The sequence below is a fragment of the Phascolarctobacterium succinatutens YIT 12067 genome (assembly GCF_000188175.1).
Classification (GTDB): Bacteria; Bacillota; Negativicutes; order Acidaminococcales; family Acidaminococcaceae; genus Phascolarctobacterium_A; species Phascolarctobacterium_A succinatutens.
Genome location: NZ_GL830849.1, coordinates 1 through 57,671, shown reverse-complemented (window position 1 = coordinate 57,671; position 57,671 = coordinate 1). Strand labels below are relative to the sequence as shown.

49 protein-coding genes, 1 other RNA gene and 1 pseudogene are annotated in these 57,671 nt (G+C 49.5%); 32 read left to right on the top strand and 19 right to left on the bottom strand.

Going from position 1 to position 57,671, the window contains the following annotated elements; translation table 11 throughout:
- The first annotated feature begins 29 nt into the window (after positions 1–29).
- The 23 genes from trkA to codY all read left to right on the top strand — a co-directional run bounded on the left by trkA (position 30) and on the right by codY (position 25,066).
- Entirely contained in the window at positions 30–1,376 is a 1,347-nt protein-coding gene (trkA, locus tag HMPREF9443_RS01105) for a Trk system potassium transporter TrkA (RefSeq protein ID WP_009144639.1), read from the top strand.
- A gap of 2 nt (positions 1,377–1,378) precedes the next feature.
- Complete coding sequence (locus tag HMPREF9443_RS01100; protein WP_009144638.1) at positions 1,379–2,836, top strand: TrkH family potassium uptake protein; 1,458 nt, start codon at positions 1,379–1,381, stop codon at positions 2,834–2,836.
- Positions 2,837–2,854: 18 nt separating this feature from the next.
- Positions 2,855–4,315 (top strand): TrkH family potassium uptake protein, encoded by a 1,461-nt coding sequence (locus tag HMPREF9443_RS01095; RefSeq protein ID WP_009144637.1) that lies wholly within the window; start codon positions 2,855–2,857, stop codon positions 4,313–4,315.
- 220 nt (positions 4,316–4,535) lie between these two features.
- Positions 4,536–6,596 carry an elongation factor G gene (fusA, locus tag HMPREF9443_RS01090; protein ID WP_040564578.1) on the top strand — a complete coding sequence of 687 codons (2,061 nt, stop codon included), beginning with the start codon at positions 4,536–4,538 and terminating at the stop codon, positions 6,594–6,596.
- Between the two features lie 195 nt (positions 6,597–6,791).
- Positions 6,792–7,144: RNase P RNA component class A (gene rnpB / locus HMPREF9443_RS10240), an RNA gene on the top strand.
- 86 nt (positions 7,145–7,230) lie between these two features.
- Positions 7,231–8,190, top strand: coding sequence for a glycosyltransferase family 2 protein (locus HMPREF9443_RS01085; protein WP_040564576.1), 960 nt, complete (start codon positions 7,231–7,233; stop codon positions 8,188–8,190).
- A gap of 125 nt (positions 8,191–8,315) precedes the next feature.
- Positions 8,316–8,948: a C40 family peptidase gene (locus tag HMPREF9443_RS01080; protein ID WP_009144634.1), complete on the top strand. Its 633-nt coding sequence runs from the start codon at positions 8,316–8,318 to the stop codon at positions 8,946–8,948.
- 357 nt (positions 8,949–9,305) lie between these two features.
- Positions 9,306–10,442 (top strand): cobalt-precorrin-5B (C(1))-methyltransferase CbiD, encoded by a 1,137-nt coding sequence (cbiD, locus tag HMPREF9443_RS01075; RefSeq protein ID WP_040564573.1) that lies wholly within the window; start codon positions 9,306–9,308, stop codon positions 10,440–10,442.
- A gap of 4 nt (positions 10,443–10,446) precedes the next feature.
- Complete coding sequence (cobI, locus tag HMPREF9443_RS01070; RefSeq protein WP_009144632.1) at positions 10,447–11,148, top strand: precorrin-2 C(20)-methyltransferase; 702 nt, start codon at positions 10,447–10,449, stop codon at positions 11,146–11,148.
- Positions 11,148–11,933, top strand: a complete 786-nt coding sequence (cobM, locus tag HMPREF9443_RS01065) for a precorrin-4 C(11)-methyltransferase (protein ID WP_009144631.1) — start codon at positions 11,148–11,150, stop codon at positions 11,931–11,933. Before cobI ends, cobM begins: the two co-directional genes overlap by 1 nt.
- 3 nt (positions 11,934–11,936) lie before the next feature.
- The gene (locus HMPREF9443_RS01060; protein WP_009144630.1) at positions 11,937–13,004 is read left to right on the top strand and encodes a cobalt-precorrin 5A hydrolase; all 1,068 of its coding nucleotides are present in this window, start codon (positions 11,937–11,939) and stop codon (positions 13,002–13,004) included.
- 12 nt (positions 13,005–13,016) lie between these two features.
- Complete coding sequence (cobJ, locus tag HMPREF9443_RS01055; RefSeq protein WP_009144629.1) at positions 13,017–13,748, top strand: precorrin-3B C(17)-methyltransferase; 732 nt, start codon at positions 13,017–13,019, stop codon at positions 13,746–13,748.
- The gene (gene cobK / locus HMPREF9443_RS10670; protein WP_009144628.1) at positions 13,745–14,509 is read left to right on the top strand and encodes a precorrin-6A reductase; all 765 of its coding nucleotides are present in this window, start codon (positions 13,745–13,747) and stop codon (positions 14,507–14,509) included. Before cobJ ends, cobK begins: the two co-directional genes overlap by 4 nt.
- 27 nt (positions 14,510–14,536) lie before the next feature.
- A complete protein-coding gene (locus HMPREF9443_RS10665) occupies positions 14,537–15,760 on the top strand; it encodes a bifunctional cobalt-precorrin-7 (C(5))-methyltransferase/cobalt-precorrin-6B (C(15))-methyltransferase (protein ID WP_009144627.1) in 1,224 nt (407 codons plus the stop codon).
- A 1-nt stretch (position 15,761) separates the two neighbouring features.
- Positions 15,762–17,123, top strand: coding sequence for a cobyrinate a,c-diamide synthase (locus HMPREF9443_RS01040; protein WP_009144626.1), 1,362 nt, complete (start codon positions 15,762–15,764; stop codon positions 17,121–17,123).
- A 36-nt stretch (positions 17,124–17,159) separates the two neighbouring features.
- Complete coding sequence (cbiB, locus tag HMPREF9443_RS01035; RefSeq protein WP_009144625.1) at positions 17,160–18,128, top strand: adenosylcobinamide-phosphate synthase CbiB; 969 nt, start codon at positions 17,160–17,162, stop codon at positions 18,126–18,128.
- 12 nt (positions 18,129–18,140) lie between these two features.
- A complete protein-coding gene (locus HMPREF9443_RS01030; RefSeq protein ID WP_009144624.1) occupies positions 18,141–19,226 on the top strand; it encodes a pyridoxal phosphate-dependent aminotransferase in 1,086 nt (361 codons plus the stop codon).
- Positions 19,211–20,338 (top strand): alkaline phosphatase family protein, encoded by a 1,128-nt coding sequence (locus tag HMPREF9443_RS01025; RefSeq protein ID WP_009144623.1) that lies wholly within the window; start codon positions 19,211–19,213, stop codon positions 20,336–20,338. Before HMPREF9443_RS01030 ends, HMPREF9443_RS01025 begins: the two co-directional genes overlap by 16 nt.
- Position 20,339: 1 nt before the next feature.
- Positions 20,340–21,872 carry a cobyric acid synthase gene (locus HMPREF9443_RS01020; RefSeq protein ID WP_040564570.1) on the top strand — a complete coding sequence of 511 codons (1,533 nt, stop codon included), beginning with the start codon at positions 20,340–20,342 and terminating at the stop codon, positions 21,870–21,872.
- The gene (locus HMPREF9443_RS01015; protein WP_009144621.1) at positions 21,873–22,403 is read left to right on the top strand and encodes a cob(I)yrinic acid a,c-diamide adenosyltransferase; all 531 of its coding nucleotides are present in this window, start codon (positions 21,873–21,875) and stop codon (positions 22,401–22,403) included.
- A 44-nt stretch (positions 22,404–22,447) separates the two neighbouring features.
- Positions 22,448–23,077 carry a precorrin-8X methylmutase gene (locus HMPREF9443_RS01010; RefSeq protein ID WP_009144620.1) on the top strand — a complete coding sequence of 210 codons (630 nt, stop codon included), beginning with the start codon at positions 22,448–22,450 and terminating at the stop codon, positions 23,075–23,077.
- A 287-nt stretch (positions 23,078–23,364) separates the two neighbouring features.
- Positions 23,365–24,273, top strand: coding sequence for a tyrosine recombinase XerC (xerC, locus tag HMPREF9443_RS01005; RefSeq protein WP_009144619.1), 909 nt, complete (start codon positions 23,365–23,367; stop codon positions 24,271–24,273).
- 19 nt (positions 24,274–24,292) lie between these two features.
- Entirely contained in the window at positions 24,293–25,066 is a 774-nt protein-coding gene (gene codY, locus HMPREF9443_RS01000) for a GTP-sensing pleiotropic transcriptional regulator CodY (protein WP_087942288.1), read from the top strand.
- A gap of 117 nt (positions 25,067–25,183) precedes the next feature.
- Here codY and HMPREF9443_RS00995 read toward each other — a convergent pair whose 3' ends face one another.
- The 4 genes from HMPREF9443_RS00995 to HMPREF9443_RS00980 all read right to left on the bottom strand — a co-directional run bounded on the left by HMPREF9443_RS00995 (position 25,184) and on the right by HMPREF9443_RS00980 (position 28,331).
- Complete coding sequence (locus tag HMPREF9443_RS00995; protein WP_009144617.1) at positions 25,184–25,561, bottom strand: toxin-antitoxin system HicB family antitoxin; 378 nt, start codon at positions 25,559–25,561, stop codon at positions 25,184–25,186.
- 10 nt (positions 25,562–25,571) lie between these two features.
- Positions 25,572–25,814 carry a toxin-antitoxin system toxin component HicA family gene (locus tag HMPREF9443_RS00990; protein WP_009144616.1) on the bottom strand — a complete coding sequence of 81 codons (243 nt, stop codon included), beginning with the start codon at positions 25,812–25,814 and terminating at the stop codon, positions 25,572–25,574.
- Between the two features lie 133 nt (positions 25,815–25,947).
- Positions 25,948–27,564 carry a carbon starvation CstA family protein gene (locus HMPREF9443_RS00985; protein ID WP_040564566.1) on the bottom strand — a complete coding sequence of 539 codons (1,617 nt, stop codon included), beginning with the start codon at positions 27,562–27,564 and terminating at the stop codon, positions 25,948–25,950.
- Between the two features lie 269 nt (positions 27,565–27,833).
- Positions 27,834–28,331, bottom strand: a complete 498-nt coding sequence (locus HMPREF9443_RS00980; RefSeq protein ID WP_009144614.1) for a hypothetical protein — start codon at positions 28,329–28,331, stop codon at positions 27,834–27,836.
- Between the two features lie 248 nt (positions 28,332–28,579).
- On the opposite strand from HMPREF9443_RS00980, the gene pduL reads away from it, so the two are divergent.
- From pduL to HMPREF9443_RS11160, 5 genes and pseudogenes are all read left to right on the top strand, one after another.
- Positions 28,580–29,155, top strand: a complete 576-nt coding sequence (gene pduL / locus HMPREF9443_RS00975; protein ID WP_021720810.1) for a phosphate propanoyltransferase — start codon at positions 28,580–28,582, stop codon at positions 29,153–29,155.
- 35 nt (positions 29,156–29,190) lie between these two features.
- Positions 29,191–30,678: a hypothetical protein gene (locus HMPREF9443_RS00970; protein ID WP_009144612.1), complete on the top strand. Its 1,488-nt coding sequence runs from the start codon at positions 29,191–29,193 to the stop codon at positions 30,676–30,678.
- A 340-nt stretch (positions 30,679–31,018) separates the two neighbouring features.
- On the top strand, positions 31,019–31,684 hold the full coding sequence (lexA, locus tag HMPREF9443_RS00965) for a transcriptional repressor LexA (protein ID WP_050787083.1): 666 nt from the start codon (positions 31,019–31,021) through the stop codon (positions 31,682–31,684).
- Positions 31,685–31,787: 103 nt separating this feature from the next.
- Positions 31,788–32,186: pseudogene (locus HMPREF9443_RS11165) on the top strand (SseB family protein); the annotation flags it as partial.
- 3 nt (positions 32,187–32,189) lie between these two features.
- Positions 32,190–32,759, top strand: a complete 570-nt coding sequence (locus HMPREF9443_RS11160) for an O-acetyl-ADP-ribose deacetylase (RefSeq protein ID WP_050787084.1) — start codon at positions 32,190–32,192, stop codon at positions 32,757–32,759.
- 94 nt (positions 32,760–32,853) lie between these two features.
- On the opposite strand, the gene HMPREF9443_RS00955 is transcribed toward HMPREF9443_RS11160, so the two are convergent.
- Entirely contained in the window at positions 32,854–35,775 is a 2,922-nt protein-coding gene (locus tag HMPREF9443_RS00955; protein ID WP_009144609.1) for an insulinase family protein, read from the bottom strand.
- 174 nt (positions 35,776–35,949) lie between these two features.
- Between HMPREF9443_RS00955 and HMPREF9443_RS00950 the strand changes: the two genes are divergently transcribed.
- Entirely contained in the window at positions 35,950–36,213 is a 264-nt protein-coding gene (locus HMPREF9443_RS00950) for an Arc family DNA-binding protein (protein ID WP_009144608.1), read from the top strand.
- 79 nt (positions 36,214–36,292) lie between these two features.
- On the opposite strand, the gene HMPREF9443_RS00945 is transcribed toward HMPREF9443_RS00950, so the two are convergent.
- From HMPREF9443_RS00945 to HMPREF9443_RS00915, 7 genes are all read right to left on the bottom strand, one after another.
- Positions 36,293–37,288 carry a bile acid:sodium symporter family protein gene (locus HMPREF9443_RS00945; RefSeq protein ID WP_009144607.1) on the bottom strand — a complete coding sequence of 332 codons (996 nt, stop codon included), beginning with the start codon at positions 37,286–37,288 and terminating at the stop codon, positions 36,293–36,295.
- Between the two features lie 112 nt (positions 37,289–37,400).
- On the bottom strand, positions 37,401–37,616 hold the full coding sequence (locus HMPREF9443_RS00940; protein ID WP_009144606.1) for a helix-turn-helix domain-containing protein: 216 nt from the start codon (positions 37,614–37,616) through the stop codon (positions 37,401–37,403).
- 268 nt (positions 37,617–37,884) lie between these two features.
- Positions 37,885–38,856: a helix-turn-helix transcriptional regulator gene (locus HMPREF9443_RS00935; protein WP_009144605.1), complete on the bottom strand. Its 972-nt coding sequence runs from the start codon at positions 38,854–38,856 to the stop codon at positions 37,885–37,887.
- Between the two features lie 204 nt (positions 38,857–39,060).
- Positions 39,061–40,389, bottom strand: coding sequence for a methylenetetrahydrofolate--tRNA-(uracil(54)-C(5))-methyltransferase (FADH(2)-oxidizing) TrmFO (gene trmFO / locus HMPREF9443_RS00930; RefSeq protein ID WP_009144604.1), 1,329 nt, complete (start codon positions 40,387–40,389; stop codon positions 39,061–39,063).
- Positions 40,390–42,711, bottom strand: coding sequence for a type I DNA topoisomerase (gene topA, locus HMPREF9443_RS00925; protein WP_009144603.1), 2,322 nt, complete (start codon positions 42,709–42,711; stop codon positions 40,390–40,392).
- A gap of 11 nt (positions 42,712–42,722) precedes the next feature.
- A complete protein-coding gene (gene dprA / locus HMPREF9443_RS00920) occupies positions 42,723–43,850 on the bottom strand; it encodes a DNA-processing protein DprA (RefSeq protein WP_050787082.1) in 1,128 nt (375 codons plus the stop codon).
- A 239-nt stretch (positions 43,851–44,089) separates the two neighbouring features.
- A complete protein-coding gene (locus tag HMPREF9443_RS00915) occupies positions 44,090–45,202 on the bottom strand; it encodes an MGDG synthase family glycosyltransferase (protein WP_009144600.1) in 1,113 nt (370 codons plus the stop codon).
- Positions 45,203–45,356: 154 nt separating this feature from the next.
- On the opposite strand from HMPREF9443_RS00915, the gene HMPREF9443_RS00910 reads away from it, so the two are divergent.
- From HMPREF9443_RS00910 to HMPREF9443_RS00900, 3 genes are all read left to right on the top strand, one after another.
- Positions 45,357–46,409, top strand: a complete 1,053-nt coding sequence (locus HMPREF9443_RS00910) for a nicotinate phosphoribosyltransferase (protein ID WP_040564563.1) — start codon at positions 45,357–45,359, stop codon at positions 46,407–46,409.
- Between the two features lie 363 nt (positions 46,410–46,772).
- Positions 46,773–47,999, top strand: a complete 1,227-nt coding sequence (gene hydF, locus HMPREF9443_RS00905) for a [FeFe] hydrogenase H-cluster maturation GTPase HydF (RefSeq protein ID WP_009144597.1) — start codon at positions 46,773–46,775, stop codon at positions 47,997–47,999.
- A 37-nt stretch (positions 48,000–48,036) separates the two neighbouring features.
- Positions 48,037–48,306 carry a DUF1294 domain-containing protein gene (locus HMPREF9443_RS00900; protein ID WP_009144596.1) on the top strand — a complete coding sequence of 90 codons (270 nt, stop codon included), beginning with the start codon at positions 48,037–48,039 and terminating at the stop codon, positions 48,304–48,306.
- A gap of 88 nt (positions 48,307–48,394) precedes the next feature.
- Here the strand turns inward: HMPREF9443_RS00900 and HMPREF9443_RS00895 are convergent, their stop codons facing one another.
- From HMPREF9443_RS00895 to HMPREF9443_RS00865, 7 genes are all read right to left on the bottom strand, one after another.
- Positions 48,395–49,198, bottom strand: a complete 804-nt coding sequence (locus HMPREF9443_RS00895) for an ADP-ribosylglycohydrolase family protein (RefSeq protein ID WP_009144595.1) — start codon at positions 49,196–49,198, stop codon at positions 48,395–48,397.
- Between the two features lie 214 nt (positions 49,199–49,412).
- Positions 49,413–53,189, bottom strand: coding sequence for a phosphoribosylformylglycinamidine synthase (locus HMPREF9443_RS00890; RefSeq protein WP_009144594.1), 3,777 nt, complete (start codon positions 53,187–53,189; stop codon positions 49,413–49,415).
- Positions 53,190–53,418: 229 nt separating this feature from the next.
- Entirely contained in the window at positions 53,419–54,054 is a 636-nt protein-coding gene (thiE, locus tag HMPREF9443_RS00885) for a thiamine phosphate synthase (RefSeq protein ID WP_009144592.1), read from the bottom strand.
- Positions 54,054–54,881: a hydroxyethylthiazole kinase gene (gene thiM, locus HMPREF9443_RS00880; protein ID WP_009144591.1), complete on the bottom strand. Its 828-nt coding sequence runs from the start codon at positions 54,879–54,881 to the stop codon at positions 54,054–54,056. The genes thiE and thiM overlap by 1 nt, the downstream gene beginning before the upstream one ends.
- Positions 54,881–55,684, bottom strand: a complete 804-nt coding sequence (gene thiD, locus HMPREF9443_RS00875) for a bifunctional hydroxymethylpyrimidine kinase/phosphomethylpyrimidine kinase (RefSeq protein ID WP_040564558.1) — start codon at positions 55,682–55,684, stop codon at positions 54,881–54,883. Before thiD ends, thiM begins: the two co-directional genes overlap by 1 nt.
- A 27-nt stretch (positions 55,685–55,711) precedes the next feature.
- Positions 55,712–56,671 (bottom strand): ketopantoate reductase family protein, encoded by a 960-nt coding sequence (locus HMPREF9443_RS00870; RefSeq protein ID WP_009144589.1) that lies wholly within the window; start codon positions 56,669–56,671, stop codon positions 55,712–55,714.
- 205 nt (positions 56,672–56,876) lie between these two features.
- A partial coding sequence (locus HMPREF9443_RS00865) for an Rpn family recombination-promoting nuclease/putative transposase (RefSeq protein WP_009144588.1) occupies positions 56,877–57,671 on the bottom strand: 795 nt, incomplete at its 5' end.

The window sequence follows — 57,671 nt, the reverse complement described above, 5'->3', positions numbered from 1 at the left end:
GGATTTCCCGTATTAAAGGAGTAACTAAAATGCGTATTGTAATAGCTGGTGCAGGCAAGCTTGGCTTTAGTATTGCACAGCTTTTAGCTGAAGATCAGTTTGATGTAGTAGTTGTAGAAATCGACCCCAAGCGCAAGGACGTCATCCAAAATACTTTGGACGTACTGGCGATTGAAGGCAACTCCTGCAACCCTACTACCTTTGCTGATCCTGATATCAGTGCTTCCGATGTGCTTATCGCCTGCACAGATAGTGATGAAGTAAATATGGTGACCTGCCTGATGGCCAAGAATCATGGCATTAAGCATACCGTTGCCCGTATCCGCAACGTGGATTATGCTATCCATTCGCCGGAAATGCTTAAGGATGATATGAAAATTGACCTCGTAATCAACCCTGAGCGTATTACCGCAGGTGAAATCGACCATATTCTGATGACACCCTCTGCATTGAACGTAGATGACTTTGCTGACGGCAAGGTGCGCATGTTCGAAGCTAAGGTGAAGGAGGATTCTCCAATCGTTAATATACCGCTGAAGGATTTGAATATTCCTAAGGATATCCTGATGGCCATGGTTTTCAGACGTCATCAGATGATAATTCCTCATGGTAATGATTACGTAATTCCGGGCGATAACGTTTACTTTGTAGGCAAGCATGAAGCAATCCGTGAGTTTGAAAATTCCTTCTCCAATACTTATGAAAAGCTGGAGAAGGTTCTCATCATCGGTGCAGGCCGCACAGGTCGCTTTTTGGCTCCCATGCTGGAAAAGCAGGGCATTCAGGTAAAGGTTATCGAAAAGGATAAGGACCGTTGTCAGCTTTTGGCTGCTAAGCTGAAGCGAGGTCTGGTTTTGTGCGGTGACGGTACCGATATCGACCTTCTGATTGAAGAGGGCGTTTCGGAAGCAGATGTTGTTATCTGCCTAACTGAGGATGATAAGCTGAACCTGTTGCTGGCACAGCTTGCCAAGCATCTGGGCGCGCGCAAAACTATCGTGCGTGTTGCGCGTAACGAATATATTGAGCTGATGGAAAAGGTTGGCGTAGACATCGTACTGTCTTCGCGTCTTTTGAGTGCAGGCGAGGTGCTGCGTTTCGTCCGCAAGGGTGGTATTGTATCAGTATCCCTGCTGGAGGGCGCACAGGCCGAGGCTCTGGAAATAATCGTCGGCGAAAACAGCGATGTAGACGGTGTGGCAGTGCGTGATATGAACCTGCCGCCGGAATGCTTGCTGTGTGCTATTGTACGTGGTAATGAAGCCTATATTCCTAATGGTAATACTGTACTGCATGCCAATGACCGTGTTATTCTCTTCATTAAAAGTGAATTTTCCAAGACTACAGTACCGTTATTTGAAGGCCGGGGCGCTTAACTATGGATTCAAGGCTTGTTAACCGTTTATTAGCCAAGCTGACAATAGCATTTTCCTGTGTATTGCTGGTGCCACTGATTGCTGCATTACTTGCAGATAGGGAGCATATATGGATTTTTATATTTACGCTGATTACAACGAGCACTATCGCTTCGCTTTTTAACCTCTTTGGCAGCAGAAGACCGCGTCAGCGCCTGCGTGTGCGTGAAGCCATTGCGGTCGTAGGCTGCGGTTGGCTGCTTGTCTGCCTGATGGGTGCGCTGCCGTATTTGTTTTTAAATCCGGCGGATCCGATTGCAGCGGTTTTTGAAAGTGTTTCCGGTTTTTCTACTACCGGTGTTACTACCGCACTTTCTTTTAACGATTTTCCGCCCAGCATCCGTGTCTGGCGTTGCTTAACGCACTGGACAGGCGGTATAGGCGTTATCATGTTGTTTATTATCATCATGCCGCAGATGAACAGCGGTACAAGCTACCTGTTCAACGCAGAGCTTCCGGGCGGTACGGCTGAACGTACTCTGCCGAAGATCAAGGAATCTGCTATGATGATTCTCTTAATCTATGTTATTTTAACAGCAGTGGAAGTTGCTTTGCTGTTGCTTGCAGGCTTGCCTATATTTCAGGCATTGAACCTGGCGTTGGCAACTATGGCGACAGGCGGCTTTTCATATTATCACGACAGCCTGATCTCCTTCAGGTCTGTTTATGTCGAGATTATTGCTATTGTTTTTATGCTGATTGCCAGCATGAACTTTTCTTTGTATTATAAAATCTGGCGTGGTGACTGGGCATCCGTGCGTCAGGACAGCGAACACAGATATTATCTGTTGATACTCACAACAGCGGCTGCACTTATCTGTGGCAATCTGTATTTTTCCGGTTATATGGATTTTAACGGCGCTCTTCGTCACAGTATTTTCCAGGCTGTGTCTATCGGTAGTACAACAGGTTATGCGTCTGATGACTATAACAACTGGCCAAGCTTCAGCCGCAGCGTTCTGCTGATGCTGATGTTCATCGGCGGCTGCAGCGGTTCAACCGCAGGCGGCATCAAGATTACACGTCTTGTTATTCTGCTGAAGGCAGGCTGGGCGGAGCTGTTGCGTACCCTGCACCCGCGCATTGTTTATTCCATCAGAATGGGTGAGCGCGAAATCAACCCGATTATCGTCGGTAATATTACGCGTTTTTTCTTCCTGTATATTTTGGTATTCATTGTGCTGACTATCCTGATTTCCCTGTCGGGGATACCGATAATGGAATCAATGGGCTTGATTGCTGCCTGTATGAGCAGTGTAGGTCCGGCCTTCGGCATTGTAGGCCCGACGTCTACCTATAATAGCCTTTCGGATTGGGCACGTTTCATCAGCATTTGGGCGATGATTTTGGGACGTCTGGAAATTTTTACGCTGCTGGTTATCATGCGCCCGGATTTTTGGCGCGATAAGCAGAATTGGTAACGGCAGGAGGTATAGAAGATGAATGCAAAGGTTATAATATATCTCCTGGGAAAAATTTCTGCCGGCCTGGCAATTGCACAGCTGTTGCCGCTTTTGATGTCTGTTGTTTACGGCGAATATGCTACCTCCAGAACCTTTATCTTTTCCATAGCGGTAGCTGTTATTTTGGCCGGGATCTTTGATTATTATGGTGACGGTAGAGGAGCACGCAATTTATCCGTGCGCGAGGGTATCGGCACTGTATTCTTTTCATGGCTTTTGGCTGCTGCCCTGGGCGCGCTGCCTTATTGCTTTGACGGCATTTTGAATCCCGCCGCCGCCTACTTTGAAAGTATGTCCGGACTGACCACTACCGGCGCAACGGCGATTGCCAATCTTGACATAGTATCGCGCAGCTTGCTTTTGTGGCGTACGCTGACGCACTGGATTGGCGGTATCGGCATCATCGTGCTGTTCGTAGCGCTGCTGCCGCAGATTGCCGGTGGTGCTGTGTATCTTTTTAATGCAGAGGTCAGCGGCTTTTCCAACAGCCGTATTCTGCCGCGTATCCGTACAACTGCAGTAGCGTTGTTCTATATCTATCTGCTGTTTACGATTATTCTTACCGGTATGTTGGCAATTTTGGGCATGAGCACCTATGATGCTGTCAATCATGCCTGCTCTGCGATTGCTACAGGCGGGTTTTCTACCTATAATGACAGCATTGCGCATTTTCACAGTGCGGGTATTGAGATTGTTACTGGTCTGTTTATGATTTTGGCGGCAGGCAACTTCGCCTTATACTATCAGGTTACGCAAATCGGCCTGAAGGTTTTGTGGCATGATCTGGAATTCAAAAGCTACATTGTGTTGCTGACTATTTTCACTGTTTTAATCAGCATCAACATCATTATGGTGAATGGCTACAGCGTGGCAGACGGCGTACGCGAGGCTTTCTTCCAGGTGGCTTCCTTCGGCAGTACCACGGGTTATGTTTCGGCGGACTACGACCAGTGGCCGTCTTTCTCTAAGCTGATTTTGGCTGTAACCTTCCTGACAGGCGGCTGCGCAGGTTCTACTGCCGGCGGTATTAAGGTCTGCCGTTTTATCGTACTGCTGAAAACAGTTATGGCGGAGCTGCGTCGCACTATGCATCCGCAGATGCTGCTCAACGTTTACTACGCTAAAAGACGTCTGCCGACAGAAACGATTATCAACGTCAGCCGTTTCTTTTTCGTTTATGTTCTGGTTATCGCAATTTTAACTATGCTGCTCTGCTTAAGCGGTGTAGATGTAGATGAGGCAGTTTTCGGCGTGGCCTCCTGTATTTCCAGTGTCGGTCCTGCGTTTGGCAGTATCGGTGCTACGGGTAACTATGCCGGTGTTACCGGTATGGGACAGCTTACGCTGGCGTTGGCTATGCTTTTGGGACGCTTGGAGCTGTTTACCGTGCTGGCCTTGCTTCGCGGTGAATACTGGCTCAGTAGCAAAAGATGGTAAAGTGAATATTGTTTGATGAATAAAGCAAATCCGACGTGCTGTGGGAACGGTGCGTCGGATTTTTTCGCCTAATCCTGCCTTCTCCCGAAAAACTGTAATATGCGTTACAATTTTAAGTGAATTTAAAAAATTATGAGAAATTTTTCACAAAAAGCAGGATAAATGGGCAATATCAGCGAAATATTTATCATAACAAATGCCTGATAAAGGGGGATTTATCATGAAAGAGTACACTGGAGATAAGATTAGAAATGTGGCCATTGTGGGTCATGGTGGAGCAGGAACCACGTCCGTTACCGAAGCCCTGCTGTATCGCAGCGGAGCAATCAGCAGAATGTGCAAGGTTGAAGACGGTGCTACCACCACTGACTATGAACCCGAGGAAATCAAACGTAAGGTCTCCGTTAACGCCACTTTGGCACCTGTTGAATGGCGTGATACCAAGATTAACTTCATCGACACTCCCGGCTTTGCTGACTTCGTTGCCGAGGTCAAAGGAGCTTTTAGAGCAGTAGACAGTGCGTTGATCGTGGTTTGCGCAACCAGCGGTGTACAGGTTGGTACCGAACAATGCTGGAAGCTGGCTGAAGAAGCCGGTTTGCCGCGTATCATTTTTGTCAACAAGATGGATCGTGAGAACGCTGATTTTGATAGCATTTTGGATAACCTGCGTGGTAAGTTCGGTAAGCATGTACTGCCGTTACAGCTGCCTTTGGGCAAGGAGGAAAACTTCCAGGGTATTATAGACCTTTACAAAATGAAGGCCTATCGTACCAACGGTAATGGCTCCGATGAAATAGAGATTCCGGATGAGTATAAAGAGGCTGCTGCTGCTGCCCACGAAAAGATGGTAGAGGCTGCGGTTGAAGCAGATGACGATTGCATGATGCGTTATTTGGAAGGAGAAGAGATTAGCGACGAGGAAATTATGAAATGTCTGATTAAGGGCATTCGTCAGGCTATCATCTATCCTATGCTTTGCGGCAGTGCCTACAAGAACATTGGTCTTGGTCGGTTGATGAACGCTATCATCGACTTTACCTATCCGGCAATTTTGAACGACTATATCGTTATGGATAAAGAAACCGGCGAAGAAGAAGTGCGTGACGCCAATGCTCCGATGGCAGCGTTGGTATTTAAGACAACTTCCGACCCCTTTGTTGGCCGTCTAAGTTATTTCCGTGTATTCTCAGGCTCAATTAAAGCAGATAGCGTAGTTTATAATTCCCGCCGTGAAGAAGAAGAGCGTATTGCTAACATCTTCACAATGCGTGGTAAGGCTCAGATTCCTATGAAGCAGGTTCCTGCCGGTGATATCGGTGTAGTTGCCAAGCTGCAATATACCTCTACCGGTGACACCCTCTGCGACAAGAATTCTGAGGTTGAATTCCCGCCCATTAACTTCCCGCTGCCGATGTACACCAGAGCAATTTACCCGAAGAAAAAGGGTGATGAGGACAAGATCATGTCCGCTCTGAATCGTCTGATGGATGAAGACCCGACGATTATCGTTACCAAGAACCCTGTTACCAAGGAAACCTTAATCAGCGGTATGGGCGACCAGCACATTGATATAATCATGGAGCGTATGCAGCGTAAATTTGGTGTTGAGGCTGTTCTCAAAGCACCGATTATCGAATATCGCGAAACTATTCGTGGCTCTGCCGAAGTAGAAGGCAAGCACAAGAAACAGTCCGGCGGTCATGGCCAGTATGGTCACGTAGTTATTAAAATGGAACCCCTGCCGCCCGGAGGTGGATTTGAGTTTGTAGATAAGATTTTCGGTGGCGCAGTACCTCGCCAATATATCCCTGCTGTTGAAAAGGGTATGCGTGAAGCTATGGAAAAGGGTATCCTTGCAGGCTATCCGGTTGTAGATATGCGTATCACCCTGCTTGATGGTTCGTATCATACTGTCGATTCCTCTGAAATGGCATTTAAAACTGCTTCCAATATCGCCTTCAAGAAGGCCATGGAACAATGCAAGCCGGTGTTGCTTGAGCCTATTTACAGCTTAAACGTAACCTGTGCCGATTCTATGATGGGCGATGTTATCGGCGATTTGAACTCTAAACGCGGTCGCATTCTCGGTATGCAGAGCGTAGAAGACGGCTTGAGCGTAGTTAATGCTCAGGTACCCTATGCAGAGATTTCGGAATATGCCGTAGACCTCCGCGCAATTACCCAAGGTCAGGGAACCTTCGAAATGAAATTCGACCATTACGAAGACGTTCCGCCTAAGATGGCAGAAAAAATTATCGCTGAACATAAGGAAGCATAATTAAACCTGCGACAACTGAATAAAGCGTTTATGTGCCTGCCGCCTGACGTGAGTCAGCCGGCAGGTTTGCTTTGGGTAGAAAAACATTTGGGGGAAGCTTCGTGACAGTTCAGTTTGATTTCAGTATGCTTTGCGACAATAATACTGCAGCCGCTGCTATTGACTAAGCGGAATAAATATGCTAAAATCTACAGTTGAGTACGAAAGATGATCGCGGCTGGCTTTAAGTCAGATGAGGAAAGTCCGAGCTCCACAGGGCAGGATGCCGGATAACGTCCGGCGAGGGTGACCTCAGGGATAGTGCCACAGAAATGTGTACCGCCTGCATTTGCAGGTAAGGGTGGAACGGTGCGGTAAGAGCGCACCAGCGGTCTGGTAACAGGCCGGCTAGGTAAACCCCATCCGGAGCAAGACCAAATAGGGGAGGGATGAAGCTGCCCGCTGAGCCTTCCGGGTTGTGTCGCTTGAGCTTGCAGGTAACTGTAAGACTAGATAAATGATCATCACCGCTTCGCGGAACAGAACTCGGCTTATTGAGTACTCATACCTTGCAAAACGGCTGCCTGATGGCAGCCTTTTTTGTCTGATTTTATTTGAGCAGATTTTTTGGCAGAAGAATAAGTGGTGTAATATAATGAAGAAAAAAGTTTCTTTGGTAGTGCCGGTATTTAATGAAGAAGATAACCTGCACGAATTTCACAAGCATGCTACCGCTGTTATGCAGCAGGAAGCCTATGATTACAATATTATCTTTGTTGACGACGGTTCGCGTGACAGCAGCGCGCTGATTCTGGCAGAGCTGGCGGCGCAGGACGAGCATGTGGAGGCCTATCTTTTGAGCCGTAACTACGGTCACCAGATGGCGCTTACCTGTGGACTTGATCATGCCGACGGTGATGCGGTTATTACGATGGATGGCGATTTGCAGCATCCGCCTGAGCTGATTCCCGAGCTTTTGCGCCTTTGGGAAGCAGGCAACGAGATTGTGCAGACCAAGCGCATGGCTACGGAGGATGCGGGCTTCTTCAAGAACCTGACATCCGCAGCCTACTATAAGCTTATCAACACCTTATCTAAAGTAGAAATTACTCCCGGCGGCAGTGATTTCCGTCTGATGGACAGAATTGCGGTTGATGCCTTCAAGCTGTACCGCGAGCGTGCGCGTTTTATACGCGGTCTGGTAAATACACTCGGCTTTCACGTTACTGTGGTGGAATTTGTAGCACCGCCACGCTTTGCGGGACGTTCCAAGTTCAACCTGCACAAGATGCTGCACTTTGCGCTGGACGGTATTACAGCCTTTTCCAACCTGCCTTTGCGCTGGGCTTTTTACATCGGTATTGTTTTCGGTATGTGCAGTATTCTGCTTTTGGGCCATGTTTTTTATGTGAAATTTGTGACCAACGATGCCGTTCCGGGGTGGGCAACTACTACAGTCAGTGTTTTGTTTCTTGGAGGAATTCAGCTTGTAGGGATAGGTATCCTGGGCGAATATATTGGGCGTATCTTTGAAGAAATCAAGCATAGACCACTATATTTAGTGGCGCGCCATCTGCAGAACTGTAACAAAATAAATGAAAATAAAGCAAAATAAGCGCATTAATATTATAACAAATTAGCATTTTACAGAAACGGTATTTTGTGGTATAATAAGTATGTCTTAAAAAAGAAGAAAGGATGTAGGTGCCAGTGGTCAAACGCAAAGTATTAGTTTTCTGTATGACAGTTTTGTTTAGTTTAAGCTGTGCTGTAACAGCTTTGGCTTCCTTCCAACGCGGAGACAATGGGCAGGAAGTAGTGGCGATTCAAAAGAGATTGCTAGAATTAAGTTATTCTATTAATAATATAGATGGTGATTTCGGTCCCGAAACTGAAAGAGCTGTTAAAAACTTCCAAGCTGATAAAGGATTAGAGGTTGATGGTGTTGTAGGATCAGCTACTTATAGAGCGCTGATGAACAGGGAGATGCCTCCTAATCGTAGCAATTCCGTTGTACGCAACGTACTGCGTTCTGCTTACAGTGTCATCGGTACTCCATATGTATTTGGTGGAACTACTCCTTATGGTTTTGACTGCTCCGGCTTTACCCAGTATGCATTTGCCAGAGCCGGTATATATCTGCCGCGTATGGCTGACAGCCAGTTCTACTCCGGCCGTCAGATTTCCATGAGCCAGCTTCGTCCCGGCGATTTGATTTTCTTTACCACATATGAACCGGGTGCTTCTCATGTTGGTATTTATGTTGGTGACGGCAACTTCATTCATGCAGGCACCAGCACCGGCGTAACTGTTTCTTCCGCATTTACCGGCTATTGGGGCGCACGTTATTACGGCGCTTGCCGTGTTCTCTAAGAGTTTCAAGCAGATAGGCTTCGGCTTATCTGCTTTTTCTTATGCAAAGTATTGGAAATTTTATTTATTTATGATATAATAAAACAGGTTATTGGTGTGGGTGATTCATTCTTAATTGACAAGATGGTTAACTCCTGACGGTCCCGCCGCTGTGAAGGCCTTGTGTCTAAGTCAGCAGTCAGCCCATGCTTTATTCTGAATCCACGGGTGATGGAGGCAGTTGAGTTTGCTAATTGCATGGAATAATTGTCATTAGTTAATTCTGTCTTTATGGCTTTTGTCGGATTCGGCAGAAGTCTTTTTTTATTATCGATAATCCCTATCAGATGGGAAAATTAATTGTGAAGGAGCTGCACTTTGGAAGAATATCAGTTTTCGCAAGGAAAGGTTTTGCGTTGTGGTTATACTACCGGCAGCTGTGCAACGGCCGCATCCAAGGCAGCAGTAATCATGCTGCTGACAGGCGAGCGCGTTGAAACTGTGCGCATTGACACTCCCAAGGGCATCGTACTTGATCTCGAGCCTTTGGATGTAGAGATGACTCCGGATTACGTCAGCTGCGCAATCCGCAAGGATTCCGGTGACGATCCTGATGATACTAACGGTGTACTGGTTTATGCCAGAGCCGAAAGGACTGATGGCAGCGGTATTGAGCTGGATGGCGGCGTAGGCGTAGGCAGGGTGACTAAGCCAGGTCTGGCATGTGCTGTCGGCGGACCGGCAATTAATCCCACGCCGCGCAGAATGATTACGCAGGAGGTTGGCAAGGCTATGGAGACTGCCGGTTATAACGGCGGCATGAAGCTGACGATTTCTATTCCCGCAGGTGTAGAAATTGCCAAGAAAACCTTCAACCCCCGTCTTGGTATTATCGGCGGTCTGTCGGTTTTAGGAACCAGTGGCATTGTTGAGCCGATGAGTGAAAAGGCACTGATTGAAACGATGTATGTGGAAATCAGAGCGCAGAAGGCACGCGGCAATAAAAATCTGTTGGTGTTCTTCGGTAACTACGGCGAGGATTTTACCCGCGATGAAATGAAGCTTGACCTTGAAGGTCATGTTACCTGCAGTAACTTTGTGGGTGAGCTTTTGGATTATGCTGTTTACTGCGGCTTTGAAACCTTGCTGCTTATCGGCCATTCCGGTAAGCTGGTGAAGGTGGCGCAGGGCGTAATGAATACACATTCCAAGTATGCGGACTGCCGCACGGAGCTGTTTGCTCTGGAGGCGATGTTCCACGGAGCTTCGGTGGAGGTAGGACGTGAGATTTACGGCTGCCTTACTACCGATGAAGTGACTAAGGTTCTGAAACGGGAGCAAATTTTTGAGCCTGTAATGGACAAGGTTACGGAAAAAATTGATTTTTACATGCAGCATAGAGTGCATGGCAAAATAAAAACGGCTGCTTTGATGTTTTCCAATGTTTATGGCATTTTGGGCAAGACCAAGTACGCAGACGAATTAATCCAGCTACATAAGCAAAAAGGAGTATGAGAGAATGAGAGGCAAACTTTATAGTGTTGGTATCGGTCCCGGAGACCCGGAATTAATGACCCTGAAGGCTGTACGCCTGTTGAAGGAATGTGACGTTGTTGCATTGCCTAAGGGAGATACCGACGTAATGACGGCTAAGGAAATCGTTAATCACGTAGTAGATCTTGATGCAAAACCCCAGCTGATTGTTTATATGCCTATGACTAAGGATATGGCAGCAATGGACAAAGCACACCGCGAGGGTGCCGATGCTATTGAAAAGCTGCTTGATGAAGGCAAAAACGTTGTATTCATCACTCTTGGCTGTCCTACCGTATATGCAACCTGCATTTACGTTCATAAGCTGGTGCTGAAGGATGGCTATGATGCAGAGCTGGTTGCGGGCGTAACCTCTATCTGCGCTGTTGCAGCTAAGCTGAACACTTCCCTGTGCGAAAGAGCGGAACCGCTGATTGTTCTGCCCGGCAGCTACAAACAGTCCGCAGCATTCCTAGATGGCCCTGGCAACAAGGTGCTGATGAAATCTGCAAGCGAAATCGGCCGTGTAGTTGACGAGCTGCGCGAGCGTAAGCTCATTAAAAATTCCGGTATGGTTGAAAGATGCGGCCTGCCGGGTGAAAAAATCTATCGTAACCTTGAAGAAGTAGATCCTAAGAGCAGCTATTTCTCTGTAATATTGGTTAAAGAAAAGGAGTTTGATGAATAATGATCTATTTTATTGGTGCTGGTCCCGGTGCAGCTGATTTAATTACTGTAAAAGGTAAAGAGCTTTTGGAAAAGGCTGACCTGGTTATTTACGCAGGCTCCCTTGTTAACCCGGAATTGCTGAAATACTGCAAACCGGAATGTACTATTATGAACAGCGCAACCATGACCTTGGAAGAGGTTATTGCTGCTATGGTTCCCGCAGCTCAGGCAGGCCAGCTGGTTGTACGCCTGCACACCGGTGACCCCAGCATTTACGGTGCACATCGCGAGCAGATTGACCTGCTGCGCAGCTACAACCTTGACTACGAGGTTGTTCCCGGCGTAAGCTCCTTCTGCGCTGCTGCTGCTTGCCTGAAGGCTGAATACACTCTGCCGAACGTAAGCCAATCCGTTATTATCACCCGTATGGAAGGCCGTACTCCGGTTCCGAGCCATCAGAAGATTGCTGATTATGCTGCCCACAAGGCAACTATGGTTATTTTCCTGAGCAGCGGCATGCTGGAAAAACTGCAGACCGAGCTCGTAAGAGGCGGTTACAGAAACGATACTCCGGCTGCTATTGTTTACAAAGCATCCTGGCCGGATGAAATGGTTATCCGCTGCACCGTTGGTACCCTGGCAGAAAACGCTGCTAAATACGGTATCAACAAAACTGCGCTGATTACTGTCGGCGGCTTTCTGGGCAATGCTTATGACCGCAGCGAGCTGTACAACCCGACCTTCGCTCACGGCTTCCGTGAAGCAGACCCGACTAAACTGGACGTTAAGCCCGAGGTTAAATAAGCTATGCGCGCGGCTATATTTTCCTTTTCGGCGCGTGGCGCGGAGCTGAGCAAAAAAGTTGCCGAATATCTGCACAGCATCGGTTATGAAACGGAGCTGCAGACTGTAGCGAAATATGCGGAGCAGACGGGCATTGCCCCGATGCTGCCGGACCATAACGGTGCCTGCGCAGCTGTTTTCAACAAATGTCAGGCGTTGGTTTACGTCGGCGCTGTTGGTATTGCGGTGCGTACTATCGCGCCCTTTATCAAAAGCAAGCTGACGGACCCTGCGGTTATTTCGGTAGACGAACGCGGCAGCTTTGTTATTCCTCTGCTTGCAGGTCACATCGGCGGAGCCAATGAGCTTTCGCGTTGTCTGGCGGCAGCGCTGGGCGCAACTGCCTGCGTAACTACGGCGACAGATGTCAACGGCCTTTTCGCTGTTGACGAATGGGCGGCCCGCAACCGCATGGTGCTGTGCTCTTTGGCAGCAGCCAAGGATTTTGCCGCAGCACTGGTGGGTGATGAAAAGGTAGGCCTGTATTATGATAAGGAATTTCAGCTTACCGGTTCTCTGCCCAAGCTGGTAGTTGAGGACAGCAGCCTGCCTGTCGGCATGGCTGTTACGCTGCAAAAGCATTTGCAGCCGTTTGCTACTACGGTGCGCCTGCTTCCCAAGATTGTGCATCTGGGAATCGGCTGCCGTCGCAATACGCCTTTGGAAAATATTGAAGCTCTGGTACTGCCGGAGCTGGAAAAGCTGCAGCTGGACAAGCGTTCCGTTGTGGCAATCGCTAGCGTAGATTTGAAAAAAGACGAGCAGGGTTTACTGGCCTTTGCCAAAAAATATAACTTTGCTGCTAATTTCTATTCAGCCGATGAATTGAACAGCGTAGCAGGCGATTTCACGCCGTCGGCCTTTGTGCAGAGCGTAGTTGGTGTAAGCAACGTATGCGAGCGCAGTGCTGTGAAAGACAGCAAGGGCGGCAGGCTGCTACTGCGCAAGACAAGTCTGAATGGTGTGACTCTGGCTGTTGCAGCCGAAAACCTGGTCCTGGATTTTGCCAGAACTGGATTGAAGACTGATTAAGGAGACGAGATAATGGGTAAATTATTTGTTGTGGGCCTTGGCCCCGGCGGCGTAGAGCAAATGACCAAAAGAGCTTACGACGCACTGAAGTCCTGCGATGTTATTGCAGGCTACAATGTATATGTTAACCTGATTAAGGAAGATTTCAAGGAGAAGGAATTTCTCTCCAACGGCATGCGTAAAGAGGTTGACCGCTGCAAGCTGGCTCTGGACGAAGCTCTGAAGGGCAAAACCGTTGCTATGATTTCCAGCGGCGACGCAGGCGTTTACGGCATGGCAGGCATTATGTGCCAGGTTGCCAAGGATCATCCCGAAATTGAAATCGAGGTTGTTCCCGGCATTACAGCAGCATGCTCCGGCGCTGCTGTATTGGGCGCACCGCTGATCAGCGACTTCTGCCTGATTTCCCTCAGCGATTTGCTGACTCCGTGGGAAAAAATCGAGAAGCGTCTTGACTGCGCTTCCAAAGGCGATTTCTGCATCTGCCTGTACAATCCTTCCAGCCACAAGCGTCATGATTACCTGCAAAAGGCTTGCGATATCATGCTGAAAAATCAGCCCGGTACCATTCCTGCAGGCATTGTACGCAACATCGGCCGCGATGGTCAGGATTTTGAACTGACTACTCTGGCAGAGCTGCGCGATAAACAGGTAGATATGTTCTCTACCGTTATTATCGGCAACACCCAGACCGAAGTAATTAATGGCCGTATGGTAACCCCGCGTGGTTACAAGCTGGCATGAAACCGGTAATCTGGCTTATCGGCGGTACCAGTGAGGGACGCCGCCTGATTAAGGAGCTGGCTAAGCTGCCGGTGGAGCTGTATGTTTCTGTTGCTACGGATTACGGTGCGTCCTTAATTGAGCCGCAGCCGGGAATGACCGTTATGGCAGAGCGTATGGACCTTGCGGCTATGCGTGCCTTTATTCGGGAGCATCGCCCTGCCTGCGTTATCGACGCTACGCATCCTTATGCTACCGTTGTTACCGCAACGGTGCAGGAGGCCTGCAGCACAGAGCAGGTTGAATATCTGCGCCTGGTGCGTCCGTCGGGCGAGGGCGGCGATTACATTACCGTTCACGATTTTGCGGAAGCAGTTGAGCTTCTGAATCATCTGGACGGCGGCATCTTCCTGACTACCGGAAGCAAGAATCTGCCGGACTTCACCGCTGTGCATGATTACGCCGAGCGTATCGTTTTGCGTATCCTGCCGCTGGAAAGCAGCCTGCAGATTGCTCTTAAGCTTGGTTACAAGCCTGCGCATATTATCTGTATGCAGGGACCGTTCAGCAAAGAGCTGAATGTCGCTATGCTGAAAAAGTATGGCAGCAAGTTTATGGTGACCAAGGATTCCGGTGCTGTCGGCGGCTTTGACGAAAAGGTGGAGGCAGCGGCTGCTGCCGGCGCCAAGCTGATAGTCATCGGCCGTGCACAGGAGGAAACTGGTGCCGGTTATAGTGAGATTGTTGATTACCTCAAGCAGCATTTTGCTGCCGGTAATTGATATAAATAAAAAGGAGGCTTGCTTCCTATGTCGCAAAAATTACGCGTAAACATCGTCGGTATCGGCCCCGGTAATCCCGATTTGCTGACCGGCGAAGCACGTCAGGCTATTGCCTCAAGTAATATCTTGATTGGCGACAAACGCATGCTGGCTGCTTTTGCAGACAGCAGCAAAACTGTATATGATACAATCAAAACTGCTGCTATTGCTGAGATTGCAGCGCAGGCACAGCCTGATAAGGATGTGCTGGCGGTGCTGGTTTCCGGCGATGTAGGCTTTTTCAGCCTCGCCAAAACCATCAGCGGTAAGCTGCCGGATTGTGAATGTGTCCGCTACTGCGGCATCAGCAGCCTGGTGTATTTTTCCTCCAAGCTGCAGCTGTCCTGGGATGACGCCAAAATCGTCAGCATGCACGGACGTACGCAAAATCTGGTAGCGGCAGTTGCCCGTAACAAAAAGGTATTTTCCTTGACCGGCGGAGAAAATTCTCCGCAAAAGCTGTGCGCACAGTTGTGTGAGCATGGTCTTGGTCAGGTTAAGGTCTATGTCGGTGAAAACCTTTCGTATCCCGAAGAAAAAATCACCAGCGGTACGGCGAAAGAAATTAGTGCCTTGGATTTCCCGTCCTTGTCCGTAATGATGATTTTGAACGAGGATGCGCAAAGCTTTACCTCTACCGTACACGGCCTTGCCGATGACCTGTTCCAGCGCAGCAAGGTGCCTATGACCAAACAGGAGGTACGCAGCGTATCGATGTCCAAGCTGCAGCCGAAGGCTACGGATTTGATTTATGACATCGGTGCCGGTACAGGCTCCTGCTCCATTGAGCTGGCTCTGCTGGCCAGCCAAGGTAAGGTTTGGGCATTTGAGCGCAACCCTGTTGCCGTTGAGCTCCTCGGAAAGAACAAGGCCTTATTTGGCGTTGACAATCTGGAGGTTATTGCTGGTGAGGCTTTGGAAAACATCAAAGCCATGCCTGCTCCCGATTGTGTTTTCGTAGGCGGCAGCGGCGGCGATTTGTGTGAAATGCTGGATGTAATTTATGCCAAGAACAGTAACTGCCGTGTTGTAATCAATGCCATTACGGTAGAAACTCTGGCAGAGGTTGCTGCTTATTACAAGGAGCATCCCGCTTACAGTCTGGAAATCGTCAATGTGTTTGTAGCGCGCAGCAAGCATCTGGGCAGCTACAACCTGATGATGGCACAAAACCCTGTATATGTAATGACTGCATTGAAGAAGGAAGATTAACATGGCTGAAGTAAAAGTTCCACGTTTTATGATCAGTGCTCCCGGTAGCGGCAGCGGCAAGACAACTATCGTCTGCGGCCTGCTGAAGGCGCTGATGGAAAAAGGGCTGTCTGTGGCAGCCTTCAAATCAGGACCTGATTATATTGACCCGATGTTTCATTCTCGTGTTATCGGAGCAAAATCCCGCAATCTGGATCTGTTCATGCTGGGGCAGGCGACAACCCGTTATCTGGTGGCAAAAAATGCACGTCATGCGGATGTAGCTGTCTTTGAAGGAGCGATGGGCTTTTACGACGGTATGGGTAAAACCACGGAAGCCAGTGCTTATGAGCTGGCCTGCACCTGCGATGTTCCGGTAGTATTGATTGTCAACAGCAAGGGAGCCGCCTTATCCATTGCTGCGACCATCAAGGGCTTTAAGGAATTCCGCAGCGACAGCTACATCGTCGGCGCTATTCTGAACAATGTTAATCCGATGAGCTATCTTTTCTATAAGGATGTAATTGAACGCGAAACCGGTGTGAAGCTGTTAGGTTACTTCCCGGTGATGCAAGACTGTAACTTTGAAAGCCGTCATTTAGGCCTGGTTACAGCTGAGGAAATAGGAGATTTGCAGCAGATAGTTGCCAAGCTGGCAGCTCAGGCAGCCAAATCAGTTGATCTGGACGGCCTGCTGCAGATAGCGGCGCAGGCTGCACCGCTTACATATGACGAGGTAAGCCTTGAACCCGTCGGACGTATGCGTGTGGCTGTCGCTATGGACAAAGCCTTCTGTTTCTACTATCAGGACGCACTTGACCTCTTAGCTGAGCTGGGTGCGGAGCTCGTACCCTTCAGCCCGATAGCTGATGCGCATCTCCCGGAGAACATCAGCGGCCTTGTATTGGGCGGAGGCTATCCCGAGCTTTACGCACAGCAATTAGCGGATAACAAAACGCTGCTGCAGGAGCTAAAAACCGCTATCGACGGCGGTATGCCTTGTTTTGCGGAATGCGGCGGCTTCATGTATCTGCTGGAGCATTATCGCGACGGCGATAAGCTGTACAGCTGGGTTGGTGCATTGAAGGGCGAATCGGCCATGACTAAAAAGCTGACGCGCTTCGGATATGTGCACCTGACGGCGCAGCAGGATAATCTGCTGTGTCCTGCCGGTGGTACGATAAATGGACACGAGTTCCATTACTCCGACAGCACCAACAACGGTGCAAGCTTTATAGCTGCCAAGGCGTCCGGCCGCGGCAGCTGGGAATGCGCGAATACAACACCGACACTTTATGCCGGTTATCCGCACATCCACCTGTGGGGCAATCCTGAATTTGCCCGCAGCTTTATCAAACAATGTGCAGCGTATGCTGCTAAATAGCAGTCGACAGACTGCTGAAAAGGGGAGTTTGCTTAGATGATGACCTTAGGCGCAATTGTAGCAGGTTTTATTTTAGATTTGATTTTCGGCGACCCGCATTGGTTGCCGCATCCGATCTGCTTAATTGGCAATTTAATAGGATTTCTGGATAAAAAACTGCGGCGTATGCTTGCTCCCGGCGAGACAGCATTACTGCTCGGCGGTGCCTTGATGGTAATAATCGTTCTGGTTCTTGCCTTTGCCGTGCCGTATGCTGTGCTGACGTTGGCGGAACATGTTAACCCCTGGCTGCGTTTTGCTCTGGAAACCGTTATGTGCTACCAGATTTTTGCTACAAAATGTCTGCGTGACGAAAGCATGAAGGTATACACTGCTCTGAAGGATAACGATCTTGTGGATGCAAGACTGAAGCTTTCCTGGATCGTTGGGCGTGATACAAAAGAACTTGATGCTGCAGAGGTGACTAAGGGAGCAGTAGAAACCGTTGCGGAAAATACTGCCGACGGCATCATCGCTCCGATGTTCTATATGTTTATCGGCGGCGCTCCTCTGGCCTTTTTGTACAAAGGCATAAATACTATGGATTCCATGGTCGGTTATAAAAATGACACGTATCTTTATTTTGGACGCTGTGCTGCCAAGCTAGATGATTTGGCCAATCTGATTCCCGCGCGTATTACCGGTCTGGTAATGATTGTGGCATCTTATTTCCTTAATCTTGATGCCAAGAGAGCGTGGAAGACATTCTGGCGCGACCGCTATCATCATCTCAGTCCTAATTCCGCAATGACGGAATCAGTTACGGCCGGTGCCTTGAACATTCAGCTCGGCGGCGATCATTTTTATTTCGGTAAACTCGTCCACAAGGAAACAATCGGCGACGACATCCGTCCGGTGTGCCCCGAGGATATAGTTACCACCAACAATTTACTTTATATGACGGCTGTTCTCAGCCTGTTGCTGTTTTCTCTGATTTATCTGGTTAACAGTCTTATTTTGAAATGAAGCAGGTAGAAGATGATGTATAAATACGAACACGGCGGAGATATCTATACGGAAAAGCTGACCAAGGATGGTCGTCCCTTCGTAGATTATTCTGCCAATATCAATCCTCTTGGCCTGCCGCTTGGTATAAAGCAGGCCGTTCAACAGGCTTTAAAGCTTTGTATCAACTATCCTGATCCCTTCTGCCGCGAGCTGGCAGAGGTGACAGCAAGCTATCTGCAGCTGCCGCAGGATTATATTTTCTTCGGTAACGGTGCGGCCGACGTGCTGTTCCGTCTGGCGCTGGCCTTGAAGCCCGGACGAGCACTTTTATTGGCACCTACCTTTGCCGATTATGAAAAGGCTCTGCGCACGGTAGACTGCAAAATAAGCTATTATAATCTGCAGGAGGCGCGTGATTTTGCTGCTGACAATAATGATATTGTTGATGCGATTACGCCCGATACAGATCTGGTTGTTATCTGTAATCCCAATAATCCTACCGGCCAGCTGACGAGCCGTGAGCTGCTGGTGCAGATTCTCGACAAATGCCGTCTGGTAGGAGCCCATCTTTTGATAGATGAATGCTTTATGGATTTTGTCAGTGAGGAAAAGGCCTTCAGCATGCGTGATCTGCTGGCAACCTATCCTGAACTGGTTATCCTTAAGGCCTTCACCAAAACCTTTGCGATGCCCGGCATCCGCTTAGGCTACTGCCTCAGCGGCAGCAGTGAGTTGATCACAGCGCTGCATCAGAGCGGTCAGGACTGGAACGTTTCCATTCTGGCGCAGGAGGCAGGCAAGGCTGCTTTAAAGGAGCACGAATATCTGGCTAAATCCTTTAAGCTGATTGAGCAGGAGCGCAGCTATCTGCGTAACCGGCTTGCAGCTTTGGGTGCTAAGGTATACGGCTCGGAGGCCAATTATATTTTCTTTTATCTGCCGCAGCCGGAAAATCTTCCGGAGCTGTTGCATGAGCGTGGCTATCTGATACGTTCATGCGCCAACTACCAAAATCTGCAGGCAGGATATTACCGTATCGCGGTCAAAACGAGAGTGCAGAACCGCGGTCTAATTAAAGCACTTAAGGAAGCAATAAAAACATGCGCTCTTTATTAGTATTAATTGATGGCTTAGGCGATTCCCCGATTTCTGCATGGCAGGGACAGACTCCCTTTGAGCACGCAGTGCATCCTGCAATGGATGCGCTGGCTGCTTCCGGGACACTTGGGAGCTTCAGCATATGTGAAAATGACATCATTCCCGAAAGCTGCAGCTGTATTCTGCGGCTTCTGGGTGTAGATAAAAAGGATATACCGCGCAACCGTGCTTATCTGGAGCTGTTGGCGCACAATCGTGATATTTCCGAATATGAAATGGTGTTGCGCTGCAATCTGGCTGCTGTTGATGCATCCGGCCGTCTTGCTGCCTTTAACGGGCAGGGACTTACGCCGCTGGAGATGCAGCAGGCTGCCAAACATTGTGACGGTATCTTTAAAGATATAGAGTTTATTCATTTATCCGAATACCGTAACCTTTTAGTGATGAACAGGGAAGCAAGCGTGCTGGACTGCACAGTACAGCCGCCGCACGAAAGTGTAGGCGAGGATGTAAGCAAGCTGCTGCAGGAGCTGCGTAGCCAATCTCTGTCCATTAACTATTTTTTGCAGGAGTCGGCAAAAAGGTTGCAGCCCTTTGCCCGCGACGGCCTGCAGTACATCCTCTATCCCTGGGCCCCTTCAGCCCGTCAGGGACTGCCTTCCTTCAGCGGTCTGCACGGACTGCGCGGTGGGGCGGTGTGCAAGGCGGAGATTGTCATCGGCATCGCCAAAGCCTTGGGCATGGATGTAATAACACCGCCGAATGCAACCGGCGATGTGGACACTGATATTATGGCGAAGGCCGAAGCAACACTTGCTATGCTGCAGCAGGATGATTTCGTTATTGCACATTTCAACGGCAGTGACGAGGCTTCACATCGTTATGATTATCAGGGCAAGGCTGATTTTATCAGCAGGATAGATACCCAGTTTTTACAGACCATAGCAGCAAAGTATCATGAACCACTGAAGCTCGTCATCTGCGGCGACCACGTTACCAGTTCGGTAACAGGCAAGCACGGTGACGGTTGCACGCCTGTGATTGCAGGCTATCTTAATACCACAGGTCACATTATCCGGCTGCAAAGCTACCGTGACATACTGGACTTTTTGATGAAAGAGAGTGATTAAAGTGGCAAAAGCACTTATGATAGTAGGTACCATGTCCAATGCAGGCAAGAGTCTGGTAACAGCAGGTTTATGCCGTGTATTCAATCAGGATGGCTACAAGGTAGCACCGTTCAAATCCCAGAACATGGCGCTGAATTCCTTTATCACCGCCGAGGGTGCGGAAATGGGACGTGCGCAGGTTGTGCAGGCTGAAGCAGCCAATATCGAACCCAGCGTACTGATGAATCCTATTCTGCTGAAGCCTACCAGCGACAGCGGTTCCCAGGTTATTGTCAACGGCGAAGCAATCGGTACCATGAAGGCCGGCGAATATTATGCAATGAAGCATACTCTGCGTCCGGAGGTACAGAAGGCGTTTGATACGCTGGCTTCCAAGTTTGATATCGTCTGCATCGAGGGTGCAGGAAGCCCGGCGGAAATTAACATCAAAAAGGACGATTTTGTCAACATGGGCATGGCTAAAATGGCCAAGGCTCCCGTGCTGCTGGTAGCAGATATTGACCGTGGCGGTGTTTTCGCTTCCATCTACGGCACACTGATGCTGTTGGAGGATGACGAAAGAGAAATGGTTAAGGGTGTTATCATCAACAAGTTCCGCGGTGACGTAGAAATCCTGCGCCCCGGTCTGAAGATGATCGAAGATAAAACAGGCGTGCCTATCGTAGGCGTGCTGCCGATGCTGAAGGTTGATATCGAGGACGAGGACAGCCTCTCCGAGCGTATCAGCGGCCGCAGTGAGGTTAAGCTGATTGATATTGCGGTTGTACGCATTCCGCGTATGTCCAATTATACAGACTTCAACGTATTCGAGCTGATTCCCGGCGTATCCCTGCGCTATGTAACCAGTGTACGCGAATTGGGCCAGCCGGATATGATTATTATCCCCGGTACCAAAAATACCACCGGTGACCTGAAATGGCTGCGCCAGAGCGGTATGGAAGCTGCTATTTTGAAGCATGCTAACAGCGGTACCGTAGTGTTCGGTGTCTGCGGCGGTTATCAGATGCTGGGCAAGCAGATTTCCGACCCGTACGGCGAAGAGGACGGCACCGGTAAGGCCAACGTTACTCCCGGCATGGGCCTGCTGGATATCGAAACTACCTTTATCGAAAAGAAACGTACCATCCAGATGGCTGGCAAATTCGGTCAGGTGCAGGGCATTTTCTCCGCACTGAGCGGTCTGCCGCTTTACGGATATGAGATTCACTCCGGTGTAACCGAATTCCCCGAGGAGAAGGCACTGACCTCTATCAGCCCGATTCATGAGAACGGTGAGATTATGGCCGAAGGCTCTCAGAACACCGAAGGTAAGCTCAATGTTTACGGTACCTATGTACACGGCGTCTTTGACGGCGATGGTATTGCCGTGAAGATTGTAGAAGCGCTGCTGGCCAAGAAGGGTAAAAAGATGGATGATATCCAGACCATTAACTTTGCGGAATACAAACGTCAGCAATACGATATTCTTGCCGACAGCATCCGCGAAAATCTGGATATGAAGAAAATCTATGAGATTTTGGAAGCAGGTGTCTGAATGAAAGACGGTGGGCTGATTCATATTTACTGTGGCGATGGCAAGGGAAAAACCACTGCTGCTATGGGTCTTTCAATCCGCTGCGCAGGCCATGGCAACCATGTACTGATTGTACAGTTCCTCAAAAGCAGACCGACAGGCGAGCTTGCGAGCCTGGCACTGCTGCCCAATATTGAGGTAATGCGCGGCAAGGAAACCAAGAAATTCACCTTCCAGATGAACGATGAGGAAAAGGCAGAGGTTAAGCGCGAGCATATGGTGCTTTTCGATAAGGTTAAGCAAAAATGCGCCAACGAGCATATCGACCTGCTGATTTTCGACGAAATCATTGGTGCCTGCAATACCGGCGTTTTTGACCAGGCTGCTTTAGTAGAATTCCTGAAGAACAAGCCGCAGGAGCTGGAGGTTGTTATGACAGGCCGTAATCCGGCACCTGAGCTGGTGGAGCTGGCTGATTATGTATCTGAGGTCTGCATGCGCAAGCACCCCTTCAAAAGAGGTATTCCGGCGCGTGTAGGCATTGAAAAATAAGGCTTCGGCCTTGCAGCATCTGTTAAGAAAGGTAGTGTAAAATAATGCATTTACAAAATGTTTTACCCGCTGACATTGAAAAACGTAGTATGGAAATTATCGGTGAGGAGCTGGGGCAGATTCGTATCGACCCCGAGAAGATTGATATCGTTAAGCGTGTTATCCATACCTCCGCAGATTTTGATTATGCCCGCAATATGCTGTTCTCCGACGGCGTAGTAGAGAAGGCGCTGGATGCACTGCAAAAGGGTGCTACCATCGTTACCGATACCAACATGGCCTGCACCGGCATTAACAAAATGGGCTTGGGCAAGCTGGGCGCAAAGGCTGTCTGCTTCATGGCAGATCCCGATGTTGCGGCACGCGCTAAGGAAGCAGGCTCCACCAGAGCCGCTGCCTGCATGGAAAAGGCCTGCACCATCGAAGGCCCGGTAATCATTGCCGTAGGCAATGCACCGACCGCACTGGTTCGTCTGGACGAGCTGGTTAAGGAAGGCAAGATTAAGCCGGAGCTGGTTATCGGTGTTCCTGTAGGCTTTGTAAACGTTGTGGAATCCAAGGAAATCATCATGAAGACCGGTATTCCTTATATCGTTGCCCGCGGCCGCAAGGGTGGCAGCAACGTTGCTGCAGCAATCTGCAATGCGCTTATCTATAAGCTGACACGTAAATAATTGTAAGTAATTAGGAATGATTATAGCTGAAATCGTAGCTAAAGATACAATTTCAGAGTTAAATTTTGACAAAATAGTAAAATCATTTTCAATTACTTGACAAATCAGTTTACATGTTATAGGATAAATTCTGTAACGTATGACTGCTGATTCAATGATGAAACAGTGCTTTTTAGCACTGTTTTTTTCAAGCGTTGCAAAGCTGTTAGAAAATTAGAAAGAATAGCAATATTAGCTTGATTCTTACGGTTTTGTGTGATAAAATAAAATGAAGGTATTTTTAGATTATGGACACTACAGTTAATAACTATCCGGAAAGGTTTTTAACTTATCTGGAGGTTGAAAAAAATTGTTCTCAGCATACGATTGAAAGCTATCAAAAGGATTTGGCTGCCTTTGCGGAGTTTATGCTGCGCAGAAACAAGCAGAATTTTTTCTGGCAGCAGACAGGTCCTTTGGATGTGCGTGGCTATCTCGCAGAGCTTAACGAAAAGCAGTATGCGCGCAGGACGATTGCCCGCAGGATATCTGCACTGCGTTCCTTTTTTAAATACCTTGTGCGTGAAGCGGTTATTGAATATAGTCCGCTGACAAAGGTGCGCACACCAAAGCTGGAAAAAAAGCTGCCGGCTTTTTTGGATGAAATTGAAATCAACGAGCTGTTGGCGATGCCCGATAAAAGTAAGGTGTTGGGTGTTCGCGACCAGGCGGTGCTGGAGATGCTTTATGCTACCGGCTGCCGTGTATCCGAGCTAGTAGGGCTTACTCTGGAAAGAGTAGACCTGAGCAACCGGTTCGTGCTTCTGCTCGGCAAGGGTAATAAGGAAAGAGTTATGCCGGTAGGCCACACCTGCTGTGCTGCGTTAAGCACATATTACCGTGTACGACAGCAGCTGATGCTTCAATATCAGCAGAAGCATGACTTCATTTTCGTCAATAACCGTGGTGGTAGGCTCACGGACCGCAGTGTAAGGCGTATTTTAGAGAAATATATAAATATGCTGGCTATCCATAAAAATGTCAGTCCGCATACGATACGCCATTCCTTCGCAACGCATCTTTTAGAGCATGGTGCCGATTTGCGTTCGGTACAGGAGCTTTTAGGACATGCGAATTTATCAACAACGCAAATTTACACGCACGTTTCAAATGAACATGTGACGAATGTTTACAAGAAGAATCATCCAAGAGCATAATTTTTTTTAGGAGGGTAAAATCATGAAATTGTTGGAAAAGACCAGAAAGATTAACAAGCTTTTACAAAAAGGAGATAAGGTTGAGTTTAACGCTATTGCAAAGTTGTTGCGTGACGTTATTGAAGCAAACACCTATATTGTCGGACGTAAAGGCGGCGTAAAGGGTTATGCGCTGATTCACGAGTTTGAATGCGATATTATGCGCGAGCAGGTTCTTGACGATATGCGTTTCCCTGAGGATTATCTGGGCTTTATTATGAGCGTTAAGGAAACGCTGGCCAACATTCCTCATCAGAATCAGAACTGCTCTTTTGTTGCTGATACAAAATGTATTTTTAACGGTAAGATGACTACTGTTGTACCTATTTACGGCAATGGCGAACGCCTTGGTACCCTGATTGTTGCTAAATATGATGCGGAATTCGATGATGATGATTTGCTGTTGGCTGAATATGCTGCTACTGTTTTGGGCGTTGAAATTCTGCATGATCGCGAAGCAGTTGTTTCCGAAGAAATCCGCAAGAAGGCTACCGTACAGGTTGCTTTCTCCACCCTGTCCTATTCCGAGCTGGAAGCTATTGTAAACATTATGGGCGAGCTGAATGGCAACGAAGGTCTGCTGGTTGCTTCGAAGATTGCTGACCGCGTAGGCATTACCCGTTCCGTTATCGTTAACGCACTGCGTAAATTTGAAAGTGCCGGCCTGATTGAAACTAAATCCCTGGGCATGAAGGGCACCTATATCCGCGTACTGAATCCGATGCTGTTTGAAGAACTGAAGAAGAGATCCTAAGTTTTTTGATAAATTATATATATAATGAAGCCATTCTGTTGTAACTGTAGTTGCGGCAGACTAGCTTTTCTTATGGAAGTTAAAGCTCCCCGATACGGTCGTATCGAGGAGCTGTTTTTAGTGTGCAAGCTTTTGGCCAACAACAAAGGCCAACGAGTTATTGACGAACTGGTTCAGGCTGATGCCCTCACGTTCTGATTCTTCGGCCAGCAGACGGTGCAGTGTTTTGGGTACACGCACTACGAACCTGCCGCTGAAACGAGGCTTAATATTCGGCTCGTTGATGGGCATACCGCGGTCGAGCATATCTTCAATCCAGAGACCTTTTACCTCCAAGATATTTTTGTATGCTTCCTCAAAGGTTTCGCCATCACTCCAGCAACCGGGGAGCAGGGGAATGCAGGCAAAGTAACCGCCGCCTTCATCCTCGGGAATAACGCTGATTTCAACAGGATAGTTTAAGGACATGTAATAGTTAAAGTCTTTTTTTTTCATCTGCCTCACCTTAACCTTTCGCTAAATCGCTCAATAAATCTGCAATCTGACGTGCATAAATCTTTTTGATAGAGTCTTTGTGTACAGGGATGTACATTGTACTGTATCCCTTGCAAACAATTTTAAAATGACTGCCACCACTACGCGGAGGAATGACTTCAGCTCCTAACCTTTCTAAGAGAGCTTTGGTCTGGTCCCAAGGCAAATCCTTGCCGTTGGCCAGAGCGCGGAGTTTTTTCTCGAGGGATGTCATAATATACCTTCTTTCTTTATGATACTATATATAGTATAAAATATCAACAAAAAAATGGCTGTTACGTACTTCATTACGAAATTCGTAACAGCCATTGAACACGTTCAGTGTTTAATGCTTAGAGCATATTTGGTTATTTTGCACCACCGAAGAGATACTTTCTTGATTCCAGGAACAGTGCAATTGCCAGGATGAAGAGTACAGAACCCAATGCAGCGGTAATGATATGAGTTGCCATGTTAGCGAAGATGATTTGTGCCAATGCAACCAAAGTTACACAGAACATAAATGCCATCGGGATGAGAACCATCAGGTTGTCACGGCCAACGCTCTTCAGCCATACACCGACAGCCAACAGGGAGAGGGCAGCCAACAGCTGGTTAGCAGCACCGAAAATCGGCCAGATGGTGAGGTAGGAACCAAGGGACATATAACCGGACAGTACAACGGTAATCAGAGTAGCAACAAACGGGTTGGTGAGAACATTGCCTTGAGCTTCGCCGGTTTTCGGATCAACCTTAGTGAACAGCTCCTGGAAAATGAAGCGGCCCAGACGGGTTGCGGTATCCAGAGTAGTCATAGCGAAAGCGGAGATGGTCAGAGCAACGAAGCCTTTAGCTACGCCGAAGGAGAAGCCGAGCTTGGTCATGAAGGTACCAACGCCATCAGCAAATACGTTTACAGGACCACCGTTTTTCAGCAGTTCGGTCAGCTTGTCGCCGCCAACATAGCCTACAGCAACAACTGCAACTACAGCCAGAACGCCTTCAAGCAGCATGGAGCCGTAGCCGATGAGCTTAGCATTGCCTTCGCTATCGAGCTGTTTGGAGGTAGTACCGGAGGATACCAGGGAGTGGAAGCCACTGATAGCACCGCAGGCAACGGTTACGAACAGCATCGGGAACATCGGGTTGGTGCCTTTGCCGGAAGGATCAAAGGTGGTGAATGCCGGCAGCTGCATGGAAGGCTGATAAATTGCGATACCAACCAGAGCGAATGCGATGCAGGCATACAGCAGGAAGGAGTTCAGATAGTCACGCGGCTGCAGCAGAATCCAGACAGGAGCGATGGAAGCAACGAAGATGTAAACCATCAGGACGCAAACCCATACGTTTTTGGACAGGTGCAGCGGATACATGTTGCCGAGAGCAATTGCAACAACCAGCATGATAACACCGATAACGGTGCCTACGCCGAGGCTCAGGCCGCAGCGATATACGGAGAAGCCGAAGATAACAGCCAGGACGATGAACAGCAGAGAAGCGGTTGCAGCCTGCGGGCTTGCTACGAAGGTAGCGGCTACGATGTTAGCGAAAGCAGCGATAACAACCAGCAGAGTTACATATGCGAAAATGGAGAAGAGGAACTTGCCGCTCTTGCCCAGAGTTGCATCGATAATCTGGCCGATGGTTTTGCCGTCAAAACGGATGGAGGAGTACAGAGCACCAAAGTCATGTACGCCGCCGAAGAAGATGCTGCCGATTAAAATCCACAGCATTACAGGAACCCAACCGAATACAGCAGCGGTGATAGGACCAACGATAGGACCGGCACCGGCAATGGAGGAGAAGTGATGGCCCATCAATACAGCGGGCCTGGTCGGCATATAGTCGACGTTATCGCACAATCTCTCAGCCGGGGTCTTACGTGTAGGGTCAACACCCCACTTTTTACACAGCCAGGAACCATAGGTTACGTAGGCAACAAAGAAGATAACCATTGAGCCTACAAGCAACAATAAACCACTCATAAATAACATCCTTTCTTTCCCTTTTGCATCATTGCAAAATAAATAATTTAGAAAATGATAACTACTAGTGCACTCTATATCTTATGTGCAATATAGAAATAGTATACCACAATTAGGCTTATTGTCAACGTATTGTCACAGAATTATTTATTAACTTAAAAAAGTGAAAAAGCTGTTAAGATTTGTACAAAATGTGCAAATGCTTAACAGCCGAATACTATTTATTTTTTCCGCGGAGAAATAACTTGTCCAGTGTGAATCGACAGATATCAAGCTTTGGCAAACTCGAAAATAGCCTTTTCCTTAACGCCTGCTTTGTTGCAATAAAGCTTCTGTGCAGGGATATCTACGAGGTACAAAGCAAGATCGGACCAGCCTTTCAGGGTGAAGCAATAGTCCTTGTGCTGCCTGAGCTTCTGCAGGTCTGCTATAGCCTTTTCCTCAACGCCTTGCTCGCAGATAAGCACAAGTGCATAGACGCTGCTCATGTGCTCGGTAGTGGTTTTGAGCGCTGCCATAGCGTCCTTGGTGAACTGCAGATAGGGGGAAGCCATGTCCGCAGTCAGCTTTTTGTCGAAGTGCGCAGCATAAAGATATTCGTTGTGCTGCACACTGTAGGTCTTTAAAGAAGGCACGATGAAATAGCCTTCGTCCGCAGCGTTAAGCTCTGCTGCGAGGACAAATGCCGGTGCTTTCGGTAATGGCTTCTTATCATAATAGTGAGCAAGACGCTGCTCTAATTGCTGTAAATATTCTTGACCGTTCATTATGGTACTTCCTTTGTGTTTGATAGCTTTTAGTATAAGCTATCAGGCAGTTTTTGTCCAGTATTACCGGTTTTATGGCTTGTTACAGGCTTCTTTGGCAATTCCACGCAGATTCGCTATATATAATAGGATATGAATGTTCTTAAAATGCTATAATTATGAAAAAAATTTCGATAACTGATGACAATTACCACAATTCAAGCTATAATAAGTATATAAATAAAAATTATTTTATGAGGTGACATACAATGCAATTTCCGATAGTTTTAGGTGTTTCTGCACGTCACGCACATCTGTGCCGTGAGCATATGGATATTTTATTTGGTGAAGGCAGTGAGCTGCACGTTAAAAAGCCAATCGGGCAGCCCGGTCAGTTTGCTTCTGAAGAACAGATTACCATGGTAACTCCCAAGGATTCCATGAAGCTGCGTATCATCGGTCCTTTGCGTCCGGAAACTCAGATTGAGCTTTCTCTGACCGACGCGCGCAAGGTTGGCCTTGATGCCCCTATCCGCAACAGTGGCGACATCGCAGGCAGCGCTGGCGCTAAGCTCATCGGTCCGAAAGGCGAGCTTGAGCTGAAAGAGGGTATTATCATCGCTGCGCGCCACGTGCATCTGTATCCGGAAACCGCTGAAAAATACGGCCTGAAGGACGGCGATATCGTTGATATCCAGACAGAGGGCGAGCGTTCCGTAACACTGCATAATGTTCTGGTACGTGCGGGCGTAAAGCATGCTGACGAGGTTCATATCGATACTGATGAAGCTAATGCCTGCAACCTGGGCAGCGGCGTGATGGTTAACATCGTCTACAATAAATAATTCCACCGTTTTTCCAACAAAAGGATGGTGAGTATATGAAAAAAATTACAGTCTTGGCGGCAGTGCTTATTTTGTGCGCTGCGCATGCTTCTGCCTACGAAAACAGCTACGCAGGCTACAGCGTTAAGGACGGACAGCCTTACTATAAGCTGGAAGCGAAGAAGGTTTATGCGTATACCAATATCAGCAGCAAAAAGGTTTATCAGAACGAAGAGAATTTAAAAAATACCGCAGTTAATATTGTTAACTATTACACAGCAGAGGATATGGAGCAGATTTTAGGCGAAAAATTCTCTACTGCTTATTTTGATGCGGAATATGAGAAGCGGGCACTTTTGGAGCGCTCCCAGCTTAATCCGAAAACCGTGCCTGCGCCGCTGCTGGAGCTTGATAAATATGCCGAGCATGACAGTAACGGCAATCTGACGATTCAGAGCAAGGTGCTCAAGGAAAAGCTGGAAAAGCTTACGCCTCTTATTAAGACAGGGAAAATTGCCGGCAAAAAGGCGATAACTATTTCTTACCTATATAAACAGGGTGATGTGCTGGTTAAAATTGATACTAGCCTTGTTTCTGCCAATGACAGACTTTATCTGCTGTCTACCGTAAATACTGACCAGGATCTTTATGCACCTAAGAAGGATGAAAAAGACGCTGACGCTGATGCAGATATTGATGATATCGATACTGACGCAGAAAGCGACGAAAATGACGAGGCCAAGACCGAGCCCAAATCTGCTGCTTCCGCAAAGGAAGAGATGGACAAGGCTCTGGAGGTTGAGAATGTTTTTGTACGCGACGTACCGGCCGAAACCATGCAGCGCTTCGCTAAAGCACACACTGATCTGCTGAAGGGCTTTAAGGCTTTTGCTCCGACAAGCACGCCGAAGGCCATCGGCTTTACCGATGCCGCAGCCGGTAAAAGTGTGCAGCTGCCTGATGACTGGTTCTATGGCCAGCTGAATCTTAAATATAAGGACAAGGGCACATTTTACCTGACTTTGGCTTCTTCAATGAAGGAAATGCAGGAGGTTGCCGCAAATACTGATTATGACAGTGTTTATGCCGTATTAGCTATTCCGCAGGCTGACCCCGAATACCAGAAGAAGGTTACGGAGCTTTACAGCAGCGGTGCACGTAATGTTCTGCAGCACTGGAATCATCTGCTGATTACTGCCAGTGTTGATAACATTACCGACGCTGAAATCAAAGAGCTTCTTTCAACGCCTGTTGCCAACAGACTTGCGGTTGAGAGTTTTATCTCCGAAGGTCTGCAGCGCATGAAGGGCTTCAGCAACGAATACTTTGCTTTGAAGGATTATAAGACAAATTTTGACTTCACCCAGGAAAAAGCTCTTATCGGCATCAATGCTGATACCGATTTGCTGAAGGATTTTGCTTATAACAACAAAATTTTACTGAGCTGCAACCAAAAAGCTGCTACAGCGATGCTTTTTATCAAAAAAACTGACGTTGAAACGGAAAAAAGCCTTGAACAGCAAGTAAACAAATGGCACTTTTAACTACACAGATGCAATGAATTGCAGTGCATGAAAATCTTACGTCTGAGAAAAGGAAAATTTAACATAATATACATTATCGGACGTAAAATATTATTTTGCAGTCTTTGCGGTAAAAAGGCAGCATTATAGACATGGTTATTTCCCGACTGAGGAATTTGCTTAAAAAAGCATCGGATTATGATAATTTTTCGCTTTTTGCTCCTCCCCCGGAGGTTTGGAGAAGTTTTTAATGTTTTTTATGTTAGATTAACAACCGTGCGCACTGCTGTTTGACGAAATTACTTTTATCTGTTATAATTTGTATAAGGCTAACTATAAACACATGATTGGAGGGTCTAAAATGGGAAGAAGAAAAGCACTCCCGCCGGACTTTGATGGCAACTATACCGAAGATATGTTGTCTGAACGCCAACGTAACATTTTGAAATTCGTCCGTACTTTTATTAATCATAAGGGTTATCCACCTGCTGTACGCGAAATCGGTGCAGCTGTGGGTTTATCCTCCAGTGCCAGTGTGCATAATCATCTGAAGAAGCTGCAGGAGTATGGCTTCATTCAGCGTGATGCTGCCAAACCGCGTGCTCTGGAGCTGATGAGCGAGAGCGATGCCTGGAGAAACAAGCTCCTTGTTCCGGTACCGCTGGTTGGCAAGGTTACTGCAGGTGTTCCTATTCTTGCTGTCGAGAACATTGAAGAGACCTATCCTATTCCTCGTGACCTGATTGGTTGCGACGATGATGTTTTCATGCTTTCCGTATGCGGTGACAGCATGATTAACGCAGGTATTCTTGATCATGACTACATTATTGCGCGTAAGCAGAATTTTGCTAATAACGGCGATATTGTTGTTGCTTTGATTGACGGTGAGGAAACCACCGTTAAACGTTACTTCCGCGAGCTGCGCAGTGTGCGCCTGCAGCCGGAGAACGATAAGTATGAGCCTATTGTTGGTTCTGACAACATTAAGGTGCTTGGCAAGGTTATTTCTGTATTCCGTATGCTCTAATAGCCTGACTGTAAAATGCATGTAAAATGATGTCACTTTAGCGTCAAATACAAAAAAACAGCTCTTTACAGAGCTGTTTTTTTGTTATATATTATAGTTATGAATGTGTGTAAACGATTTTTATAAGGAGATGACGCTTATGTTACATCCATCTAATGATATTATCATGAACGCCCAGCAATTCTTTGCTGCGGACCAGAGCGAGGCGAATCTGGTGAAGCTGTTGCATGCAGTCAGCATTGTGCTGCAGGAAGGTGCCGAAGTGCTCATTCCTACTGCTGCCGATGCGCCGAAGGGACAGCTGCTGCTGCAGACGCAGACTACGGACAGCGGCTTGGAATATATGACTGCTTACAGCAGCAAAGAGGCCTACGAGCAGGGCGAGCCCTGCAATGTTATCAGCCGCCCTTTGGTCAACTACTTTGAAGCAATCCTGCAAATGGACGGTATTGCGGGCATTATCTTTAACCCTGCTTCCCCAGCTCCCTTCAATATTCAGAACCAAATGCTCAAGGAGCTGTTGGCTGATGCCCAAAAGAACAAGGCACAGAACGCTATTTCCGTTTGGCGCGGTGATATTACTACGCTGGACTGCGACGCGATTGTTAATGCTGCCAACAGTACGCTTTTAGGTGGTGGTGGCGTTGATGGTGCTATCCACCGCGCTGCAGGACCGCAGCTTCTGGAAGAATGCAAAACCTTAGGCGGCTGCCCGACTGGTGCTGCCAAGATTACCTATGGCTATAATCTGCCTGCAAGCTACATTATTCATACCGTAGGCCCTATTTATAACGGTAAGGTTGAACAAAGACTGGAACTGGCCGACTGCTACAAGAACAGCCTGGAACTGGCGCGCAAGCATCATCTGCACAGCATTGCTTTCCCGGCGATTTCTACCGGTGCTTATGCTTATCCTGTGGACGAGGCTGCCCGTATCGCTCTTTTGACCTGCACCGAATGGATTAATGCCAACGCCGACTATGGCATGAGTGTTGTGCTTACCTGCTTCAACAGCGGCGTTTATAACGCTTATCAGGAGCTTGTTAAAAAAGCGCAGAACGGCGAGTTAGATTAACCTTATAGCACTTTTATGTACGACAAAACCCGTGACTCCCTTCGGACGTCACGGGTTTTTATTAACCTTAGCGTAAATTTACTAGCGTACAGATTTACGCATTGATGATATTGTTGAACAAAGATTTATTAGCTTCAATAGGCTGCTTGCCGCCGACTACGCAGATCAGGCCGTCGCTGAGCATGTCCTCTACTACCTTAGCCAGTGCTTGCAGGTCTGCATTGCTTACCTGCAGGATTTCGTTGCGGATGCGTTGGCGCAGCTCAACGGGAACGTGCTTCAGATATTGCGCGGTTGCCTTGTCAAGACGCATGCTGTTGGTCAGGGGCTTATCCATCGTGCTGATGGTACCGATAACGTACTTGTTCAGCTCGCGTTCGGGGAATTCTTCGTTTCTCAGCCATTCTGCCAGACCTTGGTAAGCCTCCAGAGTTTTCGGCAGCTGTGGGTCGCGGTAGGATGCAAACACGCCTACGCCGTTCAGCTCAAAGCGTGCAGTAACACCGTAAGCGCCGCCCTGAATACGGATTTTGGTCCAGAGATATTCATAGCTCAGAATGGTTTCCAGTACAGCCATCGCACCCACGTATTTGTGACCGTGCTTTGCAAAGTTGCCGCCTGCAGCAACGTATTGTACCTTACCTGCGGTAGCAATAGCCTCGTTAACGGTGCCTACGGGCAGAATCTCAGCCTTCTCCCCTGCTTCTGCATCAGACAGCTTGCTGATGAAATCAAGGCACTGCTGTCTTACTGCTGCCTGCTCTTTTACGTCACAGCTGTAGCTGAGCAAGAAACGGTTCTTCTGGAAGAAGCATTTGATTAACAGGCGCAACTGCTCCAGTACCTGCGGTGCCAGCTCGTCGAAGTTATCGGTCAGCTTTTTGAGGAACTGGTAATAGCTGAATTCGTCCTGCTCGTTGACGCGTGCGCCGGCAGAGCAATAGGAGAACAGTCTGGTGATAGCAACGGTCTGACCGCGGTTGAAGAAGTTGTCGTCCCAATCGGTTTTCAGCTCGGACACCAGCTCGCGGAAGCGCTCCAGATCGTCCATCTTGCTTTCCAAAGCAATAGCCTGCAGGATATCCAGCATTTTCGGCAGGTTATCTGTGAGGCATTTGCCTTTGGTGGAGAAGTAAATTTTATAATTATCCGTAGATTCTGCTTCGGTGAAGGCGCGTACAGCGAACGCAATACCACCGGTATACATGATGGCGTTGGTTGCCAGCTCCTGATAGCTGTAGCGCTCGGTGTTGAACTTGCCCATGATATCTGTGAGCAGATAGCACAGAGGCAGCTTTTCGGCTTCGATATCGGTAATATCAAAATAGAAGCTGGTATAAGCGATTTTATTGGTGTTGCGCGGAAGATACAGCAAATGGCTTGCGCCCAGCTCTTCCTCCTGCGTTTCAATCTTCTCTACCTCCTGTCTGATGTCGCTGCGCTTCAGTACAGGGATGGTTGCGCGGGCTTCCTCACTGTCGGGAGTAGCCTGCAGGCGGTGCAGCTCGGCACATTCGTCGATATGCTGCTGCAGCTCCTCCTGGCTCATCCGTGCCTTGATAGCGCTCATCTTGGCAGCAGCGGCCTCCTGGTCTGCCTCCTCCTTGCCGGGTTGCGGCAGCAGGGTTACCAGCACCTTATGGGTGTTGTCCAGCAGATAGTTTTCAATGATGCTTTCGTAATAATTGGTTTTCAGGCCCTCGCGCAGAGCTGCCAGATATTTGTTGTAGCAGAGGCCTTCAATCGGATTGCCGTCGTACAGCCAGTTATCCATAACGCCGATGCCCAAAATCAGTCCTTTGGGATAGCCGCCGAAATCTGCCTCACGCAGCTTGAATTCCATGGAGTTGATGTTGGCCTCCAACAGCTTTTTGTCAATGCCGTTGATGGTAATGTCCTGCAGTGTTTTATAGATAACGCTGATAAATTTATCGCGCAGGTCCTTCTCGCTGCCGCTGGCACGGATAGAGAATACCGGCTGATACATGCTGGAGGTATAGCTGCCGTTGATAATCTGGCCCACGCCTGCATCCATCAGCGCACGGCGCAGAGCGGAGGATTCGCTGTCCAGCAGGGTGCTTTTCAGCAGGCTCAGAGCCATGCTAGTCTGCAGGTCGGTTGCCTTGCCTGTTACGATAGAAAGCTCGTGATATGTTTTGGCAGTGCAGTCCTCCTCTGCTCCAACCGGATAAAAGGCTTCGATATCCGCAGTACGCGGCAAGGGCTGCTGCTCTGCGATAGCGGAATCAACAGTACCGGTTTTCTCAAAGCTGTTCAGATATTCGCTGTCGAGATATTCCAAAGTAGCGTCGATATCCATATCACCGTATAAATAGATATAGCTGTTTTCCGGGCTGTAATAGGTTTTGTGGAACTGCTCGAATTTTTCCTGAGTCAGCTGCGGAATAGCGTCCGGATAGCCGCCGGATTCAAAGCGGTAACAGTTGTCGGGGAACAGAGCCTTCATTGCTTCGTTTTCCAGATAAGCGTCCGGCGAAGAATATACACCCTTCATTTCGTTATAAACAACCCCGTTGTAGCTCAGCTCGCCGTCAAGGCTGTCCAGATTATAGTGCCAGCCCTCCTGACGCAGGGTGTATTTGTTTTGGTAGAAGGAAGGATAGAACACAGCGTCCAGATATACGTCCATCAGGTTATGGAAGTCCTTATCGTTGCGGCTGGCAACGGGATACATGGTCTTATCCGAGAAGGTCATAGCGTTCAAAAAGGTGTTCAGAGAACCCTTGACGAGGTCTACGAAGGGCTCCTTTAAGGGATATTTGCGGGAGCCGCAGAGAGAGGAATGCTCCAGAATATGTGCCACACCTGTATCATCTGCAGGCGGAGTTCTGAAGGAAATAGAAAAAACCTTGTTATCGTCATCGTTAGCAAGGTACAACAGGCGTGCGCCGCTCTTGATATGCTCCATGATATATGCCTGGGAGCTGATTTCATCTACAAATTGTGCTTGTAAAACCTTAAAGCCGTGGTATACGGCATTTATTGCTAAAGTCATTGTTGCCTCCTAAAAATTTACACTATGGTATTTATTATAACATATTTGCATATCTATTGTCTGAAATTCTTGTAAAAACAGTTAGCTGTTGCTAAAAAAGATTATCTCCTTGCCAAAAGCGCTGTTCTTGCCTATAATAATTAGTAGAATAGTCAGAATCTGGAGGGAGTATTCATGGAAGAAGCACGCTTTACACTGCGCATTCATCCTATTATTATGAATAAGATGAAGCATTTGGCAAAGATAAATGGCCGTTCGGTCAATAAGGAAATCGAACAGATTTTGAAATGGGTTATTGATGATTATGAGCGCCAATACGGCAAAATTGAGCTGACCAAGGCAGAAATGCCGGGCTTCAGCACAGGCGCAACGGTTAAGGAAGCGCCGGAGCAGCCTATGGAAATGCTCTTCGGTTTGGATAATAAAAGCAAAAAATAATATGTAGGCTCCCCTGCCCTACGCTATACAAATAATTAAGGCACTACTGCGCTCACAGTAGTGCCTTTAGTGTTTATGCTTATTTTGCTATTGCGTGCTCCTTCAGCTCCAGCTTTTGCTTTTCTTCTACCTCTTTGATGCGGCAGCTGGCGAAAATAGAACCGGAAACGTTATGCCATACGCTGAAGATAGCGCCCGGAAGCGTGGCCAGCGGATTAGCGGCGAAGTTTGCGGTCGCCAGAGCAAGCGCCAGACCGCTGTTTTGCATTGCAACTTCGATAGCAATAGAGGTTTCCTTAGCGTAGGATACCTTCATCAGACGCGCCATGCCAAGGCCAAGAGCCATACCGATGCCGTTGTGCAGGACAACTGCCAGCATTACGATCAGACCGCAGCTCATCAGCTTAGCAGCGTTGACAGCAACGATACCATCGATAATGGTTACAATCGCTACAACGGAAACCAGCGGCAGAATACCGCCCAGCTTGACGATGGTTTCGTGGAAAAGGCTGTTTAAGATGATACCTGCAAGCACAGGCAGCAGCACAATCTTCACTACGGAAAGCACCATAGCCATAAAGCTTACCTCAACCCAGGAGCCTGCCAGCAGGTACACCAGCACAGGTGTTACCAGCGGTGCAATCAAGGTCGAAGTGATGGTCATGCCCACGGATAAGGGAACGTCACCCTTAGCGATGTAGGCAATAACGTTGCTGGCAGTACCGCCGGGGCAGCAGCCTACGAGGATAACGCCCAGAGCGATATCAGTATCAAGATTCATCACTACAGCCAGAAAATAGGCTGCCAATGGCATGATGGTGTATTGCAGGATACAGCCGGAAATAACCTCCTTAGGTCGGGAAAAGACGATTTGGAAGTCCTCGCGCTTGATGGTCAGGCCCATGCCGAACATTGCCGTGCCCAGGAAGAGAGCGGTATACTGCGGAATCCACATGAATTTTTGCGTATGGGTGAAAGCAACCGCAGAGGTGATTAAAATCACGACGGCGATGTACTTGGATAAAAATCCGCTTACCTTGCCAATGATGTTTAAAACGCTGTTTTGCTCGTTCATATTAAATTGCCTCCTTACATGTATGCTGCCTTGGGGCAGTCACGCTGTTAATTGCCTCGAGCAGAAGCAATTACATGGGTATTGTACCACAAAAAGGAGGAAAAATAAAGTATCAGCAGGACTCCAGCAGGTGCGACACCTTCACCTGCAGCTTATCGGCGATGCGGAATACCAGGTCCATACTCGGGCGCGCGCTGCCGTGCTCGATTTTGCTCAAATACTGCGGAGTAATGCCTATCTGCTCTGCGAGCATCCCCTGCCCCAGCTCCTGCATGATTCTGTAATAACGTATTTTTCTGCCCATTTCTACATACTTTTCGCAATACATATATCATCCACTCCTCTACTTCTTACTGATTATAGCTTACAGTATTTCCGGCATTTCTTCATGTAAAAAAAGGTGCGAAGACTACCTTGATACCGCTTGCCAAAGTAAATACAGGTGCATTCCTGAAAAACGTGCCGGCAATCAGTTTTGCTTTTGCGTTATGTCTTAGCATAATCTTATTATAAAAAATAGGATAGCCAGAAATTGGCTATCCTAAAAAATTTTTTGAGAAATTTTTATATATTTTTTGCGAAAATGAATTTTGCGCTTAGTTTACCGGTATCTCCTGTCTGGAAATAACCTCAATCAGCTCGCCCTGGCTTTTCAGCCAGATATCAATGCCTTTGCCGAAAACCTCCGCTTCGATAAGCGTACCGTTTTCGCCCTCCTCTACCACCTTGGCGGTCGGCAGGCGGTCAAGAATGTACTCGTAGCTGCCGCCTTTAAACAGGAAGCGCAGGCGCTGCAGATGGCCGCCGTACATAAACTGGATGCGCTTGCGGAACTCGCCCTCCTCAAAGCGCTTGGAATACGGAACGGCGAAATGCGTTTCGGTGACGGTAAAGCTGTTGATTCTGTCGATGCGGTAGATAGTCGGGAAGGGATCGTTTTCTATCTCGAATTTGAGCTCCTCCTTCTCCTTGGGCACAATGAAGCCTGCCAGATAAAAGTAAAATTCGGAGAACATGATGCCTACGGGCTGCAGTCTGCGCTGCACCAGAACGCCGTCGGTACGGCGGTAGTTAATGATTATTTCCAGATGCTCATGCACAGCGCCGCTAAGCTCCCACATCTTCTTCAGGAACTTATCCTTGTGCTGCGGTTCTACATAAAGCAGCTTTTCATTGCCTATAAGCTCGCTCACACGCTGCTGCTCCGTTTTCGGGATACAGCAGTCAATCAGCTTATCAAGAATCGGATACAGCTCCTTTTTGGTGAACGCCCTGCTTTCGAGCAGTATTTTGAGCGTGGCGAAAACCTCCTCGTTGGACAGCAGATTGCGTGATGGCGGTACAAGCTGGTAAGCGCCGAGCTTTTGGTTGTAGACCAAATCCTGCACCAGGCCTGATGCTTCGTTCTGCTCATGTAAAAAGGACCGCAGGTCTTCTATGTCGCGCTGAATAGAGCGTAAGGAGCAGCCGAAGCGTTGGGCCTCCTCCTTCTTGTAGAGCATTTTGCCGTCTACCAGGCGCGAATACATATAGAGCAAACGATCCTTTGCAATGCGTAAATCTGTCATTATTAGTTCCTCCCTGCCATGAAATTTGCAAAGCGGTTGCTGCAAGAAAATCTCTTTAAACTAATTATAGCACAATCATTCTCTTAAGCAAACGTTTTGCCACCAGCTATAAGCAAATTTTACCATAGAGGGAGGACACATATTGTCTTTCTCTAAAAATATTTTTGGCTTTTTCAGCATATTTCAGAGATAACAGGCGAAAATTTACGCCTGTTCAGTTTTAAGTGCAGGCAGAAAGCCGTCCAATGCTTCCAAAGCGCGTGCTGCAATCTGAGCGTTCTTTTCTCTCTTCTTGCGGATGCGTACAGTGAGCGGCGGAATGAGACCGAAGTTGATGTTCATCGGCTGGAAGTTTTCTATCGCCGGGTTACTGATGTAGTTGGCCAATGCTCCGTGCGCAGTTACCTCGGGCAATTCTACCTCCGGCAGCTCCAATACCGCTCTGGCAGCAGCTAAACCGGCCATCAGTCCGGATGCTGCCGATTCAACGTAGCCTTCTACACCTGTCATCTGTCCGGCAAAGTAGAAGCGCTTGTTATTGCGCAGGTTGAAGTGCTTATCCAAAAGCTGCGGCGAATTCAGGTAGGTGTTTTTGTGCATTACGCCGAAACGGACGAACTCTGCGTTCTCCAGACCGGGAATCATGCCGAAAACACGTCTTTGCTCCGGCCATTTGAGGTGTGTCTGGAAGCCTACCAGATTATAAAGGGAGGCAGCGGCGTTATCCTGACGCAGCTGTACTACTGCGTAGGCTTCTTTGCCGTTGCGCGGGTCAATGAGCCCTACAGGCTTCAGCGGACCGAAGCGCATGGTGTCCTCGCCTCTTGCAGCCATTTCCTCGATAGGCATGCAGGCTTCAAATACATCATGCTCAAAATCCTTAACGGGAGCGCTTTCCGCATTGCAGAGAGCTTCCCAGAAGGCAACGTATTCCTCCTTTGTGTAGAAGGGGCAGTTGAGGTAGTCGGCGCCGCCCTTGTCGTAGCGGGACGCACGGTAAACCTTGTCGTAGTCCAGGGAATCGGCGGTAACAATCGGTGCTGCCGCATCAAAGAAGTGCAGATAATCAGCCTGCAGCAGCTTTTTGATATCGGCGAAAAGCGCGTCGCTGGTCAGCGGGCCGCTGGCTACGATGACAGTGCCTTCGAGGCTTTCAAGATCGGTCACTTCTTCGTGGATAACGGTAACGAGCGGATTGGCCTTCACTGCTTCGGTTACGGCAGCGGCAAAGCCGTCGCGGTCAACAGCCAGAGCGCCGCCGGCAGGGACCTGATGCTCATCAGCTTTTTGCATGATGAGGGAGCCTAAACGGCGCATTTCTTCCTTCAGCAGGCCGACAGCGTTTTCAATGTTGGCTGCGCGCAGGGAGTTGCTGCATACAAGCTCGGCAAAATATGCGGTTTTATGTGCTTCGTCACTTTTTACGGGACGCATTTCGTACAGGATTACAGGGATACCGTGGCGCGTGAGCTGGGTAACGGCTTCGCAGCCTGCCAGACCCGCACCGATTACATGTACAGGAGAGATAGTCATTTATTCGTTGCTGCCTTTCTTAGTTGTAGTAGTTTTTTTCGTTACGATTGTTTTCTTTGCAGTAGCGGTTTTTTTAGCGGTAGTAGCTTTAGTAGCTGTAGTCTTTTTTGCTGCAGTGGTTTTGGTAGCAGTAGTTTTCTTAGCGGCAGTCTTTTTAGCCGCCGTAGTTTTCTTGGTTGCGGTGGTTTTAGCTTCCGTAGTCTTTGCTGCAGCGGTTTTGGAAGCATATACCGGTCTTGCCTTGGAGCATTCCGGGTTACTGCAGAACTTGCGCTTGCTGCCGTTGCGTTCAACGTGCTCTACCATCATAGCGCCGCAGTCCGGGCATTTTTCGTTAAGCGGCTTATCCCAGGTGGTGTAATCGCACTCGGGATATTTTTCGCAGCCATAGAATACCTTACCGGTTTTGCTCTTGCGTTCGAGGATATCGGCGCCGCACTTAGGACATTTTACACCAATCGGGTGCAGAATGGGTTTGGTATTGCGGCATTTGGGGAAGTTGGGGCAAGCCAGGAACTTGCCGAAGCGTCCCTCGCGGATAACCATCATGGTGCCGTCGTTGCACTTGTCGCAGGGAACGTCGGAGACCTCCAGCGGGATTTCGACAATAGGAATAGCCACGCCTGCGTGGTCCAGATCCTTTTTGAAGGGACCATAGAATTCGCTGAGAACTTCGTCCTTGGTGTGCTTCTTCTCGGCAACCTCATCCAGCTTTTCCTCCATCTGGGCGGTGAAGCCGATGTTGATGAGTCCCTTGAAATATTCGGTGAGCATATCTACGGTCATAATGCCAAGCTCGGTAACTAGCAGCTTTTTGGCCTCTTTGACAACGTAACCGCGTGTAAGCAGTGTAACGATGGTAGGTGCAAATGTGCTGGGGCGGCCGATGCCCTTCTCCTCCAGCTCTTTGATAAGCGTTGCTTCGGTGAAGTGCGCAGGCGGCTCGGTGAAGTGCTGCTCTGCCGGCATGAGCTTGTAAAGCAGCAGCTTGCTGCCGGGTTCAACGTAAGGAACCTTGGAGTCCTTTTCTTTATCGTCATATTTGCTGTGCAGCTGCAAGAAGCCCGGGAATTTCAGTACGGAGCCTGTTGCACGCAGTTGGTAGTCGGCGGCATCAATCGTCAGGGTGGTAACATCATAAACAGCGTCCGTCATCTGACTGGCAACAACGCGGTTCCAGATGAGCGTATACAGCTTCAGCTGGTCATTGGTGAGGTACTTCTGCATCTCGGCCGGGGTACGCATGACGCTGGTCGGACGAATCGCCTCATGTGCGTCCTGAGCGTTCTTTTTGGTGCTGTAATGGTTTTCCTTCGCCGGGCAGAATTCGCTGCCGATGTTTTGCTTGATATAGTCGCGGATTTCGGCAATGGCAACCTCTGCCAGACGCACGGAGTCGGTTCTCATGTAGGTAATCAGGCCGACGGAAGTTTTGCCCAGGGATACGCCTTCATAAAGCTGCTGTGCGAGCATCATGGTCTTTTTGGCGCTGAAGTTGAGCTTTTTGTTGGCCTCCTGCTGCATGCTGGAGGTAGTAAACGGCGGTACGGGGTGACGCTTGCGTTCCTTCTTTACTGCGTCGCTCACGATGTAATCGGCCTTGGACAGCGCTTCTTCCGCTGCTCTGGCCTCTGCCTCATTGTGCAGCTCCAGCTTTTTGCCTTTGTATTTTACTGCTTCCGCTTCAAAGAGCTGTCCCTTGCTGCCTTCACGCAACTTGGCGCTTAACGTCCAGTATTCTACCGGTACGAAATCTTCGATTTCACGGTCGCGGTCAGCAACGATTTTGGTAGCAACGGATTGTACGCGGCCGGCGCTCAGACCCTTGCGGATTTTGCGCCACAGCAGCGGGCTCAGCTGATAGCCTACGATGCGGTCTAAAATGCGGCGTGCCTGCTGTGCATCAACCATATCCATGTCAATGCAGCGCGGATGCTTGATAGCGTCCTTGACAGCGGCAGCGGTAATCTCATGAAATTCAATGCGGCAGGCAGATGTCGGGTCGATGCCCAGAATAAAAGCCAGATGCCAGCTGATTGCTTCACCCTCGCGGTCAGGGTCAGTTGCCAGTAAAACTTTGTCGGCTTTTTTTGCTTCTGTTTTCAGCGCTTTGATTAAATCGCCTTTACCGCGGATATTGATATATTTCGGCTCAAATTCGTTTGCATGCTCCTCGTCCGGCAGAAAGGTTACACCTAGGGTGCTTTTCGGCAGGTCGCGCAAGTGTCCCATAGAAGCCTTTACAGTATAGTTTTTGCCTAAAAATTTTTCGATAGTCTTGGATTTCGTAGGTGATTCCACGATAACCAGAGTCTTTGCCATTTATGTTCCTCCTACTTTCGGTAGTAACGCTGCGCCTGGTCTGTCGCCACCAGTCCGGCGGCCTGCAGGTCAAGCAGCTCCATGCTCACGGCAGCAAAAGCGGCTCCGCTCTGCTCCGTCAGCTTTTCTAAAGAAAGCGCTCCTGCCTGCAAAAGCGCAAGCAGCTTCGCTCCTAATTCCGTTGTGACAGGTGCGGGCGCAGGCTTTGGTTCCTGCGGCGCACAATCAAATATACTCGGCTGGGTTATGCAGCGGTTCATCGCCTGCTGCCAACTTCTTTTATCGTCTAAAATATCCTGTGGCATATCTACCAGCTTGGCACCGGTACGGATAAGCTCATGACAGCCTATGCTGCCGCCGTCGAAAATATTCCCCGGTACGCAGTATACCTCACGTCCCTCGTCGGCAGCGATATTCGCCGTAATTACAGCGCCGCTGCGCTTGCCTGCCTCTGCTACCAGTACGGCCTGCGACAGACCAACGATGATACGGTTGCGCGCAGGAAAATTTGCCGCTGCTGGCGGAACTCCCGGCGGATATTCCGTTACCAGTGCTCCCTGCTCGGCAATGCGGGCGAACAGCTTGGCGTTTTCGGGCGGATAGACAATATCCAACCCGCAGCCTAATACTGCCACCGTCGTACCTCCGGCCTGCAGGCAGGCCTCGTGTGCCGCCGTGTCGATGCCCTTGGCACCGCCGCTGATGATCGGTATGCCTTCGCGCGTCATCGTCTTGGCAAAGTAGCCTGCGGCACGCACGCCGTATTCGCTGCAGCGTCGTGAGCCGACGATGGCCAAAGCATAATTTGCCTGCGGCAGCTTGCCCTTGACGTACAAAACTAAGGGCTTGTCGCTTAATTGCTGCAGGCTCTGCGGATAGGCAGCGTCGGTATAGGCCAGTATCTGCACGCCGTTATGACGGCAGAAGTAATCCAGCCTTTGCGGCAGACGCGCATCACGGTTGCTGATAAAGCTTTGCACTGCTCGCGGCGTACAGAGGCCGGTTGCCGTAAGCGTGGCGGCACTCGCTTCAAAAACAGCACGGGCACTGCCCAGAGCGTTAATCAGATCAGGTATTCTGCTGCGTCCCAGACCGGGGACAACAGCGCAGACAGCGGCAAGGTATAAGGTGGTATCCATAAGGTCACACTCCTCCTGTAATAAATACATGATTATGCAGTCAGAGCGGAACTACATGCCACAGCCTTCATAATATGCGATTTTCTTACATTATAATGATGAAATTCGTATTGGTCAAGTAAATTAATTATACAATAGAAGAAATTGTCAGCCAAATGCGGGGCAAATTCTTCACGAAAAGGCCCAAACATCGGCCTATATACAACAAAAGGACTCCCTCATCCGAAGGAGTCCGAAAATTATTTTTGCAGTCTTTGCATAACGTAGTCGACAATCTGCTGTGCTGCCAAAGGATGTGCGTGCTCACTGCAGGCTGCTGCCTCACGCGGGCTTACCGTGCTGTTTTTGATGTGCTGCACCAGCTCGTCGGTAGAACGTGCTACCAGAGCGCCGCAATACTGCTGCAGGAAAGCTGCGTTGCCCTCCTCCTGCCCCGGCAGCGGCTTGTAGATTAAAAGGTCCAGTCCGCTCGCCAGCACCTCGGCAGAGGTTAAACCGCCGGCCTTGGTGATAATCATATCAGCGCCGGCCATGAGCTGTGGTACGTCCTCACGGAAGCCGTAGATTTCGGCAGTAGCGCCGTATTTGGCTTGCAGCTGTGCCGCTAACGCTTCGTTGTGGCCTGTGACAGCAACAACGCGCAGGTTTTTCAGAGCGGCGCGCTGCAGTGCCGTGATTATCTCGGCCATCGGCAGCAGGCCCTCGCCCCCGCCCATCAGCAGGCAGACGCGTTCGGTTTCGTCCCAGCCGAAGAACTCGCGGCATTTCTGCTTGTCATGCTTAATCATAAACTGCTGACGCACGGGAATGCCCGTAGCCTGAATGTCGGCATCGGTAGCGAGCTTGTCACGCAGCAGCTCGTCGGCGATAAAATAGGTATCCACACCGTCGCAAACCCACCAGCGGTGAATCGTAAAGTCGGTCACTACAGCACCGAGCCAAAGCTTGGGATGCTGCTTTTTGTAATAGCCGATGATGCCTGCGGGTGTAGCGTGCGTAGCGATTACCGCATCAGGCTGTACGCTGCGCAGATAGCTGCCTCCTAACCACGCCAACAGGCGGTTTAAAAGCTCACGCATCCATAAAGAGCCGCCCTGCTTGTTGCCCCAGCTGTAGGCCAGCTTATAAAGCCAGGGGCAGCATTTTAAAATCCACAGGTAGGTGCCGAGAAAGACCTTGCCCAGAAACTGCGGGAAGAAGTCGAAGATGTTGCCGTGGATGACCTCAACCTCCGGACGGTCGGCTAAGGCTTGCTCCAGCGCTTCGGCTGCCAGCCTGTGTCCCGAGCCTATGGGTGCCGAAAGCAGGAGCACATTATATTTTTTTCGTGTTTCGTGCATATGTATCACCATCTATATTGTATCGTAAATATAGCTAATCGGAATTTTTTTGCGAAAAAAGCTTGCTATCATAGCCTTTATATTGTATCATATTTTTAACTACAATCAATAGTTAATGTTCTCGCAAAGAGTAAAATTCGTGAGAAATTTTTGGGAGGCTCATCAAATGACTACAAGAAGACCTGTTGAAAGCTTTAGCTTTCCTGTAGAAAAAATTAAAGAAGGTTATTATACTGACGCATATTTTATGCGTTCCGAAGAAATCTTAAACGGTGATAATTATCATCCGCGTGTGCTGATGCAGGTGTTCGCCCGTGACCATGTTGTTGTTTGCGGTACCGACGAGGTCATTGCTCTGATCCGTCAATGCGCTTTCCATCCGGAAACTATCGAAATTCATTCCCTGCGTGACGGCGAAGAGGTTGACGAGTGGGAAACCGTTATGACTATCGAAGGCGATTATGCCGACTTTGCGCATCTGGAAACCATCTATCTGGGTATTCTGGCACGCCAGAGCCGCATTGCTACAAATGTTCGCCGCGTAGTGAAGGCTGCCAACGGCAAGCCGGTGCTTTTCTTCCCTGCACGTTATGATATTTACCAGACTCAGGAATCCGACGGCTATGCAGCTTTGGTTGGCGGCATCCACGGCTTCTCTACCGATGCCAATGCTCTGGCAGCAGGCGGCAAGGGTTTGGGTACTATCCCCCATGCATTGATTGCTTCCTACAAGGGTGACACTGTCGCTGCTACCGAAGCATTCGATAAATATGTTGATCCGTCTATCGCACGTATCGCTCTGGTTGATTTTGACAACGACTGCGTAAACACTTCTCTGGCTGTGGCCCGCAAGCTGGGCAAAAAGCTCGCAGGTGTGCGTCTGGATACCTCCGGCAGCATGGTTGACAAGAGCCTGTGGACTCAGATTGGTACCTTTAAGCCGACCGGTGTTTGCAAGGAGCTGGTTTGCAACGTTCGCCGTGCGCTGGATGCCGAGGGCTTCAACCACGTTAAGATTATCGTCTCCGGCGGCTTTGACGCTGAGCGCGTAGCAGCCTTTGAGGAAATGGGCGTGCCTGTTGATACCTATGCAGTAGGTTCTTCCTTCTTCGACGGCAACATCAACTATACTGCGGATATCGTTAAGGTTGATGGCAAGGACTGCGCTAAGGCCGGCCGTAAATACAATCCTAACCCCAAAATGGAGCTTGTAAAATAATTTGCAACAATGAGGTTGCAGTGCGAAAGTGCTGCAGCCTTTTTTGCTATCCTAATGAAGGAAATATGGCTATCAGCAAGAATACTTACTACGGGAAACAAAATGTCCCTTCAGTCAGGAAAAATTACGGCCACTCATTTCGTGTGGAACCAAGACGAAGCGGCGCAAAACTCGCGCGAAGCCAAGAGATTCTGCAATATGAGTTTGCATAGCGCTCAGACATTGCGCCCCTTCTGTGGTTCCAGACACTCATTCGCTGTAATTTTTTCCTTACGCGACATTCCATTCCCATATTCATAAATCTTAGCTTTGATATACCATGTGATTATCACAATTTCATCTACATAAAAAGGAGAACCCACTATGTCATTGAATACAACTCCCGCTGCCGAGCGTATCCACATCGGTATCTTCGGCAAGCGTAATGCCGGCAAGTCCAGCCTAATCAACGCCATCACCAGTCAGGAGCTTGCCATTGTCAGCGAACAAAAGGGCACCACTACCGACCCTGTATATAAGGCTATGGAGCTTTTGCCCCTCGGCCCCGTAATGATTATCGATACCCCCGGCCTCGACGATGAAGGCGAGCTGGGCGCGCAGCGCATCGCCAAGGCTCAGCAGGTGCTGAATAAGTGCGACATCGCTCTGCTCGTAGTAGATGCCAGTGTTGGCCTCAGCGAAGCGGATAAAGCACTGTGGCAGCAGCTGCAGGCGAAAAAACTGCCCTCCATCCTTGTGCTGAACAAAGTAGAACTGTTAGACGAAATGCGCCAGGCACTGCTCACTATGGAGGCCATGAAGCTCACTAAGCAATGCTTCCTTGTCAGCGCCATCACCAACCGTAACATCAACGAGCTGAAGGAGGCTATCGCTGCTTTGCGCCCGCGTGAGGTAGAACGCCAGCTGCTTGGCGATTTGATTAAGCCCTGCGACATCGTAGTGCTCGTAACGCCGATTGACAGCGCCGCCCCCAAGGGCAGATTGATACTGCCGCAGCAGCAGGTACTGCGCAACGTGCTCGACAACAAGGGCATTACCGTAACTGTGCAGGAAAGCGAACTGGCGGAAGCACTGGCACGCCTCGCCTTCCCGCCCAAGCTCGTTGTAACCGACAGTCAGGCCTTCGGCGCAGTCAGCAAAATCGTACCGCCCACCATTCCGCTCATCTCCTTCTCCATCCTCATGGCGCGCTACAAGGGCACGCTCAGCGCAGCCGTGAAGGCAGTGCGTGTGCTCGATACAGTGCAGGATGGCGATAAGATACTCATCAGCGAGGGCTGCACACACCACCGCCAATGTCAGGACATCGGCACAGTAAAGCTTCCCGGCTGGATTCGCAGCTTCACCAAAGCGGAGCCTGAATTCTGCTTCAGCAGCGGCACGGAATTCCCTGAGGATTTGTCACAATATAAACTTGTAGTGCATTGCGGTGGCTGCATGCTCAACGAACGCGAAATGCAAAGCCGCAGCGAATGTGCTGCAGCGCAGAACGTCCCCATGACCAACTACGGCATTGCTATTGCCTATATGCACGGCATTTTAAAGCGCAGCGTCGCTCCCCTGCCGGATATCGCCAAGCTGCTGGAGTAAAGCTTCAGCTGAACAGGAGAAAGTGAGGGTATGAACCATGCACAGTTTTTTATATTATTACCTGATCTTCATCAACTGCACCGCCTTTGTCGTCTACGGTGCAGATAAAGCCTTCGCCAAGCTGCACAGCTGGCGTGTGCCGGAAATAGTGCTGCTGTTTTTGGCAGCGCTCGGCGGCAGCGCAGGCGCATTTATCGCCATGCAGCTTTTCCGCCATAAGACACAGCATTTGAAGTTTATCTTCGGCGTACCGCTCATTTTCTTTCTGCAGGTAGCAGTCATCAGCTATTTTTTCTATAAGGGCTGAGCGCTCACTAAAAACCGTACAAACCGTACAAAACCGTACAACCCCTTGCTGCATAAGGCTTTGGGGCTGTACGGTTTTTGTGTTGCACTTATAACTCCGCAACCTTCGGCGGATACTTTGCTTCAAAAGCGCGCAATACACCAAGCAGTCTTTCGTCCAGATAGCTCATACCCTGCTCCCGTAGTTTTTGTGGTATGCCGTAGTAGCATTCTGCTACCGCACCGGTGATTGCTGCCAGTGTGTCGCTGTCACCGCCGATAGAAATAGCATTACGGATAGCATCTTCATAGCTTGTCGACTCAAAGAAGGCCATCAATGCCTGCGGTACGGTATGCTGGCAGGTTTCGTTGAACATATAGGAATCGCGGATACCGTCGAGCGTGAAGTCCATAGGATAATAGTTGGCATTAATATAATCCCTGATAGCTTGCATAGTTGCGCCCTGCTTGGCCATAAATGCTGTCACAGCAGTTGCCTCCGCTCCCTTGATGCCTTCCGGATGGTTGTGCGTCACGTCCGTCACCATCAGCGAAAGCTGTTTGACCTGCTCTAGGGTATTCGTAGCATAAACAATACCGCTCACGCGCATTGCCGAACCATTGCCATAGCTGTTATAAGGCTGCGGGTCGTCAAAATAAAGCCAGCAGGAAAAGGTTCTGCCATAACCGGCATCAGGATATGCCTCACCCAAAGCACGCATTTTTGCTACAGCCTGCTCGCGCAAATCGCTGAAATCAGGCTTGCTCTCCAAAAGCGCCTCACATAACGCCAAAGACATTACGCTGTCATCTGTGAAAAAGCAGTCATTAGTAAAAAACTCAAAATCCTTCGCTTTGTAATTATCCCATTCAAAACGTGAACCGACAATATCGCCAATAATTGCACCTAGCATTGTATACGCCTCCACTCATTTGTTATGTGTATATTATAGCATAATCGTCTAAGCCGTACATCATAACAAAAACCGTACACGCGCAAAGGCTTGCCCGGCCTGCGTTTGTACGGTTTTCTGCGACAGCAATAATATACATATAAACATATACAGAAACGCTCTGCCAACCTTGCGGTCAGCAGAGCGTTTTATTGTGTCAGTTTTAAGCCTCAGCTTATTTGAAGTAGCTTACGCCGGACAGGAAAATCTTCTGATCCTTGTCGCCCGCAATGTTGCGGAACAGGCCCGGAGCAAAACGCTCGCTGTGGCCCATCTTGCCGAGGATACGTCCGTCGGGGCTGGTGATGCCTTCGATAGCATACAGGCTGCCGTTCGGGTTGAACGGAGTGTTCATGGTCGGTACGCCCTGAGCATTTACATACTGGGTAGCAACCTGGCCGTTAGCGAACAGCTCTTTGATAGTGCTTTCCGGAGCGTAGAAGCGGCCTTCGCCGTGGGATACGGCAACAGCATGCTCTTCGCCTGGTTCGCACAGGCTGAACCACGGAGATTTGTTGGAAACAACTCTGGTGGTAACAATCTGGGAAATATGACGGCCGATGTTGTTGAAGGTCAGTGTCGGTGCATCGCTGGTCATATCGCGGATATCGCCGTACGGAACGAGGCCGAGCTTAATCAATGCCTGGAAGCCGTTGCAGATACCCAGCATCAGGCCATCGCGGTTTTCCAAGAGGTCGCTGATTGCTTCCTTGATGCGCGGGTTGCGGAACATGGTAGCGATGAACTTGCCGCTGCCGTCAGGCTCGTCACCGGCGCTGAAGCCACCGGGAATCATCACAATCTGGGAGTTGTTGATATATTTAACCATTGCTTCTACGGATTCTTCGATAGCAGCAGCGGTAAGGTTGCGCACGATGAAGGTGTTAGCTTCGGCACCTGCAGCTTCAAAAGCACGGGCGCTGTCGTATTCGCAGTTGTTGCCGGGGAATACGGGGATGAATACGCGCGGTTTGGCGATATTCACCGGAGCGGTCAAAGTCAGCTCGCTCTTGTACAGCGGCATAGCGATGTCAGCAGGCTCTTCTGCCTTCGGAGTGCTGTCCGGGAAGATGCCCAGCAGCGGCTCGCGGTATGCGGCAAAGGCTTTCTCAGCGTCAATCTTGGTGTCGTTGATGGTGATGCCTGCTTCGGCAGTAGTGTGGCCGAGCAGCATGTAATCCAGACCTTCGAACAGCTCTTCCGGTTCTACGCCGGCTGCCAGCTCGAGGACCATGCCGCCTGGCTGCAGAGTGAAGAGGCTGTCGGTATCGTGGAACGGTTTGATAAATTCAAAGCCAAGCTCGTTGCCCAGGCTCATGGTGGTTACCAGTGCAGCTACGCCGCCCTCTTTAACAGCGGCAGCAGCAGCAATCTTGCCTGCTTCCATAGCCTTGTGTACAGCGGTCAGGTTTTCCTTCAGCACTGCAAAGTCCAGTACTTCTGCACTATTGCGCGGGCAGGACAGGAAGATTACCTTGTCGCCTGCTGCCTTGAAGTCGGCAGATACAGCCTTGTTGCCGTCGATTACGCCTACTGCGAAGGAAACGAGTGTCGGCGGAACGGTTTTATCCATGAAGGTACCGCTCATGCTGTCCTTGCCGCCGATTGCCGGCAGGTCCAGAGCATCAAGTGTGGTGAAGGCGCCCAGCAGTGCGCTGAACGGCTGGCCCCAGCTGTTGGCATCATGCAGTTTCGGGAAGTACTCCTGCAGAGTCAGGCGCAGCTTAGCGGGGTCAGCACCCAGAGCTACGGCACGAACTACGGATTCGGTTACAGCGTACATAGCGCCATGGAACGGGCTCCAGCAAGCAACGTTCGGGTTGTAGCCGCAGGCCATTACGCTTGCTGCGGTGGTGTTGCCGTGCAGTACGGGGATGCGGCCTACCATACCCTCGCTCGGAGTGAGCTGGGTTTTGCCGCCGAACGGCATCATTACGGTGCCACGGCCGATGGTGCTGTCAAAACGCTCGGACAGGCCCTTTTCGCTGCAGACATTCAGACGGCCTAGGTTAGCCAGCCATGCAGCTTCAAGGTCAGCAGCGGAGGTTACTTCGGCAGGAACCTGCTCGAATACGTTGTCCTCTTTTTCTTCGCTTACTACGATATTGGTGTGTTGTGCAACGCCGTTGGTATCGAGGAAAGCGCGGGACAGGTCAACAATTTTATCGCCACGCCAGAACATAACCAGGCGCGGTTCTTCGGTAACGTCGGCAACAACAGTTGCTTCCAGGTTTTCTTCGTCAGCATATTTGATGAAGGCGTCGCGGTCAGCGGCAGCGATAACAACAGCCATACGCTCCTGAGATTCGGAGATAGCCAGCTCGGTGCCGTCCAGGCCTTCATATTTCTTGGGAACCTTATCTAGGTCAATAACAAGACCGTCGGTCAGCTCGCCGATAGCAACGGATACACCGCCTGCACCGAAGTCGTTGCAGCGTTTGATCATTGCGGTTACGGCAGGGTTGCGGAACAAACGTTGGATTTTGCGTTCGGTTGGAGGATTACCCTTCTGTACCTCTGCGCCACAGCTCATGAGGGAGTCAACGGTGTGCTCCTTAGAGGAACCGGTTGCACCGCCGCAGCCGTCACGACCGGTTTTGCCGCCCAGCAGCACTACGATATCGCCGGCAGCGGGACGCTCACGGCGAACTGCGCTACGGGGAGCAGCGCCGATTACGCCGCCGATTTCCATACGCTTCGCAACAAATTTATCATGATAGTATTCCTGTACATGGCCGGTTGCCAGACCGATCTGGTTGCCGTAGGAGCTGTAGCCTGCAGCTGCGCCGATGGTAATCTTGCGCTGAGGCAGCTTGCCGGGCAGGGTTTCGCTTATTGGGGTGCGCGGGTCAGCACTGCCGGTTACACGCATAGCCTGATATACATAGGAACGGCCGGACAGCGGGTCGCGGATTGCACCGCCGAGGCAGGTTGCAGCGCCGCCGAACGGTTCGATTTCGGTCGGATGGTTATGGGTTTCGTTTTTGAACATTACCAGCCACTCTTCAGTCTTGCCGTCGATTTCGATAGGCACAACGATAGAGCATGCATTGATTTCTTCTGACTGGTCAAGGTCAGCTAGCTTGCCTTCCTTGCGCAGCTTCTTCATGCCGATTACGGCAATGTCCATCAGGGTTACCGGACGCTCGGTGTCTTCACCGTAAACCTCGTCACGGGCAGCCATGTATTTGTCATAAGCCTCTTGTACAGGCTGGGTAAAGGTGCCGGGAACGATATCTACATCTTCAATCTGAGTCATGAAGGTGGTATGACGGCAGTGGTCGGACCAGTAGGTATCCAGCACACGGATTTCGGTAATAGTAGGCTCGCGGTGTTCTTCGTTGAAGTATTTCTGGCACCACAGCAGGTCGTCCAGGCTCATAGCCAGGCCCATGGATTGGCGCAGTGCTTCCGCTTCTTCTTCGGACATGGTCAGGAAACCGGTAACGGATTTAACCTTTTCCGGCTCCTCGCAGGTGCTGATGAGGGTTTCGGGTTTAGCCTGCTCAGCCTCACGCGCTTCAATCGGGTTGATGCAGTAAGCCTTGATTTTTTCGACTTCTTCCGCAGTCAGCTTGCCTTCCAGCACATATACCTTAGCAGCAGCAACCATCGGGCGCTCCTTTTGGGTAATCAGCTGGATACATTGTTCGGCAAAATCCTCACGCTGGTCGTATTGACCGGGCAGCAGCTCTACGGCGAAGGCAGCCTCGCCTGCAGCCAGCGGCAGCTCCTCTTCTACGACATTGTCGACAGGCGGCTCGGACAGCACCAGCTGTTTAGCCATAGCGAATTCCTCATCGCTCAGGCCCATCACGTCATAGCGGTTAACGATACGCATACCGGTAAGATTGCTCATACCAAGGTTGTTGCGCAGATCTGCAAGCAAGCCATGTGCTTCGACAGCAAAGGCATCCTTCTTTTCTACAAAAAGTCTTCTAATGTTACTCATATACACGGCCTCCAATGTAATTTTTTCGAGGTGAATACTTGCTATTTATGTTTCTATTTTAACACACTTCGGCGTTTTATCCAATATGGATAGCGATAAATATAGGCATATTAGTGAACATTTTTCAGTTTTAACTAAAAATAATTCGGAAAATCGGCCATAATGCAAAAATGGCCACCATGAAAGATGACCATAATTTTATTGAACAGGATGTTTGTGATAACGCTTGTTATTTGGCAAACTCTTGGCTTACCTTAGCAATCGCTTTTACCGTAGCGCGGATATCTGACTGCGCCAGTATGCCGCTGACTATGGCTGCGCCGTCAGCGCCTGCCGCGCGCACCTCGCGGTAATTGTCCGCAGTTACGCCGCCGATGCCGACAACAGGCAGTCCCTTCTCCCTGCAGATAGCAGCTAAACCATCAGTACCAAGCTTTTGCACGTCTGCCTTGGTAGCAGTGCCGAAGACAGCGCCGCAGCCAAGGTAATCCGCACCGTTTTGCAGCGCCGCTTTAGCCTCCGCCGGATTGTGCGCCGAAACGCCGATGAGATAATCCTCACCCAGAATCTTGCGCGCCGCAGCGCAGGGAAGGTCGTCCTGCCCCAGGTGTACACCTGCTGCCCCCACCGCCATGGCGATATCCAGACGGTCGTTGATAATCAGCGGCACATTAAAGCTGTCGCACAGTGCTTTCAGCTGCAGCGCTTCGGCGTACATTTCCGCACTGGATGCTGTCTTGGCACGGTACTGCACCAGCGTCACGCCGCCTTCGAGCGCCTCACGCACGCAGTCAATAAGCGTCCTTCCCTGCAGGCAGCCATCGTCCGTAACCAGATAAATACTGTAATCAGGCTGTGCTTTCATCAGGACACCTTTTCCTCCGGCTTAAGATTTACTAGATTCCACTTCGTAGTTACATGGTAAATGGCGTCAATCAGGCGTACCTTGAACATGCCGGGGCCGTCCTTCTTCTCGAGGAAGTTGGCAGCCAGCTCGGCGCTCTGGCCCATGATTACTACGCCCAGTGCTGCCGCAACGAGCATATCCTTGGTAATAGCGGCGCAGCAGGCAACTAAGGTAGTAGTCATGCAGCCGCTGCCGGTGATATCCTGCATTAGCGGGTGACCGTTGTTCAGTACAACAGCCTGCTTGCCGTTGCTGATGTTGTCTATCGGGCCGGTGACAGCAAACACGCAGCCGAATTTGGCAGCAGCATCCTTAGCGGTGCGCAGTGCTTCGCCCTCTTCGGTGCCCTGCTCCATATTGTCCACGCCACGGCCGCCGGTTGCACCCAGCAGCAGCGCCTGGCATTCGCTGTGGTTGCCGCGCACGATGTCAATATAGCCTGCGTTCAGCAGCTTCAGCGCGAAGTTCAGACGTACGGTAGAAGCCATTACGCCCACGGGGTCCAGTACTACGGGGATGCCCTTGGTTTTGGCCGCCTGCGCCGCACGCTCCATAGCAATTTGCTTATTGAAGCTCAGCGTACCAAGATTCAGCACCAGTGCGTCGGCACCGGCAGTAATTTCGATAACTTCCTCCGGCTCATCAGCCATTACAGGAGAAGCACCTGCTGCCAGTGCAGCATCTGCACAGCTTTCCGCCGTAACGTAATTAGTAATTTCGTGGATGACAGGTCTTGCCTTACGCAGCTTGTCAACCAGCTCGCCAAAAGTATTTTTTAAGTCCATTAGTCTAAGATACCAGCCTTTCTGTATAAATCAACAAAATGATGCGTCGGTCCGCAGCCGCTACCTAGTTCAATGCCATGCTCGATGGCTTCGGTAACGTAGGCCTTGGAGGTGCGTACTGCCTCAGGCAGCACCAACCCCTTGGCCAGATTTGCCGCCAGACTGCTCGAAAGCGTGCAGCCTGTGCCATGAGTATTTTTCGTAGGGATGCGCTTGCCGGGGAACCACGTTTCCGTGCTGCCGTCAAAGAGCAAATCATCCGCTGTATCGCTCAAATGACCGCCTTTTACGAGCACAGCCTTCGCTCCCAGAGTAATAATTTTTTCCGCTACGGCGCGCATCTGCGCCTTTTCCGTAACCTGCATGCCGGTAATTGCCTCTGCTTCCGGCAGGTTGGGCGTAACCAGCGTAGCCAACGGCAGCAGCTCCTTAATCAGCGTTTCGCAGGCCTCCGGTGCCAGCAGCGGATAACCGCTTTTGGAAATCATTACCGGGTCCACCACGATAATGCGTGGCTGATAACGGCGCAGGCAGGCGGCAATCGTGCGGATAATCTCCGGCTGCGATACCATGCCTATTTTTACTGCGTCCACATGGATATCATCAAAAATGGCAGCAATCTGCGCTTCTACGATATCACAGTCAATATTTTGTACTGCGGTAACACCACAGGTGTTTTGTGCCGTAACGGCGGTAATGACGCTCATACCGAAGGTACCGTGAGCGGCAAAGGTCTTTAAATCGGCCTGAATTCCCGCGCCACCGCTGGAATCACTGCCGGCAATCGTCAGCAAATTCTTCATCTGCTTTCTGCCTCCTTTAATGCGCACTCAACGCGCGCATGTATTTTCTTTGTTTTGGCCGGAGTAATCGAACAGACCGTCGTTCTTTTCCTCCAACGCTTTGATAATATGATAGGTATATTCGTTGTAGGGTGTGGGAATCCCCAGCTCCTTGCCCATCGCCATCAGAGCACCGGAGAACATATCAATCTCAGTGTGTCTGCCTGCGTCCAGATCCTGCAGCGTAGAATAGCGCACGGATGGCGGAACGGCGCTGCCACGACCGGAGCTTGCGGGACATTTGCTCATATCAATGCCCTTGGCGGCGGCGATGTCCTCCAGTTCACGGCGCAGTCCTTCCTTAATCGCACGCATATGCTCACTGTCCCGGTAGCAGCCAAGACCTGCCCCAATAACAGCCTGCGGCAGATTGTTGCAGACGTTCAGGCGGAACTTGCACCAGATTTCTTCATTAATGCAATCCGTATGGCGGATATGGATATCGGCGCTGCGCATAAGCGCTTCAATCGCCAGCACACGCTCACTCTCAAACGGTGCCTGCGCTTCGCCGAAAACAATACCGATAGTCTTTTCCGGGTTGAAGCGCACACCGTTGCCATCGTGGCGCGATGCAATCTTGATCAGTGCAGGCAGAATCTGCTTGCTGTCGATAGCGCCGGCAATAATTTTCTCACTGTCCACGCCGTTCATCAGGCTCATGACAGTGGTATTAGGGCCAACTGCCTCGCGGATGCTTGCCAGTGCGCCGGGCAGAGCGCCGTATTTCAAAGCGACAATCAACAGATCTACGCCCTTGGCTTCCTGCGGGCTCCACACCTGCGGATGGTAGGTTACGTTGTTGATGCTGCAGCCCTCGTCACGCAAACGCGCAGCACGGCTGCCTTCGGCGATAATGCCGAATCTGATATCGGGGAGCTTGCTCAGTCCCCAGATTATATAAGAGCCTACGGCTCCTGCTCCTAAAAGTGCGACAGATTTTATCTCCATGCTTATCACTCCTTATTGCTTGCGAAGAAGCGCTGCAGGCCGGGGCGGAATTTATTTCGCTGAGGCTTTAACGCTCATTGCAGTAAAGCTAATTATACATTATATATTATAGCATATCGGGGCGCATAAAAAAACAGCAGCGAAGTGCAAGGCACGAGCTGCTGTGAAGAACGGATGAAATTTATAGTATATATGGAAGAAGTTTTTATGCTGTCAGCTTGGAGGCAAGCTCACGTACCTCTGCTTCCGATAGTTTAGAGTGACGTACGGTGAATTCGATGCTCATACCGTCAGCCAGTAAGCCTTTGGCAAGCTCTATTCTGTTTGTCTGCTCTTTTTTCTCAGCTTCTTTCGCTAATGCTTCTGCCTTTCTTGCAGCATATTCTTCAACTGCCTTCGCTGCTGCTTCTGCCTTTCTTGCAGCATATTCTTCAATTACGTCAGTCATTTTTTCTTCGCCCTCCTTACTGTATTTCAAAAATTCCATGCGCTCGGCAAATTCTTGGTAATGTAAATTTTTAGGCTCTGTGCAGTATAAGTCATGCATGAGCTTGCCCAGCGCTGTATTATCACGGCGCTGACTGTTGACATAAATAATATGCGAACCATCTTCAAAATCTTTGGTGCTTTGCTTAATCGTTCGTCTTATGTCATATAACGGCAAATTGTCGCGCAAGACATCATTTTCTGTGATAAAAATTACATAGGTATCCGGTAGTTCTTCATAGAGCTTACTTGGCTGCAGAAAATGCGTATCAAGGATACTGCTGTAAAATCTGGCACGTCTTGCCGGAGCGCCTTCATCGCTTCTCTGCACCTCTACGTTAAAATAACGTCCTTTGCTATCCTGCGCTAAAATATCCAGCTGAGAAGAATGTCCGTAGATATTTCGGATAAAGCTCTGAATCCTGACATTCCTCACCTTAATTTTATCATCTCCCAGAATAATGCGCAAGAAAACCTGCGCTGCTGGCCGCGTCAGTTTACTGTAGGAATCAAA

Coding starts and splice junctions, on each gene's coding strand:
- trkA (WP_009144639.1), top strand. CDS start 30: ATGCGTATTGTAATAGCTGGTGCAGGCAAGCTTGGCTTTAGTATTGCA.
- HMPREF9443_RS01100 (WP_009144638.1), top strand. CDS start 1,379: ATGGATTCAAGGCTTGTTAACCGTTTATTAGCCAAGCTGACAATAGCA.
- HMPREF9443_RS01095 (WP_009144637.1), top strand. CDS start 2,855: ATGAATGCAAAGGTTATAATATATCTCCTGGGAAAAATTTCTGCCGGC.
- fusA (WP_040564578.1), top strand. CDS start 4,536: ATGAAAGAGTACACTGGAGATAAGATTAGAAATGTGGCCATTGTGGGT.
- HMPREF9443_RS01085 (WP_040564576.1), top strand. CDS start 7,231: ATGAAGAAAAAAGTTTCTTTGGTAGTGCCGGTATTTAATGAAGAAGAT.
- HMPREF9443_RS01080 (WP_009144634.1), top strand. CDS start 8,316: ATGACAGTTTTGTTTAGTTTAAGCTGTGCTGTAACAGCTTTGGCTTCC.
- cobI (WP_009144632.1), top strand. CDS start 10,447: ATGAGAGGCAAACTTTATAGTGTTGGTATCGGTCCCGGAGACCCGGAA.
- cobM (WP_009144631.1), top strand. CDS start 11,148: ATGATCTATTTTATTGGTGCTGGTCCCGGTGCAGCTGATTTAATTACT.
- HMPREF9443_RS01060 (WP_009144630.1), top strand. CDS start 11,937: ATGCGCGCGGCTATATTTTCCTTTTCGGCGCGTGGCGCGGAGCTGAGC.
- cobJ (WP_009144629.1), top strand. CDS start 13,017: ATGGGTAAATTATTTGTTGTGGGCCTTGGCCCCGGCGGCGTAGAGCAA.
- cobK (WP_009144628.1), top strand. CDS start 13,745: ATGAAACCGGTAATCTGGCTTATCGGCGGTACCAGTGAGGGACGCCGC.
- HMPREF9443_RS10665 (WP_009144627.1), top strand. CDS start 14,537: ATGTCGCAAAAATTACGCGTAAACATCGTCGGTATCGGCCCCGGTAAT.
- HMPREF9443_RS01040 (WP_009144626.1), top strand. CDS start 15,762: ATGGCTGAAGTAAAAGTTCCACGTTTTATGATCAGTGCTCCCGGTAGC.
- cbiB (WP_009144625.1), top strand. CDS start 17,160: ATGATGACCTTAGGCGCAATTGTAGCAGGTTTTATTTTAGATTTGATT.
- HMPREF9443_RS01030 (WP_009144624.1), top strand. CDS start 18,141: ATGATGTATAAATACGAACACGGCGGAGATATCTATACGGAAAAGCTG.
- HMPREF9443_RS01025 (WP_009144623.1), top strand. CDS start 19,211: ATGCGCTCTTTATTAGTATTAATTGATGGCTTAGGCGATTCCCCGATT.
- HMPREF9443_RS01015 (WP_009144621.1), top strand. CDS start 21,873: ATGAAAGACGGTGGGCTGATTCATATTTACTGTGGCGATGGCAAGGGA.
- HMPREF9443_RS01010 (WP_009144620.1), top strand. CDS start 22,448: ATGCATTTACAAAATGTTTTACCCGCTGACATTGAAAAACGTAGTATG.
- xerC (WP_009144619.1), top strand. CDS start 23,365: ATGGACACTACAGTTAATAACTATCCGGAAAGGTTTTTAACTTATCTG.
- HMPREF9443_RS00995 (WP_009144617.1), bottom strand. CDS start 25,561: ATGAAAAAAAAAGACTTTAACTATTACATGTCCTTAAACTATCCTGTT.
- HMPREF9443_RS00990 (WP_009144616.1), bottom strand. CDS start 25,814: ATGACATCCCTCGAGAAAAAACTCCGCGCTCTGGCCAACGGCAAGGAT.
- HMPREF9443_RS00985 (WP_040564566.1), bottom strand. CDS start 27,564: ATGAGTGGTTTATTGTTGCTTGTAGGCTCAATGGTTATCTTCTTTGTT.
- HMPREF9443_RS00980 (WP_009144614.1), bottom strand. CDS start 28,331: ATGAACGGTCAAGAATATTTACAGCAATTAGAGCAGCGTCTTGCTCAC.
- pduL (WP_021720810.1), top strand. CDS start 28,580: ATGCAATTTCCGATAGTTTTAGGTGTTTCTGCACGTCACGCACATCTG.
- HMPREF9443_RS00970 (WP_009144612.1), top strand. CDS start 29,191: ATGAAAAAAATTACAGTCTTGGCGGCAGTGCTTATTTTGTGCGCTGCG.
- lexA (WP_050787083.1), top strand. CDS start 31,019: ATGGGAAGAAGAAAAGCACTCCCGCCGGACTTTGATGGCAACTATACC.
- HMPREF9443_RS11160 (WP_050787084.1), top strand. CDS start 32,190: ATGCTCAAGGAGCTGTTGGCTGATGCCCAAAAGAACAAGGCACAGAAC.
- HMPREF9443_RS00955 (WP_009144609.1), bottom strand. CDS start 35,775: ATGACTTTAGCAATAAATGCCGTATACCACGGCTTTAAGGTTTTACAA.
- HMPREF9443_RS00950 (WP_009144608.1), top strand. CDS start 35,950: ATGGAAGAAGCACGCTTTACACTGCGCATTCATCCTATTATTATGAAT.
- HMPREF9443_RS00945 (WP_009144607.1), bottom strand. CDS start 37,288: ATGAACGAGCAAAACAGCGTTTTAAACATCATTGGCAAGGTAAGCGGA.
- HMPREF9443_RS00940 (WP_009144606.1), bottom strand. CDS start 37,616: ATGTATTGCGAAAAGTATGTAGAAATGGGCAGAAAAATACGTTATTAC.
- HMPREF9443_RS00935 (WP_009144605.1), bottom strand. CDS start 38,856: ATGACAGATTTACGCATTGCAAAGGATCGTTTGCTCTATATGTATTCG.
- trmFO (WP_009144604.1), bottom strand. CDS start 40,389: ATGACTATCTCTCCTGTACATGTAATCGGTGCGGGTCTGGCAGGCTGC.
- topA (WP_009144603.1), bottom strand. CDS start 42,711: ATGGCAAAGACTCTGGTTATCGTGGAATCACCTACGAAATCCAAGACT.
- dprA (WP_050787082.1), bottom strand. CDS start 43,850: ATGGATACCACCTTATACCTTGCCGCTGTCTGCGCTGTTGTCCCCGGT.
- HMPREF9443_RS00915 (WP_009144600.1), bottom strand. CDS start 45,202: ATGGTGATACATATGCACGAAACACGAAAAAAATATAATGTGCTCCTG.
- HMPREF9443_RS00910 (WP_040564563.1), top strand. CDS start 45,357: ATGACTACAAGAAGACCTGTTGAAAGCTTTAGCTTTCCTGTAGAAAAA.
- hydF (WP_009144597.1), top strand. CDS start 46,773: ATGTCATTGAATACAACTCCCGCTGCCGAGCGTATCCACATCGGTATC.
- HMPREF9443_RS00900 (WP_009144596.1), top strand. CDS start 48,037: ATGCACAGTTTTTTATATTATTACCTGATCTTCATCAACTGCACCGCC.
- HMPREF9443_RS00895 (WP_009144595.1), bottom strand. CDS start 49,198: ATGCTAGGTGCAATTATTGGCGATATTGTCGGTTCACGTTTTGAATGG.
- HMPREF9443_RS00890 (WP_009144594.1), bottom strand. CDS start 53,189: ATGAGTAACATTAGAAGACTTTTTGTAGAAAAGAAGGATGCCTTTGCT.
- thiE (WP_009144592.1), bottom strand. CDS start 54,054: ATGAAAGCACAGCCTGATTACAGTATTTATCTGGTTACGGACGATGGC.
- thiM (WP_009144591.1), bottom strand. CDS start 54,881: ATGGACTTAAAAAATACTTTTGGCGAGCTGGTTGACAAGCTGCGTAAG.
- thiD (WP_040564558.1), bottom strand. CDS start 55,684: ATGAAGAATTTGCTGACGATTGCCGGCAGTGATTCCAGCGGTGGCGCG.
- HMPREF9443_RS00870 (WP_009144589.1), bottom strand. CDS start 56,671: ATGGAGATAAAATCTGTCGCACTTTTAGGAGCAGGAGCCGTAGGCTCT.